Raw genomic sequence first — 57,671 nt, 5'->3', positions numbered from 1 at the left:
CATCGCTTGAACAATGAGTTTAAAGACGCGCCTCCAAATACGCAAAAAACGATTCAAGGTGGTATTGCAGAGCGTAAAGCAATCATGATTGAAAATGAGCAACAAATAAAGGCTGAAAAGCTAGCTAATTTAATGCGAGTCAGTTCTGCAGGTAAGATGAAAAACGAGCCGCTTGATATCGATGATGATGAAGATTATGAGGATGTATACTGATGGAAGTAACAACAGTCTTGGCTAGCTATCAAGCTCAGTCGCTTGAAAAATATCAAGGTAACCCATTAATAGAAACGCTACCTTCATCGCTAAATGAAAGTGAGCTTACTGAGCTAATGTATGCACTTAAGTGTTTTCCTGAGGGCTTTAATGAATTATCAAAGATGGATGCGAATGACTGTATCGATGATTTGAAGTTAGTTTATATCCCTACGCTAGAGGCATATCAAATTTATGAAAACGTATATTCGCAAATACGGAAATGTTACTCCAAACGTAGCCCTTTGAGTGCTGATAACCGTAGCTCAATTAACGCTGTTAGCACTCGCTTAAAATGTTCAGATAAATTTAATGTTCAAAAGCCCATCGAGTACGTAGCGACCGCCCCAAGTATTTTAGTAAGTGGTAAAGCTGGGATTGGTAAAACAGTATTAATTCGTCGTATCTTAAGTACCTTTCCTCAGGTTATTAAACATACTGAATATCGAGGTCAATTCTTTGATGAAAAACAAGTTATTTGGATGTCGTTTGACATGCAGTCATCGCGCAGCCGTAAAGCGCTTGTTCATAATTTTTTTAATGAATTAGATCGCGTATTGGACCGCCAAATTAAGAGTGATTTTATACAGCCACGAGACTCAATAGATCAGCTTTTTCATGCAATGCAAACAGCAGCTCTTAAATACTATATTGGTTTGATACATATAGATGAGGCGCAGTTTGTATTGAACTCGTCAGCAAAATTTAAAGATGCCCCAACGCTTCCAGAGATTGAAGCGTTGTTTAATCAGATTGGTGTGCCAGTTATTATTTCTACTACAGATGATGCTTTAACGACGTTAAATAGTACTGAAAGTGAAGCGTTAACGAAGGCAACCAAGTTACAAACAGTACGCCGGTTAAACTCTGTTGCACATATTAAAATTAAGCAATGGCATGTAAATACAGCAAAATTTGAAGAATTATTTTCTGCTTACTTTCAGGCCTCATTATTTAAAAATAGTGAAGTAAATAGTGATGAATTTAAAACTCAGTTACTTGTACTATGTGCTGGGGTAACTGATGCCATATCTGTGCTCTCTATTGCATTTATACGCAACTACAACTCACTCTTAAAAAAAGGAAAGAAGCCAGACTGTTTAAAATTATTAAAACAAGTGTATCGTGAGCGAATGGAAACGTGGCATATCCCCCTTACTAAGCTACGTAAAGATTACAATGTGGTGAACTCTAAGAAGAAGGTAAATCATGCCCATTTTCCAAAAGTATCTGAATCAGAGCTATACACGGAGGCTGAGGCATACACTCCAAAACCAGCCAGAAAACGTACAAGTGAACACCATTTAAAGCCAGCTTCAAGTGTGGAGCGCATAAGCGAAGGCGATGAAATAATCAATGCTGATTCAATTGTCGCCAGTTATGGGAAGGAGTGAGGAGATGATGTATCAAGTACCGACGCCACTGCCCGGAGAACATGCGATAAGTATTGTCTATCGCTGGTTTAGAGCGAGCCACTACTCTACTCTTGAGTCATTAATCAAGGTAAAAAAATATAACTCAAAGCCTGATTCGCCTCGTCGATTATGGATGCCGCTCTATCAAGATCTTGCTTTAGCATTCTCATCAAAGTATTCATTAGAGAGCTTTATTTGTAAATTTACAAATATAAATGATTATAGCTTATTTTTAAATGAGTCAATTTTTGATGGTTCAGGCATTAAAGCCATACTGGAGAAATTGTCAGCATTTAAATTTAATAATGCTCTCAACGTTTCGCAAGATAAGCACTGGCGTTATTGCCCCATTTGCGCGCATGAAGATGAACAAAAATATGGAACGACTTATCTGCATGTTTCACATCAATGCTTTTACAAGCGTGTATGCAGTAAGCATAACGTCTTGCTAAGCCAGATAAAAACATATGGCTTTACTTTACCACCGAACGATAGTGTTCCAATTTTTGCTGAGCAAGTTGACATAGACAAAGATGCTGCTTTATCAGGCTGGGTTATCGATTTGAAAGAGTTACCAAAAGAGGAACGTAAAGTCAGAGCTTTTAGCCTGCTTCATCAAAAGATATGCATTTATTTATATGATAGAAAAAATTCATATCAGGTGCAGCGAGTTCAGTACATGCAAAATATACTGGCAAAGCACTTTAACAGCTCTGTTTATCCTCATTACTTTGAGTGGGGTAAGTTGGTTTCAGGACATTACCCATTAAATTCTGTGGTAGGTCTAATGCGTTTATTAGAGCCTGAGATACACTTTCATCCAATGATCTATTTAATGCTTATAGACGTGTTTCTCAAACGTGATGAGCTCGATATGTCTATGCAATACAAGTTAAATATGTCAAACGTAAAGCGTGAGTTACAACCGGTTGTAAATGCGTTTGATATTGATGATTTGAAGGAACAAGCTGCATAACCTAAGTATTCAAATAAGGATGACTTATGCGAATGATACAGATATCGCCTCGAATTTATGCTGGTGAAACAATATATAGTATAGCGTCACGCATAGTGTTAAATGATGTGGCGTCATCGGTGTCTCAATCAATGCTGAATGTTTTTGATAGTAAGAATATTCAGCTCAACTCAATTCTTCCTTCTTATCTAAATCAACTGTCATCGTTAACATTACGCACAGTTGATTATCTCATAGATAATCACACGCTATTTGAGTACTACTCTGCTTTCTCTCCAGATAGGATAAAAAAGCAAGCGCGTGATTTTTTTAAAAAAGGTGACAGTAGTGCCACATTTAAAGCGCTTGGATTATTAGCCAATCGTATTGCGGACGTAGAAATTCATAAATACTGCCCTGTTTGCGCGTTGGAGCAAGAGTTTTTATTTGGAGAGGCTTTTTGGCTTTTAGATCATCAGTTACCGCTTTCTTTAGCCTGTATAAAGCATGAGTGCATGCTAGAAGCAAAGGCAAAGGCGCGTAAGCAGTTAATATTTCCCGATGTAGATAGAGCAGCTGTCCGCTGCACAACTCCACTTTTATTTAAAATAGCAGAGCTTAATAGCTACCTCGTTAATGGCTATTCATTCGACCCTGTAAGGCTCAATCAAGTATATGCTGTGAGGCTTATTAATAGAGGCTTTGCTACGACTAAAGCGGTGAAACATATTAAATGGCGCAATGAAATGAGAGTGTATTTTTCTTCGCTTATGAACAACGAACAGGTAAGAAAGCTGCTAGAGTCATCATCTGAACATGGCTTCCCTGCCAATATTTTCTATCACGATGACTCAAGTCATCACCCCATCAAGCATGTATTAATTATTAGTTTTTTGTTCGATCATTTTGGTGATTTTATTGTCGCTTATTCCCAAGGTGAAAGCTTGCTAGCAAGTAAGGTTAAGCCCGCGACTCCTCAAGCCAATATTGACACAGAACGCCATAGTAAAACATTAAAGCTATTGAAATCTGGCATGTCGTTAAGGGATGTTATTCGTCATGCGAATGTAAGTGCTGCAACTGTTAGAATTGTTGCCAGTAAGCACGGTATAGCACTGCATGAGAATAGCCGAAAGGTGAGTAATTCAATGCGAAGAGCCATCTTAGTACAGTTGATGATTGGAAAATCGACTCAGATGCTCGCTGAGGCTTTTAAATTGTCAATCGGTGATATAGAGCAAACTCTGATTGGTCAAACTTTAATTAAAACACTGCGTCAACGCATTAGATTTTATAACCATAGAAGAGCCGCACGACAGGCTGTTATCTCAGCGCTATACACACTTGTTAGGCCATCAATTTCTAAGCTAAGAAAAACAGTAGATAAAGAGTATATGTGGCTTTATAGGCATGATCGAAGGTGGTTAAACGATTTTAAAAATACATACTTCGACAAGCAAGTAAGAGAGTGAATATGGATACGCATACAAATAATATACTGCAACAAAACCCGAGAGAAGCAGCTCGGGTCGCCCTGAAGGTATTTTTAAATATTATGGATGCATGGGGAGTTAATTTATATCAACGACAAGCGCTTTTAGGTAGCCCTAAACAGTATGAATATGAATTATGGCAGCAAGGTAATGTTGAAAGTATCAACCGTGATGTTGTTGTACGCATCTCTTTCATTATAGGAATATACAAAGGATTAGGCTTAATTTTCAACGATAGAAGCAGGGCTGATGAGTGGGTAAATAAACCAAACAAAGAGTTCAATGATCAGTCTGCTTTGGAGTTTATGCTTGGTGGAGATATAGAGCGATTGAAGCAAGTTAGAGAGTTTGTCGATGGGCCATTTAATTTTATTCATTGAATTGAAACAATCAGTAAATAGTTAGACAAACAATTTTAATCTTAAAAATTAGAATTATTCCTTACAGAAGTTATTGACTTCGCTGAGGAATTTATTTACCTTAAAAAGAGACTAAATTGCAGTCGGCTACAGAGCATGTTTGCTCTAACTTTATACTCCGCTCCCTATCTATTGCACGGGAGGTTTCAGCTGCAAACCGGTTATACCGGATACTTTATGTGAAACCTAACTTCATTATTTTTGGAGAATACTATGTGCAGGATTGATGCGCCTTTTGGCAATATCACCTTCGATGAAAAAAACGACCCTAAAGAACGCTTTATACAAGCTCTGGATGAGTTTGATATACACGGCAATTTCAGAACTTTAATGATTAAACACTTTTCAGATACATGGATGAATGTATTTAGAGGTGTATTAGCTCTTGAAGATGCTCTCGCTGAAACTCAATCCCATACATCAGAGTCTGCAAAGTGCATTTCTATTTTATTGACTCAACAGAAAACTATTGTAAATAGTATTTCAAGTTATTACGGATATTATCAACTCCCTTTGGATGATGAGCCAATAATTGCTTTTTTAAAGGACGTAGCTGACATTTATTATCCTAACGCACTGTTTGGATTATTTAATGACGGTTTGGATAAATGTGGAAGCTACATAATGTTTTCATCATGGCTGTATGGAAAGGATTACTGCCTCACTAAAGCATTTTTTGATGATACTTCATTATGTTTGTTAAATAATAGAGATAGAGCTTTTCTTCTTTGGAGTTTCTTTGATGAAATATCAAATAATTTAAGGTTACTAGATAGCAGTTACTTATATAATGCTATGACTTATATAACGACTTCAAACATCGCACAAGGGCCTCAAAGTGAAGCAGTAACTAATACTTCAGCTAATATAATTCGTGGTTTAGATTTTATAAGGTCATGGATAACTTACGACTCTCAAGCTGGTAGATTTAATTATAAGTGGTTCGATTTTTTATACTTTTACAATAAGTCCTTCTCTAATCTTGATGATTCAATATCACTTGAACTTATAGATGGTGATGAAATTCAAGCTTTAAATTATGAATGGCTTGAGAATACGAAGCTAGAGTTTCAAGAGTTATTATATATAAATACTAATTTAGATGTTGTTCCATCCGAAGAGCATGAACAGTGGGCTCGAGACCTAGACAGATACTTTAGAACGTTTACTTATCGAAACTTTGAGAGGCACTATAACCACAACTGCTCAAATATTAACGATTTATATCAGCGTCAAGATAATGCTCATCATGAGCTTTGTTTAAAATTGAAACCGCTACAGATATCGGTTTGGATTGAATTTTCTATAAAAGAGGATTTACGAAAGTTATTAGAATCAAAGCCTAGTAATCTTCGAGGCGAATTAAAGGATAGCGTTGATTTATGGGGTTATGGCAAGCATTTCACCTCATGGAAAAAAGTATTTTTAGTCGCTCTAGAAGAGTTAGACTATCAAAGTAAACTACGAATTTTATCTTGTTCAATTCCTTTCAATAGACGTAGAGCTGAAGATTTATACCCAGAATGTGCCACTTGGTGGAATGAGCTTTTTACCGACTTGATTGACTCGAAGGATTTTCCTAAAGTTTTAATACCTGATTGGGCTGTTACTGGCATTGACAGGCTAGAACGGGAAAAGATGGTGCCCTATATAGATAAAAGCATTGGGATAATACGTGGAGAAATCGTAAAAGAAGAGAATAAAGAACATCTAGAAACATACCATCAAAAGCTTGATAGGCTACTTAGTTTTTTAGATCGTACTGCACCAGATAAAGCTTTACGACATCGTCTTCTGTTAATGCGCTCGTCTACCGAACCTTTCTCTGATGAGGCTCTTGCAAAGTTTGACTATTCATTTGAGCGTAAAGGTTTTAGCAAATGGTACGACTCTTTGAAACAGTTAGCAGCAGAGCACTGTACAAAAAAATTAAATGAGAACAGAAGCCTTACAAGAGCTAAACATGAGCAAGTTCAAAAAGACTCTTATTTGCAATTCTCGCAACAATTAGCCGAATTTTTCCTAAGCCGACTGCGTCTTCGTAGGGGTGAAAAAGTGAAAGGTGGTAAATATGAAACGAGCCAAGTAACAGAGCAATCTTCAGTTTGGAGGCAAGGTTACTTAAAAGCCCTTTCTGAATTAGGTTTAGACTTAAATGGACAAGTCCATAAAACAGTCAACTTCACTAAAAAATCAGATCCCAATGAGGATGTGCGAGCTATTGCCAGTGAGTGTTATAAGGCTGTTCGACGACACGCTAAGAAAGACTCTTCTGTTCAAGATATAAAAAGAAGCATTATTGCTGCTGAATGGTGGCTTCTTATGTGTCAGCGAACTGAGTTAGGTCATGAAATTGACTCTGAAAAGGCCGTAAGAACTAGACGTAACTTAATGCGCAACCCATAACTTATTAATTATCTTCAATCTAAATAACTAAACTTGGTGTACTAGAGCCTGATGCTCTTACTTTGACGCTAGCCGTCCGCCATGTAAAAACTTTACGGTCAATATGGCCAGTCAAGGAGTATACGTATGCATAATTTTTCTGAAAATTTATTTAAAAAACACATTGGGCAAATAGAAGCTGATATTGATTCTAACTACCAAATGTTGAAATTTGGATCTGATGACCATCATGCCCAAACACGAATAGCTCAGTCCGGCAGTACAACTTGTAAAAATTGTGTCTCTGGTGATGGTATAAAAAAGCGAATTTTCGGTAGTTCTATCGAAGCGGAAAGCTCTGCTGATGACTTCTATGAGCGCTCCAATCGAGAACTCGAAGCTTATAGGTGTCCCGTAGGTAGTGGTTGGCATTTGAGAAAACCAAAATATAGATAATGAGTAGTTATGATTGACCGTTATTCCCAAACTATAATAATCACGCTTAGATTGGGAATGATTAAATCCTACAAAAATTCCCAATCTATAACTAAAAACTCTATAACGAAAAATGCGGCTTGAAAAGCTGCATTTTCCCAATCTATAACAACTCTGATCAAGATGTTCATGATAAATAAGTTTGCGAATGCGTATAAATAAGTTTGCGAATGAACAAAGAAGGTGAGCTTTTATAGCTCACCTTTTTTTATTGTTGAATGTAGCTCTCGTATAAAGAATGAAACTATTTGAATTAAGTTTGTCATTGGTACCTGTATTTCTTTATCTAAATAAAAACATTTAAATTTATAATTATTATTTAAACCGATAATTATTTATCTAAATTCACAGTTACAGTCGCAATTACTTATAGCTAAAGCTTGAGATAATACAGTGCTCCTGCAAAGCTCTTTTTTAAAGTTAATTCGATACTATTTATGTGTGCTTACTTTATGGATTAATTAGCCCTAACAATCATTTGAAGCAAAAGTTAGCTAGTTTAATTGATACTTATAATGTAGACGTAACAGAAATGGGCTTTCCAGATAATTGGCAAGAGTTACCTATCTGGAATAGCATTAAATAAATTAAGAGCTAATTAAGCCCTCAGTTAACTGTAAAACCAAAGGCACTAAATTTTTATTACACATCAAATATCTAGCTTTTTAGTTTATTGCTCATCGAGTCAATTACTCTGTCTAGACCACGACGAATAGAGTTTAAGAATGTGTTTACCATGTGATTAACCGTGGGAGAGTGCGTGAGAAAATAAAAGGCAATGTTATTGCCCTTTTTTATGCGCTTAAATTGGTAGTTATAAACTATAAGGAAACCAAAGGGGGCACCCCCCTGTTGATTTTCTGACGAATCCAAGCATAAGATTATTTTCCTAGGATAAAAGATACTAGATGTGGCATAGGCTTTTTTTATGAGTTATTTACGTGTACTAGGTTATTAGGTACAGTAATGTTGTATAAAAAATTAGCTGTCTGACCTAATGTAAATACCTCTATTTAGGTCTCAGGAAAATAAAATTATAAGTAAATGGAGTTTAAGTTCATATGGAAGTTCATTTTTATCCAGGTCAGGACCTTTTGGTTATAAAGCAAAATGGTTTGAAATTCGCTCAATTTGAAGCGATGGGAGGCCCTCCACAAATTGGTAATGATCCCAATATGGCCGAAGAGCCGACTACGGCAGGTCATTATATAATAGACAAAACAGAAGCTTATAGAACACCTACTTGGCCTACATCAAAACTAACTTGGGGTACTAAGTTGAAAGATATGCCTGCAAAAGGAGATATTTGGTATGCCTTACCAAGTGGTAAGTGGGGAAGTCTAAATCAGTTATATAAACTACCTGTACGTAGTGCGATTATGGAAATGCATAAAGAATTGTATGGAGAAGAGGTGGTACCTGACAAGTGGGTGTTCAATGATTTCGGGCCTACTGCTATTCGTTGGTTTAAAGATATTAATGGGAATAAAATACTTGATGGAAAAGAGCGTCTATCAGGGCAAATGTTTCACACTACGCCAGAGAACGAAGCCGAAAAAACAACCGGTTCGACTGTTCGATTGGTACCTTCACATGGGTGTATTCATTTAAAACCTAACGATAGAGATCGCTTATTCACCATAGGTGCTTTTAAACGAGGCACTTCATTTACGGTATATAAATATCATGAACGTTATAAATCAAATTAATAAAAGTATCTGCATTTTATCAGTGACGATGAGTGCTTTTTTTTTATTTAGTAATAACCTGCTTGCTGCAAGTATGTACTTGCTACCTAACGGTAATGAAGTATCTATTGAACTTGATAGCGTATCTACTGTTTTTGACTCAAATAATGGCTGGTTACTCGGAGGTTATAAAATAATAAATGGTAGTAATGCATCATATGTGAGTTTTATTCCCTATAACAAGGAACCAATAAAATACTGGTCTTTAACAAGAGGTTATGCGTCACAATTTTTCAAAGCTAATAATAACTTTTATGTTATTAGTTCAGCAGGAGATGCTCTTCAAATTGAAGAGAATGGTCTAACCTCAACAGACTTTAAAGTTAAGCCTAAGTCTACAGTGGTAGCTGTAAAACCTTATTTAATTGCTTGCCATCCACGCGGGTGGGCAAAGCTTAGCTCTATGAATACAGGCAGTTGCTATAGGCTGGATGGTACATGGGATATTGAATTATCTTGGACTGAAATAAACATTCCACCAAAGCTGTGTAAGGGGAACTTAAAAGTATTAATAACAACCAATAAAAACCAAAATTGGGATGTTATAACCCTTGATACAGAAACAGGAAAAACACTAACAAGTAAAAAAATAGCAAAACCAAAACATGAAATGTCGTTGTGTGAGCTATAGAAGTTAATAGATTAAAATACTGTATCTATTTTAATAGACTAAATGATCTTGGATTTTGATGTATTGAACACTTTGCTTAATGCGGGTTATAAAAGGGCAATGTTATTGCCCTTTTTTACGCCCTTAAATTGGTAGTTATAAACTATAGTGCGACTAAGCTTTGCTCTAGCATTGCCTTTATTTGCTTTACTATTTTAGCTTCTGTTTCAGGTTCGAATTGTTGTATTCGTGGAGTATGAATATGCCCTGTAGGTATACTTGAATTAAGCGCATCGCGCAGGCGAATACTTCGGTACGATATTTCGTTAGATAGGTAACCACCGCCGCCGCCATTAACCGCAATACTATTTTTAAGCTCGCCGTACGAACCGGCTTTATAGGTTTTATCATGCGATGAACATTGGAATAGGGTGTGAAAATACCTTCTTGAGTGATGACGATTTTAGATGTTTTTTTTACTGCATTGATCAAGCAAGCCTTTGCTTTAATATTGAAGTGCATTCGTATTGTTTAATGACGTGAACAGCTCTCATCTCCTTTGTACAAATTAATATAATTTTTATAGATTGTATTTCTAATTATCCTAGGGTGTTTTATTGATTCATTTTTTAATATATGTAAGCATTGAGATATGTAAAAAAACTACATGATGTAGTATGCTTTTTAGAGTAATTAATAACGCAAGGAGCGAATATGACTGATCAATTCTTAGTACCAAACGACTACGCGATTCATATTGTAGAAAAGCGAATGAGTATAGATGCTTTAATAATCGCACTTTATAACACCCCTTCTGAAAAGACATTTAAACACTTTAAATTTGTAAACTCACATATTGTTGATGGCTATGCAAAGCCAGGGCAGATCGTGTTGATATCGCCAATCAATACAATGGAGTGCACTGAGCTAGAACAGCAATTTCAGGCTTCAGCTCTTGAAGTAGATAAAAAGCTAAGAGAGCTCGATGAGCATGAAAAAGAAATACTTTCTAAGCGTTATGAGCTGCTTAGTAATGTCGCTAAGTATAATGGGTTGTATTTAGGTGTTGCTAACAACTCTTGGAATTCACACGTTGGGCAAGTTAAAGCGATTTTAAAGGAGTTAGAAAAGACATATGTTAATCAATACAATGCGCATGGCAATTTAAATAACCAACAGTTTTTCCATAGGCGCAAACTTCTTTTTACTCGTTTAGATACAGCCCTAAGCCGCTTTGCTCAGCCAGCCTTAGGCGGAAGTTTAGTGGCGGGTGATATAAGGCGAAATTTAGGATTAAGCTCTAAAAGCATGATACATCATTGGCAACAACAAGGTGGGATGGCTAAAAGTATTCCTGAATTTGCCCAAAACTATAAAACAGTAGCCAATATGGCCAAAAACCTGAAAAGAGTTGGGTATGTTGGGATTGCGCTGACAGGTGTCGAGGCAAGTGCAAATATTGTAAAAGCATGCACAGAAGGAAATGAGCAAGCTTGTACTAAGGCTAAGTATGTTGAGACAGGCAAAGCTGGAGGTGCAGTTTTAGGAGGTGCAGCGTTAGGCTATCTTGGGTCCTATACATTATGTAGTGTAGTTTTTGGTTTACCATCCGGAGGAACGAGCCTTTTGTGGTGTGGTATCGTAGCGGGTGGAACAGGTGGTGTACTTGGAGGTTTTGGTGGAGGCCATGCTGGAGGGGTTGCTGGCGAGTTAATATATGAGGTTGTTGAACAGTAATGGAGCCTATTAAATTGTGGTTCTTAACTCTATTTCTTACATCTGCGGGTCTTTTCTTTTTTTTAATATTACCAATATTAATAGCTATAAAAGATAAAAAAACACGTCTGATAGAGGATGCTCTAGATGATGGAAACCGTTTTTATTCATTAAATATCATAACTGCTGGTAGCGGAGCATTACACTATGGTTCTATATTTCTATTCGACTGGTATGCAAGACGTTATAAAGTAATAGAAAAAAGAAAAGAGGTCCCGAAAAATTTACAGGTGTGGTTTAAGCTTTATTATATTTTATTTATAATATTTAGCTCTATGTTTTTATTAGCATGCATTATTGCATATTTGGGTTTAGATTGACTGTTTTTCTTCTTTGTTGATTAAATAATGGATTTGATATTTTTCGGTGTTGGCCTAGGTGTCATTTTTATCATTATTTTACCTTTAACCTTTTATTTAAAAGAGAAAAAGCTCAGAACAGTTGAAGATATTTTAGAGTCAGGAAACCGCTATTATTCCCTAAATATTTTTATGGTGCTCCATGGTTTACTTCATTATGGCAGTGTATTTTTATTTGATTGGTATGCAAAATGTTATAATTTATTAAGTGATAGAAATAAGGTGCCAGCTCAAGCCTCGATACTATTTAAAGTGTATTTTGTAATTTTTATGCTTTGCGTACTTTTAATGTTTTTATCTACATTATTTTTTGAATAATGACTTTAGGTTATAGAAAAACCAGAGGGATCACCCATTAGAAAGTTCCAGTCAAGCAGGCAGCTGTGTTTTCTTGATATTTTTATTCAAAAACCAAGTGTTCTTATTATTTAACTCAATTTAAATATGACTATGCACCTAGTAATAACGTCGATTGATGTGAATATACACCATGGCTTGAATAAAGAACGCCATATGAGTTTAAGCGTTTTAATTGAGCATCATTGATGTTTAATTAAGGCTATTGGTTTGCGGCTCAGTCATCGTTTAGTGCCAATATCAGCCAAGCTACAAATATCTTGAAGTTAAACTTTTAAGCCCTATAATTACCCGTAACAACACCCCTCCCGCTACCCGTAAGCTCAGCGCCCTGCGAGGGGTTAATTATTTCTATAGTATGGTAAAAGGATTTAGCTTCATGCAGATCCCCAAAGCCCTATAATATTTGTGCAGCAAGTCGACTTTCTATTGGAACCAAAGGCGCCAAATTTTGACTACATATTAAAGGTCTAGATTTATAGTTTGTTGCTCATTAGGTCAATTACTATCTCTAGGCGTTGCGAAAAGAGTATGAAAATGCGTTTTACCAAGTTATGAACCGTGAAATAAGGCGCGAGAACATATTTTTTATTTCATGTTCAGCTTTGCTGAACATCGCAATTAGACAGATATATGAGGGCTGGTAAAAGTCATAGTATTTTTTTCATTTAACTTCCCCTAAAATGCAGAAGTTTAAATAATTATATTAATAAAAATAGGTTTTAATAATGAAAAAAATACTGACTGTTTTAAGTTTATTCATATTTGCAGGGTGCTCTAGTTATCACAATATAAATGAAGACGGTGAAAGCTCATTAGGTGGGGGCTTCAAAGACCGTATTATTGCTGATGGTGTCTATAAAATTACTGCTCAAACAAATTTTTCACCATGGACTAACTTTGATGCAGCCAATGAAACGTTTAACCGTAGAGCTAAAGAGTTATGTGCTGGCAATTATGACGTAATCAAATCAGCAGAAGATGAGTTTGAGCATGTTGAAACTGCTGGAGCCGCAAAGTATATAATTTCGAGGGTAAAAGGTTATGTTCGTTGTGAGGCTTCAAAATTGTCAGACGAAGAAGCTCTAAAAGAAGTTGAATCAAGCTTCTATTAATAAAAACCTTATCCAAGGCTTTATTGAAACCAAAGGCACTAAATTTTGACTAGACATCAAATACCTAGCTTTTTAGTTTATTGCTCATCGAGTTAATTACTCTGTCGAGACCACGGTGAATAAAGTTTAAGAATGCATTTACCATGTGATTAACCGTGGGAGAGTGCATGAGAATAAAGGGCAATATTATTGCCCTTTATTACGCGCTTAAATTGGTTGTTATAAACTATAGCGCTACTAAGCTTTGCTCTAGCATTGCCTTTATTTGTTTTACTATTTTAGCTTCTGTTTCAGGTTCGAATTGTTTTATCCGTGGGGTATGAATATGTCCTGTAGGTATACTTGAATTAAGCGCATCTCGCAGGCGAATACTTCGGTACGATATTTCGTTAGACAGGTAACCACCGCCGCCGCCATTTACCGCAATACTATTTTTAAGTTCGCCATACGAACCCGCTTTATAGGTTTTTTCAAGCGTGGTGACTTCGTGATTGTCGATAACCTTATAAGGGCCTTTGGCTTGTTGCATGTAATTTACAGGCAAGCTAAATTTTACAAACTCGTTGCCCGGAAGTGGTCGGCCATTAAGCTTTGGTATTACTGGGCTTGTTTGCGTTCCACCATACACAATATTGGCATTATCGGGGGCGGTTACACTGCGGCGTTTACCTGGGAAACGCTCTAAATCAAATTCTGTTCTGCCCATACTTACGGTTACTACCATGTCTACATTATTAAGTGCGTAGTAGGGGGCAAGTAGCGACTCTATTATACCTTGATCAAAGTCTTCGTAGCGTACAGGCACCATAACGGTGTTTATTTCTGCGCTCACGCCGTTGTAATTAATAACTTGGCCGTCGAGTAATAACGCTGCAACACCGGAAGGGTTACTTTGGTTTATGTTTTTATCGAGTAAAAATGGGTCAAAGCCCGTTAGTAATATTTTTTTAGTGCTGCCTGATGAAAAAGCAAGGTCGGTACGGCCTCTGCTGCCTTCCTCAAGTAGGGTTAGTAAAGTATTTAGTTGAGCCTGCGTAATTGAGAATTTAGGTGATGTTGTGCGTATTACTTTACTTGAAAGCAGGCGTGCCCAGTAGAGCTCTCGGTCGTCGTAGTTACTGGTTTTTATTATGCGTTGCTTGGCGTTTTCCCACAGTTCAAAGCTAAAGTTTTGTACTAATGCTTTTGCACTTTTAAAGTCGTTTAATTCTTTAAATTGTTGCTCAAAACTTGATACTTGTGAGGTAAATGCATTTAAAACATTTGGCATTGCCGATTGGGCTTTGTTGATACGCTGTTCTTCAACAGTTAAAGGATTACTTAAAGCAGCGAATGAAGAGGCAATTAAGCTGGTCGCTAATAATACTTTGATCATAATACTCCTAAGATAAGGCTATTTTTTATGTGTAATTTACTATCCTATTATTACTAACTTAGGGCAACCGATTAACGTTGAATCGACTGAAATTTGCTTTTGCCGTGCATTAGTATTGTTTAACGGCCAATTAGTATCATCGGCTAATAAAAATCCCTGAGTCAAAAATTGATCTTTATAGGTTCTACTTTAAGTTCTAATAAAAGTAAAAAGCCGTTACAGCAATGCAACGGCTTTTCATTATGGTTTTATGCGCTTCGACGATACGAGCGAAAGGCTTTATAGTCCTTTAAAACCCTCTATTAATCATCTGGCCCTTTTAAGGTAAACACTAAATGTTTACGCATATCTTTTAAAATCACGCCTTTTTTAAGCATTGCGCCGCTTAAGCGTTTTTGCCATTTTAATAAATCTGGCTCTGCGGCTGCTAAGGCTTGCTCGTTTTCAAACTGAAAACACAGCAGTAGTGAACTTGGAAATAAGTGATATCCCACATCAAACCAGCATTGCAACATACCAGGGAGCTCAGCGCGGCCTTGCTCTTCTAATTTTTCAGCAGTATTGAGTACAAGCGCTTGCTGTTTTATTTGCACTGCAGAGAGTTTTTTCATTATTAAAATCCAAGTTAGCGGCTAAAAAAATGCAGCCGGAATGCGTGCATTATACGCAAGCTTGTAGGCAGGCAACAACTTTGAAAGGGAGTTAATATCTAATAGAGTGTATCTGCTTAAGATAAAGGGTCATGTTGCAAGGCACCTCCAGTTTTTCAACCTATGTAGGTCGGATAAGTTGCGCAGCCGCGTCATCGGACTTTTTAAGTTTCATCACAGAACCCCGATTTGGGTATTAATATATTTTTTAGCTCAATAGTTAAGTAACCTTAACCTAGGCTTTTGCCAAGTTGCTTGCGACAATTGGGGAGTGGTTGTCGTAAGGCGCCTTTAGCGCCTCACCACATTACGCTTAATACTTATAAGAGGTATTAATTGGGTAGGTTTATTTGGAGCGGCGCTTGTCTAGTACGTAGCGTACGGCCATTCTTGCAACACCCGCACCAATACCTGAGACTACTGCCCATGTAACGGCCTCTTTAAGATCTGTTTCTTCGCTTGGTCTATCTTTTGGGGCTGGTTCGTTGGTAACCTTTTCCCACGATTTTTGTAAAGTTTTCCTTGTTAACATACCTGCTGATGCAGCGGCGAGACCTATACCTATTGTCGTAATTAGTTGTTTATTACTCATAATGTTCTCCTTTTTATAAATAACGGCAGCGTTATTTATGTATAACTCTTTAAGTAAGAATATTAATAACAGCAATTTACGTACCGATAGGCTGAGGCGTTTTTAAATCAGGGCGTTCTTGTTTTATGCAAATTAGTCGTTTAAAACCATACTCACATCACACTTTCACCACATTTACACACAAGCTAAATAACCACTGTAGAGCGTGCGCAACTCTGCTCAAAATCTTCTTTTTAGATATTAACTCTGCAATTTAACTTACCTTCTAGGCGGCTTATCGCACTCATTGCTGTACAGATAGTAAACACTTCCACCCTATGCTTTAATATTAAAAAACAAGGGAGGGCGTTATGAGTAAAAATCGATTTTTATTTAATAAATACGTTTTGGTAATGGCAGTGTCGGGCACTTTGGCAGTGCCGCTACCAGTGCTGAGCAACGATAAGGGGCCGCTAGTTGAGCAGCTTTGTGCTAGTTGCCATAGCTTAACTAATCTTGAGCGCAGCGCGGGTTATAGCCAGCAGGACTGGCAAACATTAATAAGCTATATGGTTGATACGGACGCAGATACCGCGCTTAATAAAGATATAAGTGCTTATTTAGCTGAGCATTATCCTGTTAACACTAAGCGCGAGTCTAAGGTTGTTACCGGCGATTTAAAGCTTAGCTTTAAGTACTGGCAAGTGCCAACGCTTGGGCAGCGCGCTCGCGATCCGGTGCAAGGTAAAAATGGCATTATTTGGTGGGTTGGCCAGTGGGGTAATATTTTAGGCAGGTTAGACCCTCAAACCGGCGATATGAAAGAGTATACACTGCCAAGTGGCACCTATGCGCACAGTGTGTCGCTTGATAAAAATCAAACCCCTTGGTTTTTAGGCAATAAAAATGGCACGGTTGGATATTTAGACTTAAAAACCGAAAAATTTAAAGTGTATAAAATGCCAAATAAAAATGCCCGCGACCCGCATACTGGTGTATTTGATGAAGCCGGAATATTTTGGTTTACCCTCCAGCATAGCAATATGATTGGCAAGCTAGACCCTACAACTGGCGATATTCAATTAGCTACTTTACCCACTAAAGGCTCACGGCCATATGGTATTAAGCTTGATTCAAAAGGCACGCCGTGGGTGTCGTGTAATGGTAGTAACTGTTTGGTTAAAGTTGATAAAAGTACCATGGAGCTTAGTGAGATTAAACTCCCAGGCGCTAAAACGCATACTAGGCGATTAGCCATTACGCCTGACGATATAGTTTTTTATGTTAACTCTGGTATGGGTAAACTTGGCCGCTATAACCCCAAAAACGGTAAAATAACGCAGTGGGATAATCCCAGTGGTGAAAACAGTCATCCGTATGCAATTGAATATGCCGATAACGCCATTTGGTTTAACGAGTCAGCCAAGCGTCCTGAAACCTTGGTAAGGTTCGACCTTAATACCGAAACTATGCAGAGCTGGCAAATTCCGAGTAAAGAAGGGGTTTACTCCGGTTTAATTAGGCATATGCGCATGGGGAATAATGGGCTGATTATTCACCAAACAGCGACCAATCAATTAGCCGAAATTACATGGTCTGAGTAATAAATTTTCCTTTTGTAAATATATTTATATTAAAACTGCTATCGCTTGTTATTAAGTTTGTTTATGTGGGTAGGAGTTTTTTACAATATTTGGCAATTTTTACTTTAATAATGAGAGTGTTAATACCTATTTTTGTTTTATCTTATTGATTTTAGATAATAATTTACTTGGTTTAAGTTTTGCTTGGTAGTAAGTGTATTTTCTTAAATAAATAAAGGAGTTATTATGAGTACCGTTATTACTGGGTTATTCGAAAGTGCATCACAAGCAACACTCGCAATTTATAGATTAGAAGCTTTAGGTATTAATGAAGCTGACATAAGCATTGTAGCCAACGACTCATACGCAAAGGAAGATTTTGCTGTAGACGAAGGTACAAAAGCGGCTGAAGGCGGCCTTGTAGGCGCGGCTTCAGGTGGTATTCTTGCTGCAATTATTGGCGGTTTTACTGCAGTAGGTACTGTAGCAACAGGTGGTACGGGCTTATTAGTTGCCGGACCATTAGTCGCAGCATTTGCTGCTGGTGGCGCAGGCGCCGCAGTAGGTGGTACTTTAGGTGCTGCAATTGGTGCGTTTATTCCTGAGCACGAAATTAAGTATTATGAAGATGCCATTGAAAAGGGCTCTATATTAATTGGTGTTAAGTACGATAGTGACAACAAAAACGCTATTGAAGAAATACTTAACAATGCAGGCGCAAGTAACGTTTCTACGGCTTAACGCTAACTAATTAGTTTCAAAATTAATTAAAAAGGTGAAACTTAGTTTCACCTTTTTTTTCGTTTTTAACGGCGGAGCAATCATAAATATTAACGTAATTTTTTGTCATTAAATAAACTCCATATATAAGTAAATTGGTTTTAAACATGCTTTGATTTTAGAAAAGACTTATTTAGATAGGCGCTTTTTATTACATGTCGTAAGGCCCCCCCTAACAACACCAACTCTCGAGACTACCGCCTATATAATAACGGCCTTTTTAATAGCTGCCTTTTAACTTGGCTTGTCTTTTTGGACTGGATCGTTGGTAATCTTCTTTTATGAGCTTTGTAAAGTTGCCATTCTGTTTGTAAATATGCCTTGGTTTTTGCTTAACTTTTGGGTGAAAGTCAGTTTTTTAATTAATTAGCTATTTATTTAAAATTATTAAAAATTATAAATTTACTTTTTAATCAATAAATTAAAAATAAATCATACATAAATTCATGTTTACGCGCAGGGCTGGTATATACATTGAAACTACTTGTTTAATAGTCGCTTAATTTAGCGTTATTGTTTTATTAATTTGATACTAAACGAGGAGATGATAATGAATTGTTTGCAGTTTGATTCAAACGCTAAAAGATCTTTAACCCGCGTTTTAAAACCAACTTTTGCGATACTACTTACCGGTGTGTTACTACAAAATAGCGCACTGGCTAATGTAAAAGTTCAAATGCACCAAGTAACTAAGTCAGGCCAAGGGCAATCACTAGGTACTATTACACTAACAGAAAATGATAACGGCGTTGTTTTTACACCAAGTTTAAAAGGTTTAACACCGGGGCTGCATGGTTTTCATGTTCACCAATTTGCTAGTTGTGAACCCAAGAAAAAAGGCGAGAAAGTTGTGCCGGGGGGCGCCGCTGGTGGGCATTTCGATCCAAAAGCTAGCGAGCATCATGATGCTCCTTGGAGGGATGGTCATTTAGGCGATTTACCGGCGTTGTATGTAAATGAAAGTGGCCAAGCTCAATCGCCTGTTTTAGCACCAAGGCTCACGCTTGAAAAACTTAAACAACACGCAGTAATGATTCACGAAGGAAGTGATAACTATGCAGATAAGCCAAAGCCATTAGGTGGCGGTGGCAAACGTGTTGCTTGTGGCGTAATTGGGTAAATATAAGGAGAAAGTTATGCCATATAAAAATCGTGATGAATTACCTGAGTCGGTAAAAAGTAACTTACCTAAACATGCTCAAGAGATATATCAAGAGGCGTTTAATAGTGCGTGGGATACCTATAAGGATCCTAGCGATAGAAAAAATGATGATGACCGCGAAACCACTGCGCACAAAGTAGCTTGGTCGGCGGTTAAAAATAGTTATAGCAAAAATGATAATGGAAATTGGGTAAAGTCGAGTAACTAAACTAACAACAAAGCTTAAGCATTTAAAAGCCGCCATAGCTGATATAGCGGCTTTTTATATAGACGTTTTATAGTTGCGATGTTTATACAATACTTTGCAGTCTGTTTGAGTAAAAACTGGTAAGCAAAACCATAAGTACTGGTTTAAACACGAATGTGAGTTTGGTTTAAATTTGCGTTATTATTTATTTGTATTAGCCAATCAGAGAACACTTTGAATTATTTAGCTCATCTTTATTTAGCGAAGCCCACAGCCGATTCTCACTTTGGGAACCTGTTGGGTGACTTTGGTGGAAAAAGACATGTAAAGCACTTACCAAACACAGTTAAAAATGGCCTCGATAACCATTATTTAGTTGATAAATTTACCGACTCTCACCGCGCAGTTAAACACGCTAAACAATACTTTTCACCCGAGCGTAAACGCTTTGCTGGTGTGGCTATTGATGTGGTGTTTGATCACTTTTTAATTGTGCATTGGCAACGATTTAGCAAGCAACCTTTAAGTGATTTTAAGTACACCAGCTATCAGCTTTTAAATAACCGTATACCTGTTATGCCAGCGCGAATGCAGCATGTTGTAACAAGTATGACCAAAAACGATTGGTTTAAAGAGTACGAAACCATTGAGGGAATAGGAGTAGCACTTGATAATATTGCTAACCGCATTCGTTTTACTAATAACTTTGCGGGGGCAGCTGAGGATATAGCGCGTAACTACGATGAATTAGAAGCCGTGTTTTTAGCGTTCTTTCCGGAGCTAATTAAGCATGTAAGTGAGTTTGACCTTGAAAGCACCCCAAAAAATGGCATAAAGCGCATTATTTAAAGTTTTCATCAATTGTTAACCTTTTGTGATAATTTAAGGTGAAAAAAACGCTACTCTAATACAAATTAATTTTTGAGTGTTTTTAATGATTCGCAATTACTTGGCTATTGTGAGCTTTGCCGTTTTAGCGGCATTTCAATCTGGTGCTGTATTGGCTTTCGACTTTGACTTGAAGTCGGTACGAACAACTATTTCAAACCCTAACACTAGCCACGCATTAATATACGATGACTTGGCTGGGAATAATCAAAAAACACTGTTTTCGTTAAAGCCCATAAACAACCAACGTGTGGGTGTGTTTTTTGATATTAACGACATTGAAATTGGCTACTCTGCCGATATTTTTGAAGATGATGTTGAAACAAAAACACAAGATATACTGCTTTCATATAGAAAGTTTAAAAATTCTAAAATCACTTTTAACTATCAAACGCTTGAAGGACTGCAAAGCACGGCTAGCAATTTAAGCGGCAATCAAACGGATCAAATTTTCTCGCAAAATACACGTTCAACCAAGTTTGAGCTATCTGGCCAACACAATTTTTATACCTTCAACAATAAAGAGTCTTTGTTTGAGCATTTTTTTCTTAATAGGCCAAAGCTAAGTAACAAATTTGATTTGTCGTTAAGTGTTGTTGGCGCGTGGTCTTTCAAGCATGTATCCCTTGAGAATAAAGATAATATTGTATTTCAGGCTGATTTTTTAAATTCGTCTGCACCACAGGTCACTAAGTTAATTTCTAATTCGTATGGAGCGAGTATTGGCTCTCTTTTATCATTTTCGTTACCGCATAATGTTCACGTATTTGCTGAATACAAAGTAGGTAAGGGAAATATTCGAAATACAGACCCTGGGCTGGGGTTAAAAGATTCTGGCGGTGAAAAAGTTGAAGCATACGGCGGTGGAATTTCTTGGACTTCCGACAATAAAAAACTTATGGTCGTACTTCGCGCGTGGGAGCAAACAGGCCGGCATATAGATACGTCTTTTGGTGATTTGTCAGTAATTAAGTTTTTTTAGTATTGATCACCAAAATAGTAAATTTACCAGGAATACTATGAGTAAGAATAACGCAGTACCTCAGGCTTATGTGAAGCAAGAGGAAGGTTACCGAATTAAAGCCTTAAGATTGTACCCTTGGGTATGTGGGCGTTGTGCCCGTGAGTTTGAGTACTCTAATTTACGTGAGTTAACGGTGCATCATATAGATCATAACCACAGTAATAATCCAGAGGATGGCAGTAACTGGGAGTTATTGTGTATTTATTGCCACGACAATGAGCACAATAAATACCACGAACATATTATGTATGGCGGGTCGACTACAGAGCGAAAAGTTGAGGCTGCAACGCATTCTCCATTTGCCGATTTAAAAGCGATGCTTAATAAATCAAAGTAGCTTTAGAGAGAGCTATTTAGCAAGAGCGAAGCATTTTGTGCCTCGCTCAAACTTGTCGCTAAATTTTAATCGCCTCAGTGGGCGTTGTTGATAATCCACTAAAATACTTCATTACTAATTGGCCTTGGCTGTCTTTTTCTATTACTAAGTAATTGTTTGAATTAGGATAGTAAAAGCTATTTTTAGACATGGTAATTAGTTTTGTTTTATCGCCACCGGTGCGCTTAGAATACAAAACGTCATTTTCAAAAATTAGGCTGCGTAAGGTGTTTTTATCAATACGGTAATCACCCAATACGGGCGCTAACTGCTGCGCTGTTACATCTGCTTTTTTAAACTCGGGGAGCGCAATACCCAGTGCTTTGGCTGTGAGTTTTTCGTTGATAAAAATAGGGTTTATGTGGTTTGAATTAGCCAGTACTGCAACATATAGCTTTTGCTCTGGAATATAGCGTGCATGTGCTAAAAAGCCATTTATTCCGCCAGTGTGTTTAATTACGGTGTATTCATTCAAAGGCTTAATAATTAATCCGTAACCATAGGATGAAAAGCTGCCGTCATTGAGTTTAAAAGGGCTAACCATCTTCTCATAACTTGCTTTACTAATAAGCTTGCCAGACGATAATGCGCTAAACCAAATGTTTAAGTCGGTTGGGGTAGATATAAGCGCACCTGCGGCATAAGGCCAGTCCATATTAATATAACTTGTGTTTATAAAGCCTTGCTCTGTTTGCTCATACCCAGCTGCGCGGTGAGCAACAATTTCTTGCCCTTCATAGCTGCTTTGAGTCATCCCTAGTTTTTTAAATATATTTTGTTCAATAAAGTCTTTGTAAGATTGCCCACTCGCCACTTCAATTATTTTACCTAGCAGTGAATAGCCCGTGTTCGAATAAGCCATCGCTTCGCCGGGTTCAAACACCATTGGGTGTTTGGCAAATCTCTTGAGTGTATCGTCAACGCTGATGGGTACTTGTATTTCTTTATCGAATAAGTCGTCGTCATCTGTGTAGTTGGCTATGCCTGAGGTGTGGGTTAATAAGTTTTCGATTGTGACGAGGTTGCCCTCGGTGGGGAAGCTTGCAACATACTTATGAATATCATCGGTAACCGCTAGCTTACCTTGCTCTTGCAACATCATAATTGCAGCTGCAGTAAATTGTTTTGAAATAGAACCTAAACGTAAAACGCTTTGCTCATTAAGTGCAATGTTATGCTCAAGGTTGGCAAGCCCGCGCGTTCCTTTGAAAAGTACTTTGCCATTTTTGCTTATAATTACCGATACCCCGGGCTCGTTTTCAACTAGGCTCTCGTTAAGAATTTCCTGATATTGCGAGGCTGTCGGATTTGCTATTACAAGGCTGGGTGTTAATAGCAAGAGGGCTAACAAACAGCTAGCGTAAAATGGCTTAATCATATTCATCCTTTTAGTTTTTATACCAAACCTGTAAATAGGTTTAGCAATCCTTGTACTTATTAGTGAATTAATATTGCACAGCTAAAAAGTAAACACAATTATCAGATTTTATAGGGACTCAGTAATAGGTATAATCGCCGCGTTTATTGGTTTTATTATTTTCTTACAAGGAAGTTATTTATATGCCTGATATAACGGCTCTATTTTATATTGCGATTATGGCTTTTTATTTATTACACAAAAACGAAGAGGGCAAAATATTAGTGCCCATAATAGGTTTTGCTGCAATTCCTCTTTTTAGCAACGATTACTGGCTATGGTTTAAGGTAAGCGTAGGGTTAGGAATTTATGTATTGATGGTGGAAAAAGCTAAAGCAGGGTATACCGGTGGCGGGGCTGTTTCAGCATTTGCTATGTTTTTTATGGTGGCTTTTTTAGTTAGTATTATTATAAAAACTATTTTTTCTGTTGCTATTAAATTTAGTTTTTAAACCTCATGTTTATTTAGTCAAAACTAAATTATCTCTACTTTCTCGCGCATACTTGTGGTTTATTATTTTTAATAAACCACAAGTAGCCCTTTAATTTAAATTAATGAGTTAAAAACATTCCAACATTAGTGCCAAAAACTAGTGGCACTGTATCTTTACCTATTTTGCCAAATTTTATTGAGTTACCCATTACTTCTCCCGCTAATGGGTAGCCTTGCCATATAATGTCACCTGTCTTTGTACTAACTTCAGAGATAAGACTTGATTGTGAATAATAATTATTGTCACTTGAGTTTGTGGTAATTAATACATTATCAGAATAAGGTAATTGTATTAGGCCTGTTACTTCACCATTAATTCGAGCTTTTAGTAATAGTTCTAAGTCTAATGAAAAAGTAACTAAATTACCCTGATATGAGTATTCAGGAGAAAAACATAAAACACTATCCGTTTGAGGTTGTGCATAAAGACTCTTACATTCCTCTGAGTTTACTGAACTGGAGCGCATGCTCAGTTTATTATTCTCAAAGGTAAGAGTTGTTAGGCTATCTCGAGTACTTAGTATTACTAATTTTTCCCCTAAAGTACTTGTTGTGGCAGTAATTGAGGTGATGGCACTGCTAGCTGTCCATGTAGCTAGAATATTATTGTTACTAATGTCGTGTACGGTAAGTGTTTCATATGTGGCTATTAATGCATCGTCATAGCCATCGTTATTAATATCAGTAACCTCTAAAGCATTATAATTAGAAGAGTCATCTTCTGTCGTTACTTGCCATTTAGAAATATCAGACTCTAATTCAATTACGTTTAGGGAAGGAGAGTAATTGCGAGTTCCAAATATAAATAATTCATCATAATTGTCTGAATCTATATCACCTATTGCTGCTAGGGCTGCTTCGAGAATATTTGATGAGCTATTATAATTAGGTGTAACTTCACCATCTTCATTCATAGTTAAGTATCGAGGGCGAATATAGCCACTATTTGTACTAGGAATTATATAAACTGCCGCCTCTTTTTCAGGGCTTATATTTGCCCACCCAGCTGCAATATAGGAATCGTATTGTGAAGGTGATTCTCTATTTCCGTTATGCCATAAAATTTCGGGATTTGGAGTAATACCAGCGACTACTAGTATATCTTTACCTGAACTGCTTAAGCCTGTCCCCCAAACAATTTCTTCTTTACCATCATTATTAATATCGCCAACAACCATCGCAGCGCTGCCATGATCTATAAGTGGCAGTGTCCACAGCTCTGCATGGGTATTATCAGTAATATCGTAGGCGTGAACTTGACCCCATTGGCAGTCGCCAATTATTATCTCATCGGCTGGGTCGTTATCTATATTTGCTGTGGCTACAGAACAATTATCCTGATTATTAATAGTTAGGATTTGAGAGCGATCATTAGCATTCCATACTGTTATCGAATTCCATCCTTCAGTGCTAATGATCTCATCTATACCATCGCTATTTACGTCACCTGTTGCCATAATTGGGCCAAAGCCGTCAGCGTTAAACCATTGACTGCTAGCACTTTGGATATCAAAAACTTCACCGTTTGAGAGTATTAATTCTAATGATGTGTCGCTATCGATATTGGCAACAGCTATTTCAATAGGAGAATCTCCCTCTAGAGAAAAGCTAAAAAGCTCTGTTTGAAAATTATTGTCGTAAACAACAGCTTCTTTAGCGCTATAGCTTTCACCAATAATTACGATTAATTCAGGTTCGCTATCACTATCAATATTTTTTACCATAAAATTGTGGATAGTTTTACTTGTCGAAAATACACTGCGAGGGGGCTGTGTAAAACCACTTACTTGATAGATATTATTATTTGTTCCTACAAAGGTATTGTTTGCGCCATTATCTTCTTTAAATACAGATAGGCGCATTTCATTCTGATTACCGCCAAAAGAGTATGGGTAGCTGTAAATTGATTCGAATCCATCGCTTTTTTGAGATATAACAGACAGTCCACCTAATTTATCAAGCACCAACATTTCGTTATTTTCATCGCCAATGAAGTTACCAATTTGCATACCGTTAGATATATGGGTGAGCTCAATATCCTTTCGCATTGTAGGTGCTTTAAAGTTTGGTATTGTTACATTTATTTCACTAACTAATGGCTCAAGGGTTCTATCAGATGTAAAAGCAAATTTAACCGTATTTTGTTGCGTTATCATAGGCAATAGTGGGGTCCATTTTACTTCCCCTTTGCTTGATACCGTCATTCCAGTGGGTCCGTATAATAACTCGACTGGGGTGTCTGACTCAGCATCTTTATTTACATTGAATGTAACTTCTTCGCCTGCTTTTGCTTCAGTAGGTGCGCTTGATAAAGACAACGTTATTGCTCTATCAAGTGTAAAAATAGCACTGCCGCCAGTGCCTGATTCATACCATTGCATTTGTTGTTCATTAGGAAAACTAGCAAATAGCTCAAGGTTAGCCCCAACAATATAATCAAAAGAACTTTCACAGTCATACCCTTGATTTTGTTGCTCAAAGCTTAGGGTTAATGAGTGACGTTCGCCGCTATCAACAGATGCATCAAATGAGTAGCTACCGGTTACATTCGACTGATTAGAATTGATTTCGAAACTACCATCTGTATTAAACTGAAATGTTTCTAAGCATTTATTTGGGTACTCGTAAAACCAAGTGGCACTAATTGATTTTGATGTTTCATTAACAGCAGTTACAGCGGAGTTTGGGGCGTCTTCACCCCCGCCACCGCAACCGGAAATGAAGCTCGTTGATAAAAATATTACAGAGAGTAGCTTTCGCATTACATCTTCCTTAATCTGAGCTTTGATAAGCCATATAAATAAACTGAAATATAAGATTAGCCATGACGCTGAGCATAACTAATGTATAAAAGTGAACGAATTGTGAATAAAAATAATCAGTAAATCTAGTTAAATCATAATTATTTGTAAACATAAGTAAATTGAACGACTGCTAAAGTGGTTGGTTTGAGATAATTAATAGTCGTACGGCTGTTGCGCATAGCCGGTACTAATTGAGCGTCCAAAAAAAAAGGCCGGTTAATACTTGGTAGTACGGCCTTTTAAAACTCTAGAATAGATTAGTAATTATAAAGTTTATTTTTTCTTTTCGCTTGGTGCTGGTTGGCCATAATTAGGTGAACGAGGTCCATATAATAAGCCGTTGTAAACATCTGAAGAAAGTAAGCGTGTTGAAGTCATTGCTGCGATTTCAAAGCCTTTATCGGTTACCGTTTCAGCAATTTGATTGATTGCTGCAATAACAAGCATACCTACAAGGCCACCACCGCCATTACTTTGTTGTTCAGCTGAAGAGGCTCTTGCTTTACCTTGCCATAATTGCTCGCCAGTGCGTAAATCAACTAGTGAGGCTGACACAGTTACAGCTGTTTCGCTAGAAATTACAACATAGCTAGTACCGTATTCTTCAATAGTGATGTAAAGCGCAGAGTCTGCACCAAAAATTTCATGTAATTTATTCACCGGTACTTGGTGTACGTCGCTTGCAACAGTGAGGCCATTACCTTTAAAGGTTTGATCAACTAAAGCAACAGGAAAAACATAAAAACCCGACTCAGCTATAGGCGCGACCATTTGAGTCATCACACTGTATGGTGCAATTACTTCAGGTGTATTATTTAGCGGAGGTAAAATAATAACTGAGTGAGGGTCTGCTTGTTTAAATGCTGTGTAGTCATGTGCTGGTGGAGGTGAAACACAACCAGCGAGTAATGCGACTAATGCGATCGCTGTGTATGATTTTAAATTAAGCATATTAAGCGCCTTTCGCAGATTTTAGAAGGAAGTCGATGTAATGAACTGATTCTGGGAAAAGTGATTTCTCAGTTTCGAAGTGAGTAGTGCCTAATGAAGGATTACCCGTTTCAAAGTACAGCATACCTAGGTGAGCATGTAGGCCAGGTGCAACATTCTTACTTTTGTTTGCGGCATCGGCAATAATTTGCTCAAGCATACTAATTTGCTCTTCGGCTGTTACGTCATCTGCTTTTAAATAGGCGTATACGGCAGTGCTATAGTCACCGTAATAGTAAATAGGTTCTTTCGTTGAGTTACAACCCGTTAGGGCTATACAAACAAATGCTAAGGTAATTAGCTTTTTCATTATTTATTGCCCCATTGGCCAGCTTCAAGACCAGTAACTAACTTGTTAACGACTTCGCGAATAGCTAGGTCAAGTACTTTGCCATTTAATGTGGCATCGTATGAAGCTGTGCTACCAAAACCAATAACTTCACGTTCTGATAGGCTGTATTCACCAGCACCTTGCACTGAATAAATAACTTCTGATGTAGTAACATCAACAACATTAAGCGTTACTTTAGCATAAGCAATTTGCGATTTACCTTTACCCAATAAACCAAAAAGCTGGCGATCGCCAATGGCTTTACGGCCAAACTCTGTTACATCACCAGTTACAACAAATTTAGCACCGCTAAGAACTTGTTTTGTACCTGTTAACTTTGCCTCTTCCGCAAGGGCTGCCATATTGTCGCGATCAAGCACACTAAAGCGATTTGTTTGTTGTAAGTGGCTCATTAGTGTTGTTTTTGCTTGGCTACCTAAACGGTCTTGGCCTGATGCAAATATACCATTTTGAAAGCTCGAACGGTTTACAAACTGACCTACGACTAGTTTGCTTTTTGCACCTGAGTAGGTTGTGTTATAGCTAGCAACAGTTGGTGTTTCTATTACTTTTGATGATGTTGTAGCACACCCAGCTAAAGAGGAAGCTGTAATTGCAGCGATTACAATTGTTTTAATGTGGCTTTGGTTAATTCGCATAAATTTTTGTCCATATAGATAATTGCAGAAGTTTTTATTGATAGGCGCTTGATTTTTATACTTATAAGTCAATTACTTATTTCAAGAGTCCATTCAACTTACTTTATAAACAAAAGTTGATGTAAATACAATGTTATTTATGTTTTATACAGATACACACAATGAAAAAGAATAAATTCTTTGTAATAACAATGCTAATTCATTAGTTTTTAAATTATTGAAAGCCTTTTTCTATAGTTGATATACAGGGAGATTTATTGCGTGCTGAGTTGTTAATTAGTAATTTTATTCAATTAACTTTAATTTTTAAAACCAATTGGCTGCAACTTGAAGTGGGGTAGGGTCGCCTTTTTAGATACCCAAAACACTAAGGTTTGCTTTGTTGGCGATATTTTTTTAGCGCGAGGCAGGGTTAAGCCAGTTAATGATAATTGCTGCTTGGTCTGCATGTCACTTTGCTCGTAGCCAATAACAACAAAGTCGTGTTTTAACTTGTGTCCTGCGTTTTCGCCGCTGTGTATTTGTGTTTCTATGCCAAAGCCTAATAGAGCTACATGGGCTATTAAGTTTTGGTTAGTATTATCTTCGGTATTAACAGTATCGTATTCGAGATTAATTTTACTGTTGTTTATAGTCGCTTTTAAATTACCTAAATAACGGGCTTTAGCTACGGGAATAGCTTGTTTATAAAACCAACCTTGCCACCCGTTGCCGTTAACCATAAATCCTGGAGTAGCTACAATCCTACTTTTACCGAGTGCCTTATACGTGCGTTGTCTTTTACTAAAAACAGCAGAGGCAAACGGGTCTTTCCATCCTAAATAATCCCAATAAGTAACATGAAAATTAATAGGGATTAAATCAGTCCATAGTTTTTCATCATCTGTAAACGTTGAAATCCAGCGCTCTGCTGGTGGGCAGCTACTGCAACCTTGCGATGTGTAAAGCTCTAAAAAGGTAGTCGGATTAGCTGTACTGGAAATAGTTACTTGCTCAGCAGCTTGGCTTTGAAAGCAAAAAATTATTAACCCAACAAGTGAGATTAAAAATGGACGGGATATTGCTTTAAAAGGCATGTTACTTCTCGCAAAGGCTGATATTGCATTCAGCCTAAATGATATTTACGAATGAAGTATCACGAAATACTCACAATTAAATCACGTTTTAACTGTGTATTTTACTTAGTTAAAACTTAATTTGAACACCCGCTCAAGTTGTGCTTTAATCGTTGCTCAATTATTGAGGAACTTTACATGATTAAATTTTATTTTCACCATACTCCTAACCCAATGAAGGTTGCGCTCTTTTTAGAAGAAACAGGCTTACCGTTTGAACTTGTTCCTCTTGATACTTTAAAAGGTGAGCAACATACACCTGAATTTAAAGCAATTAATCCAAACGCTAAAGCGCCAGCAATTGTTGATGGTGAAACGCGTGTGTTCGATTCGAATGCTATTTTAATGTACCTTTCTGAAAAATATGGGAAGCTTGAAGGCAAGGGCGATGACCGCGCTGAAATGCTGTCGTGGTTAATGTTTATCGCATCTGGTTTAGGTCCGTATTCAGGGCAAAGTGTTCACTTTAGACACATGGCGCCAGAAGGGCTTGATTACGCGGTTAATCGTTATTTACGTGAAGCGCAGCGCCATTACGAAGTACTTGATACTCACCTTGAAGGTCGTGACTTTATAGTGGGTGATACATATACCATTGCTGATGTATCTGCATGGGGTTGGATTGATAAAGCACCGGTTGTACTAGGTGAAGAGGGCTTAGCGCCGTACCCAAATCTTAAGCGTTGGTTTGAAAGCATTGATAGCCGCCCAGCGGTTGCACGTGCACGCGCAATTGGTACTGATATAGCCTTTAAAAAAGAGTTTGATGAAGACGCTAAAAAAGCGTTTTTTCCTTCAAACTATCCAAAAGTATAAAAAGTAATTAATACTAAACAGCAGATCAGTTAGCTGATCTGCTTATTGTATTTTATTGCTGTGTGAGCGGTTCTTTATTTTCGTCTGACTCAAACAAGCTAACCTCTTGCGTGTGCTGGCTTACGCTATTTCTTTTTAGGGCGATGTATAAATCTGAGTGAATATATATACCTTCTTTTCCTGACTTCATTCCTGCAATATCAAACCACGAAAGTAACTGACGTTTTCTACCTGCAAGCTCAAGCCTTATATCACGCTTTTTAAATATAACGTCGAGATCTGCAAGCATGGCCATTACGCTTAAATCTAAATGAGTAAAGCAGGGCACAGCGTCAATTATTACACATTGTGTATCGTCTTTTTGCCTTGCATATTGCTCAAGTAATCTGCGTTTAAAGTAGCTGGCATTAAAGTAAGTTAAAGGTGAATTAAAGCGATAGATAAACACGCCTTGCACTGCTTTTGCTTTATCTGTGGCGTCTAAACTTCTTACTACACCGTTAACATCTACGCCGAGTATATTGTCGGTTGGACGCATAACAGTGCGAATAAATTGAAATAACCCTAGTAATACAGCAAGTGTGATCCCTGGTATAACGCCAATAAATAACACAGCAAGTAAGGTGGCTGAGGCGAGATAAAATGCCTGTTTGTCTTTTCGTTTTAATTGCCAAACAGCTTTTAAATCGAGTAAATGGACAGAGGCAATAATAAGTACAATACCTAGCGCTGCGCTTGGAATAAATTCAAGTGGGGCTGTTAAAAATACAGCTATGAGCGCAATAATAGCTGCTGCAATTATTGATACTAACTGCGTTTTACCACCTGTTGCATCGTTAACAGCGGTGCGTGAGTCGGCGCCACTGACTGCAAAACCTTGCGAAAGAGCTGACGCTATATTGGCAATACCCAACGCTCTAAATTCTTTATCGGCGTCTATGTCGTAGCCATTTTTAGCAGCAAAGCTGCGGGCAGTTAGCATCATACTAACAAAGCTCACGATGGCTAAGTTAAGTGCGGGTACCACCAGCTCACGAATAATCCCTAAATCAAAAACAGGGGTATTAAAAACGGGAAGCCCGCCAGTTACGGTGCCAATGGTTTTTATATCAAATTGTTTTAAATCAAAAATCCATACCAAAAGTGCACCAAAAGCAATAGCAAACATAGATGCAGGCCACGTGGGCTTTATCCGTTTCATGGCAAAATAGACCGCCAGTGTAAACAAAGCCATTAATAAGGTGGGAACGTGTGTTTGCGCTAGGTATGTGGGCACACCACCGAGGCGTTCAAGTAAGTAGCGCTCATCAAAAGTAAAACCAAATACTTTAGAAAATTGACCCACAATAATAGTGATAGCTACGCCGTTTAGTAAGCCCATTAAAATAGGTTTAGATAAAAAGTCAGCTAATACACCTAACTTAAATTTACTGGCTATAAAGCACCAAAAGCCGGTCATGGCGGTCATGGTGACAACAAGTTGCCAATGCTTAAAGCTGTCGCCTGCAGCAAGAGGTGTTACTACAGCGGCAATAACGGCGCAGGTAGCAGCATCAGGGCCGACTATTAATTGTTTTGAAGTGCCGAAAAGTGCATATAGCATCATTGGCAGTATGCAAGAGTATAACCCTACGGCGGCGTTAACACCGGTTAGTTGTGCGTAAGCAATGGCAACAGGTAAAGCCACTGCAGCTACTGATAGCGCCGCCCTTACATCATCAGCAAACCATTGGCGTTCATAGTGCAGCAATGTATTTAAACCGGGCATAAAATTATATAAACGCGACAGCACCTTAGTTTTCCTGCTAATAGTTACAACGTTTTGATAGTAAATTTAATATTCAAATAAGTATAGCTAGGACGACGGTTATTTTAATAAATTGCAGGTGATTATTTATCAAGATATTAAATTTATAATTTGGCAAAAAAGTGAAAATTGAATTTTCCTGAGGTGTCTTTTAATCAGCTTATGTGCGTAGTATTAATGTACTGATATTGAGCACCTCAGGAAATCACTAAATCTAAAATCTAGTTTTAAATTTTTTAAGATTATTTAGCACCACATGCCGGATATAACTCAAGCACCTCTGTTACTACTTGTCCAAATAATGCTTGTTCTTGCTGTGTTAAATCTATAGCAGGAATAAATGGCATTGTGTCTGTTAATTCCGAGGTAATGATTTGATAAAAGGTCATCGCTGTAAGGACATTCCCAGCATAGGATGCATGATTACCGTCGGCACTATGAAGGTTTATACTAGGCATTATTTCTAATACTCGATTCCACACGAAGCCAACTGGCGCTATGCAGCTAGGTTGTTTTTGACTGATTGCTAAATGGAGGTCGTAAACCTGCTTTGCTTCTGCGGGATCCCCTTTTTGAGGATGCTCTGGAAATAAAATAGGTGTAATTTTATGCTCTTTTGCGTTCGAGATTAATCGCTCAGTTGCGCTTGTAGGGTAGTCAGTCGAACCTGATTGTGAGTACTTTTGGCCTTGAAAAATTGCATGACTCCAGTTATCACTTTTTAATTTATCGACATTCGCATTTACTGCGACTATTTCATCTAAAAATCGACCACTGACAGTCGTTATTTTGACTGAAGTGCTAGGTAACTGGCTTGTAATAATTATTTCTAATAAGCCCCCTAACTGTGAACTATGGCTATTACCATAGATAATTATTTTGTAGTCACTTAAGGGACTGTTATTAATAACCGCTTTTGATTGTGGTATTTCAATGCTTTCAGCCTCTTTTGTTTTACTTCCCCCAGAGCCGCATGCTGTTAATAATAGTAATGATAATGTGATTGATATTGTTGTTATGTATTTTAGAAACATTGTTAATCCTTTTTTCGTACCAATTATAAGTACAGCTTTAGAATACTAGACATTTTATAACCAAGCTGCAAGGTTGCTGGTTTTTAGTGCAATGTATGGTGCTTAGTTTGTGCGCTAAAAGTGAAGTGCAGAAGGTTGATATTGTTTACGCGGTATCTAAATTTTAGTTTGGGGTATTATTCAATGATAATTTTATTGCTTTAAATAAATATTTAGTTATAAAAATTGTGCGATGTTTTAACACAAGTGCCACTTTTTTATAGACGTAAAAAAGCCTGCATAAAAGCAGGCTTTAGTTTTTAGGGAAAATTAAAATTTAGCGCGAATACCAAAGCTGTAACGGCGATCCGCTTCAGTGTACTTCCAAGCACCACCTAGTTCAGATAGGTAAATAGAAGGCTCACCCGTTAAGTTGGTCGCATTACCTACTAAGGTCACGTTTTCGTTAATATCCCAGCTTGCAGAGAAGTCTAACTGGCCTCTGTCGTCACGGTAGTTATTACCGTAAACAGTACCTTCTGCTGAAATACTGCCGTCTGAGTTAATATTTTCTACACGTTTCTCGTTTTCAGTATCTAAGAAACTGTCACGGTAGTTATAAGCTAGACGAGTAGAGAAACCTTCGTATTCCCAAAATACTTGTAAGTTATACGTATTTTTAGAAATATCTAATAACGGGTTACCGTTTGGTTGCTCGCTGTCTGCGTATGTGTAGTTTGCGTTAATGCCTAAGCCAGAAAATGCACCAGGTAGGTCTGTAAAGAACTGTTGATAACCAACTTCAAAGCCTTGTACTGAGCCGTTTTCACCGTTTACATTTTTAACAGTATCGATACCCGTTAGTCCTGCGTCACGTAAGCCTGCTACATGGTTAAAGCCATCAGCATCTACTGGGAAGTCAGTTGCATCCGAGTAAACTAGGTTGTCTTGTGAAACACCTGCAACGTCAAGCTGACATACTTGGTTCCATTGAGTTACGTTTTGACCTGTTGAAGTGCTTGATGCAGCTACACAGCTACTTTCGTTACTTAAGAAAGATTCAACATCTTTATAAAATACTGCGAAAGAAATTACGTTACCTTGGTCAAAGTAATGCTCTACAGATAAGTCGTATTGCGTTGCACGATATGGTTCTAAATCAATAGAGCCTTGCGTTGCACCTGTAATGTCGTTATTAACGTCAAATGCAGGGCTTAGTTCGCTAAAGTCAGCGCGGCGCATAACTTTTGCAGCAGCAAAGCGGAATAATGTTTCGTCTGAGTAGTTATACGTTACGTTTAAGCTTGGTAAAAAGTCGCTGTAGTCATTGTCGCCAGTTACTTTTTCGCCATTAAGAAATACGCTTGATTCTAAATCTGTAGTTACATAACGACCACCCACAATTGCAGTGATGTTATCAAAGTCTAAGTAGGCTGATATATACACGGCAGCAGTATCTTCAACTACGTTACGGTATGCGCTTTCTTGGAACTCTTGGTTATCTGAAAGACTCCCTGTTGACGCTAGGTTAGTACCTGCAAGTAACTGCTGAAGTTGAGCGTAAGTATTGGCCGGGTTAGATAAACCGTTGTAGCTTAAAAAGGTTAGTAGGTCGTTTTGTCCCGAATGACCTAATTGGTCAAATGAGTTGTCGTGGCTAACTGTTGTGAAGCTATTTGAAAAAGCAGCATTGTAGTCATCAACCCATAAAGTAGCTAACGAACCGTCTGAGTCGTTAAATGCATTTTTATAAATGTCTTTAATTTCTACTTTGTATTGCTCATATTCGTAATCGCGGTTAGTAACACGTACACCCGCTTTTACTTTAGATACCCAGCTTAAGCTGCTGAGTGGCTCAAACATTTCAACATCAAAACGAATAGCTGTTTCGTCATTGTCTGTTCTTCTATCTTCACTTTTAAACGTACGAAGTGCTAAGTTTTGTGGGTCAGTAAATGCATTAGGATCTGAATGAATGATGCTTGGTAATTTATTACCGTCTTGAGAAAATGCACCATCATATAAATGATTTGTTAGCTGAGTTCCACCACTTGCTTCAAATGTTGATTTTTCGATTGGGCGAAGTGTAAATTCAGAATCAGGTCTTACGCTTTCTGATGATGCTACCGCAATTTCACCAGAGATTTTGATACTGTCAGTAAGGTTCCACTCTGCACCAAGTGCATTTGAAAACGAGTCAGTTTCACGAAAGTCACTGTATGTTTTAGGAATACCAAACTCGTTTGTTAACGTGTAATTATTTACGCCGTTAGCATCTTGAGTTGTATTTGCATCTGTTGATAGTGAACCTGCGACACCTAAAATAGAGTTACCAGCTTGTTCACCTGAGCGCTTTGTGCCGCTTAAATCAAGATACACCATGCCATTACCAGATTGTGGTGCCCATTGAAGAGATAAATTTACAGCAGTTCGTTTACGCTGCTCTACGTATTGTTCAACACTGTGCTCGTCTCTTACGATAGCGTTGCCACTAGGTGTATTACCTTCTTGGCCATTAATTTCGATATCTTGAGGTTTAACACGGCTAGATGTTTCATCTTGGCGAATTTCGCGATCTTGGAATGAAAACATAGCAATGGCACCAAAGGTACCCATTTCATCAAAGTCCCAGTTGTTACCAATTGAACCACTAAAAATAGGAGCTACATTTTCTGTTTTATCAGCGTATTCGCCATCTAATGAAACTGCGCCAGTTAGTTTATCTAACTCTAATGGGCGAACTGTCTTTAAACTAACTGTTCCGCCTAATGCACCCTCAATCATATCGGCAGTAGGAGACTTAACTACTTCTACTGTTTTTAAGAAGCTTGATGGGTAATCTTGCAAGCTAATGCCGTCACGAGAGTCACCAATAGTAGAGCGACCATTTAATTCAACACGGTTTTGAGGTAAGCCACGAATCGAAACACTGTCACCCACACCAAAATCGGTATTAATAGATACACCAGTAATACGTTGCAACGCTTCTGCAATATTATTATCTGGTAACTTACCAATGTCTTCAGCAACAATCGCATCTACAATACGTCCGTCAGTACGCTTAAGCATAGCGGCGGCTTTCATACTGCCTAGCATGCCTTTTACTTCAATAACTTCAATGTCTGCAGCTGCCGTTTCTGAAGCTGCGGGAGCCTCTTGCGCTGCAATATTTGAAGAAGCCATTAATAAAAGGGCTGCGGCACTGATTGTTGTAGAGCTACTTCTTTTATGCTTATTAATTAATGTTGAAGTAATTTGATTGAGTTTCATGTATCTCTCCCGTTTGGGTACGACTTGCGTCATTGTGTGTGTGTGTTGTTACTTGGCTTGGTTAACCAATTTAACTGTTTCTTTCCTGTAGTGTGTCATACAGGTGGTATGGTTGAAATTAATCCAATTCAACTTTATTTACAACCTTTGTTTACCAAAATTTCACAATGTGTATTACAAAAACCTCTTTTATTTTTCTTATATTTAATAAATTTAATGGCTTATAGGGTGTTTTTATTTTTTGTATTTTGAATGAATTTTATTGAAGTATCTTTACCAAAGGCATTTTTATATGTTATTTGTACTATTTAATACATTTGTTAGTACTATTTTGAAATTTTATGTCGTACTTTTATACGTGTTTAGTTTACTTTTTAAGTGATATTGAATTGGAAGAGCGACCATTAAAAGTTCTAAATGATTTATAAATTTGCGAAATAGTGGAGAGGTTAAAATAATTAAAAATCATTTTGGTAATACCAATTTTCTATTGTTTTTATATTGATTTTGTACTAGCTGGGGTGGGGGCGGTAAGCTAGGTAGCGATAAATAGATTTTTACGCAAAAAAAAGCCCAGCATAATAATGCTGGGCTTTCTTACTTTAGATGTATTAGCTTTGTAATTCGCCTGTAGATGATTCTAAATGTGCTCGTATGAACCACTGAAATTGCTCTAAATCGGCTAGTTGGCTGGTGATCATATCTTCAGAGACCGGATCTAGCTCAGAAAGAGTCTCAATTGCTTTGCGGTGATCGGCATTAACGCCATTATATACTTTATCAAGCGCAGCCAAATGTTCGGTTACTAGGCCTTTGCCTACTGAGTATTCGTCCCAAGTACGGCGATCTACAATTGATTTTGGTGTGCCAACAGGTACTGCACCAAGAGTCGCAATTCGCTCTGCAATTGTATCTGTCATTTCGCGCACAATGTCTACTTGTGGGTCTATCATTTCATGTACGCCAATAAAATTAGGTCCCACTACGTTCCAGTGAATATGCTTTAAAGTTAGTTGTAAGTCTATCAATGCAACCATGCGGTTATCGAGGGTAGCTATTGTTTTTTGGGCTGATTCGTCACTCATACCTGGCGCGGTAAATTTAGTTGTTTTGTTTGATTCGTTATTGTTACTCATAATTTCTCCTACATTAAGTAATGTGTTGCTCATATAATATGTTGCGTTATGAGCATGACTTAAACTTAATGAAGCAACTGTTATGCCGTAAGTTGCTTTATTTGAAAAGTGATTCAAAAACAATTGGTTATATTTTAAATTAAGGTTTCTAAGGCTGCAGAGGAGATTGGGTTTTTGAAAAGCCTGCATATATTTGTAAAATATGCAGACTTCGATTTAGTTACTCTTAGGTGTATTTAAACGTTGGCTATGTATTCGTGCGCTTTTAAAACATCGAGCGGCACTATTTCTAATGATTTTTTATTTGTAGCCTCAAGCACCACTGGTGGCGCAACGTTTGCTGAAATAGCATGAAGCCATCTTACTGCACACAAGCACCATTTATCACCGGCTTTTAAACCTTCGAAATCGTAAAGAGGGTTCGGGCTTATTAAATCGTTACCTTGTGATTTTGAAAATTGTAAAAATTCATCAGTCATAATTGCACACACACTGTGATTGCCAAGATCTGATTCTGGTACATAACAAAACCCTTCACGTGTGTAGCCACCATTACCGCAACATAGTTTTAAGCGTGTGCCGAGTACATTAAATTGATTCGCCATGAAATACCTTAATTTGTGGTGTTTAATAAATTTACTCTAACAGGAGTAACTCGCTTGAGATAGCTATAAAACTTAAAAGAGGGAAGGGCTACACAAACTTAAGCCCGCAGCAAATTGCGGGCTTAGTATTGTTTATTATTTAATACGCAGCGCCATACAATCGCTATGACCGTTTATGATCATGCTTTTATCAACACGCACGCCACCACCAGAGTATTTACCGGCGGCTGTAAAACTACATATTTGTACAAAGTAGTCGTCTACTTTAGGCAGTGCAAATAGTTGTTGGTATATTTGGTCTTGCTCTGCAAAGTGCCCCATTGTTTTTTCTATAACTTGCTGCTGCTCATCAATAAGTTGAATATTAGCGCCACAGCGTCCTACTATTGGTTTAACTACATAACCGGATTGTAATAACTCGTCGTTAAGCTCAAACGCGGTATTAAGTAAATATTTATGATTAGGGAATAAGCTCCACAGTATTGGCAAAATAGCCTTGTTACTTGGAATTAATGTCCACAGCGGTTCAAACACCATGACATTTTTACGCAGTAATACATCGACTAAGCGTGGCGTTTCACCAGCTTTGAATTGTGGTTCAAAGTTATCACCTAATGATTGGTCGGCTTCGCATTCTTCACGAATTTGATCAAGTGCGGTTTCCCACGACCAGGTTTTCCATACGTAACTCAGTTGTGCGCCATCAGTATCTACTATGTTGCCTGACTCATTCCAGCGAAGTGTGCTTAAGCCAATTACTAGCTTACATTCAAAGCCTGCGGCTTCAATAGCTTCTTTCATAAATAATGCGTGGTAATGTTCTTCTGGTTCATCATCTTGCAGAATATGAACAAGACCTTTTACCTCACTTTTACGCCATGCTTTTACGAGATCTTTAAATAAATTTTGGCCTGCATCTACACCTGTTTTAACGCCAAAGTGTTTTGCCCACTTTCCCTGAACTTTGCCGCTTTCCATGTAACACGATGCCGAATCGCAATTGTATTCGTAAACTTTTAAACCTGCTGCTGTTAAGGCAAAGTCAAACCGGCTGGTAATTAATTGGTTTAAGCGGTTATCCCACGATTGGCGAATTTTATTAAGCACAACATCGGGTAAATTAAACTTTTCTAATAACTCAGGGTGCTGCAATACATAGTCGGTTGCATGCATAAATAAGCCATGCAGCTCATTTGTTGCATGCTCAATGCTTTGTTGCGCCGTTTGAGATATTGCAAAGTAATTATGCTGATCCTCATCTACGGATGTAAGTTTATGGCCTTGCATCATTTCTACGTAGGCAGCTTCATCGTCATTCGCAATATTTAACCATGACTTGTTTGCTTGGCCTGTATCTGCTGCTTTATGGGCTTCTATAGTAAATAAGTCAGTGTTTAGCTCAAACGTTGGCTCAGCATATTCTGTTTCATCAGTTTGTGTCATCCAACCTAAAATAGTGGCGTCGTTGTAAGAGCACTCAATCCAATAGTCGCCATCTTTAGTTACTTTTGCTTTTAGTTCACGGCACCAGTTTTGATTTGTTGGCCATATTTGATGCCCTACATTTTGCTCAGCAAGACGTATTTTATCTTCATGCACTTCAACAATGACAGCAACATGACCTGTTTCTTCAAACTCGCCGCCTTCTTCCCATATAAGTAAACTACCTACTTGAGGGTGATGTTTAGCACCATTTTTAAACGCGTTTAGTGGCAATCTGTTTTGGCTATTTACATCGCGCACTGAACGCAGCTCAAAAATATCGTAAGCCATGGCTATGTCATCAAAAATATAACCATGATTGAGGTACATCCATCTACGGGCAAATTCAACGCATTGCCATTTATAGCCCATGTAAATGCCATCAAGGTAACTACGAAAGGCGCTACGATTAGGATAAATACTTTCGTCAGCCGAATCATAATCAGATGAATACACAGCAACATTACCAGGTGCATAACCTAATAAGGTACCAAAATCACTAGCAGAAGCAGAAGATTTCATAAGCAAAGATGTTCAAAATAAAGGTGTGATAATTTGCTGACTATATGAGCGAAACTGCGTTATAGCAAGACATTACTGGGTTTAATTTTTAATTAAATATTGGCGCTAAATAGGGCTTAAAATTATATTTATCAATCCATAGTTTTAGAAGCAGTACCTAAAAAATCTCTCCTTCAAAGCGCTTATAAATGTAAAACTGAACCTATATTCGTACTTTGGTTAATTTTTTTTTAAACTATTGCGCTTGATATGGATTAAAGCTAGAGAACAGGAAAAACAATGGAAGGCATAATAAACCAAATTGATATTAATCAATATTTACCCGCTGCAATTACGTGGGCAACCAACATATTACTGGCGATTGCAATTTTACTTGCGGGCTTATGGTTGGCAGGCAAAGTGCGCAATTTAATTATTGGCTTATGCCACAAATACACTCATCTTGATGACACGCTTTTTCGCTTTTTAGGCAGCATGGCTCGATACATCATATTAGCGTTCGTTATTATTGCTGTGTTAAATCGCTTTGGTGTACAAACAGCTTCTATTATTGCTTTACTCGGTGCCGCGGGACTTGCTATAGGCTTGGCGTTACAAGGTGCAATGTCGAACCTTGCAGCGGGCGTTATGTTGCTAATATTTAGACCTTATAAAGTGAATGACTTTATTGAGGCAGCAGGGCGCTTTGGTAAAGTAACTGAGGTCGATATGTTTACTACTATTTTACAAACGTTCGATAATCAACAGGTTATTATTCCAAATAGTCAAATTTGGGGCGCGCAAATTATAAACCATTCACATCATCCAATTCGTGGTGTGGATATGCATTTTGGTGTTGCTTACGGTGAAGATACAACGGCTGTTCGTAAAGTTATAGATGCCGTACTTGAAGCGCATCCACACATATTAAAAGACCCAGCTCCTTTTGTTGAAGTAGAAACACTTAACAACAGCTCAGTAGACTTTTTAGTAAGACCTTTTTGTAAGGGCGAGCATTACTTCGATATTCTTTACACGGTGCCAGAGTTAATTAAAAAAGCACTAGATGAAAACACCATCGAAATACCTTTCCCACATCGTAAAGTTATTTTAGTTAACGAAAGCAAAGATTAACTAAATTTAAACTGACATGAATCTAAGAGCACTTTTAAGTGCTCTTTTTTGTCTGAAAAAGTTACATACCTGTGTAACTTTTTCTTTTATAAACCACCTCAAATACTACATTGTTATCTGTACAGCCCTTTTTTACTAGGTTGGATGGCTGGTCTTTATTTTGCATTTGCATAGTCGCTTTTAGCTTTAAAGCTCATAAAAACTATTGACCCATTAAATCAAACTGTATGAAGGACTAAACATGGCTGAATCATTTAAATACTCAGGTAATAAAGGGCATGGCGGCGAATTGCACCAAAAGGCGTCGGACGAACACCCTACTATGACCACCGCGCAGGGCTGCCCTGTAAGCGATGATCAAAACTCATTACGTGCAGGCAAGCGTGGCCCAGGATTATTAGAAGATCATATAATGCGCGAGAAGATCTTTCACTTTGATCACGAACGCATTCCTGAGCGAGTAGTGCACGCTAGAGGTTATGGTGCACACGGATATTTTGAAACTTACGACACGCTTGAAGATTTAACCTGTGCAGATATTTTTCAGAGAAAAGGTGAAAAAACGCCAGTGTTTACTCGTTTCTCTACGGTTGCAGGTAATAAAGGATCGCCAGATTTAGCACGTGATGTACGCGGTTTTGCGGTTAAGTTCTATACCCAAGAGGGAAACTGGGATTTAGTGGGTAACAATATACCGGTATTTTTTATTCAGGATGCAATGAAGTTTCCAGACTTAATTCATTCAGCTAAAGCCGAGCCTGATCGTGGTTTTCCACAAGCGCAAACCGCACACGATAACTTTTGGGACTTTGTAAGCCTATCGCCTGAGTCAATGCATATGGTTATGTGGGCAATGTCTGATAGAGCTATTCCGCGCTCTTTACGCTTTATGGAAGGTTTTGGCGTTCATACCTTTAAATTTATTAATGCCAAAGGCGATGAAAAATTCGTTAAATTTCATTGGAAACCAAAAGGCGGTATGCAATCGGTAGTATGGAACGAAGCACTTAAGCTTAACGGCGCCGATCCTGATTTTCATCGCAGAGACATGTGGGAATCAATTGGTAACGGCGACTTCCCTGAATGGGAGCTAGGTGTGCAAGTTTTTGATCAGCAATTCGCTGATGAATTTGAATTTGATGTATTCGATGCCACTAAGCTTATACCTGAAGAGCAAGTACCAGTACAAATTGTTGGCCGTATGGTGCTTGACCGTGTTGTCGACAACTTTTTTGCAGAGACAGAGCAAGTAGCATTTTGTACTCAAAACATTGTACCGGGGCTCGATTTTACTCCCGACCCGCTACTGCAAGGTCGTAACTTTTCATATTTAGACACTCAAACTAAGCGTTTAGGTGGTCCTAACTTTACGCATATTCCGGTTAATGCGCCTAAATGCCCAATGCGCCATTTTCAGCAAGATGGCCACATGGCAATGCACAATCCAAAAGGGCGTGTTAATTACGAACCCAACTCATGGAGCGGCGATGAAAACAACCCGCGCGAATGCCCAGTACATGGCTTTAAAAGCTCAAGCGAGCCTGAAGTAAGCGGCGGTGACAAACTGCGTTATCGCTCAGAAACATTCAGCGATCATTACAGTCAAGCTCGTCAATTTTATTTAAGTCAAACAGAGGTAGAGCAGGCGCACATTCAATCTGCGTACGTGTTTGAGCTGTCTAAAGTTGAGCATTTGCCAATACGAGAACGTTTGGTATCGCACTTGTTAAATATTGACGAAACCCTCGCAAATAAAGTTGCCGAAGGACTTGGCTTGCAAGAAATGCCAGATCCGGCAGAAGCTGCTATGCCGACACGTAAAGACTTACCTGTATCTGATGCGTTAAGTATTTTGAAAAATGCGCCCAACACCTTCAAAGGCCGTAAATTAGGTATTTTAGTAAGTGATGGCTTTAATGCAGAAATTTTCAATTCGGTTACCAATGCACTTAAAAGTGAAGGTGCAAACTTTGAAATTATTGCCCCGCAAGTTGGCGGTGCTAAATGCAGTAAAGGTAAGCACTTTAAAGCTGATCAGGTTATTAATGGTGGTCCATCGGTTTTATACGATGCGGTACTTGTACTCACCACCGAAGATGGAGCTGAAAAACTAGCTGCCATAGCAGAAGCTAAAGACTTTGTAAGTGATGCGTACGCACATATGAAATTTATAGGCTTTACAAATGAGGCTAAGCCTTTATTTAAAGCGGCAGGCCTAGATGGAAAAGTAGATGATGGTTGGATAGATTTAGAGGCACATTCAGCCGATAAATTTATAAATACATTGCGTAATTTAAGATATTGGGAGCGTTAGTAAGCTCAATAATTAAAAAACCACAGCATGTAATTGTTGTGGTTTTTTTTAGCTCACCTAGTTAAGGTATTAGTTCAAGCCAACAATAAAAAATTGGATATATTATGAAGCTTAATGGCGCTTGTCACTGTGGCAAAGTGGTATTTACGGTCAACTCAAAACACCCTTATCCTTACAATTTATGTTACTGCTCTATATGCCGTAAAACCGCAGGGAGCGGCGGGTTTGTTATTAATTTAAACGCGCAATACAGCACGCTTGAGGTTACAGGGCGTGAACACATAACTATTTATCATGCAAAAACAGGCGATAAAATCAGCCCTGCAGAGCGTCATTTTTGTAAGCATTGTAGTGCTAACTTGTGGTTATACGATGCACGTTGGCCTGAGCAAGTTCATCCCTTTGCTGGTGCAATAGATAGTGAGTTACCCATACCGCCAGAGCGCACTCATTTAATGCTTGGTAGTAAAGCAAATTGGGTAAATGCGCCCATTAATGAAGGTGACAAGCAGTTTGAAGAATACCCTGATGAAAGTATAGCTGCTTGGCATAAGCGTTTAAACCTCGAAAAGTAACGCAATTTTTTGTATGAGCTAAGCTTAAATTTAGGGGCAATTAAACGCATATTTAGTTAATTAAATATTAAAAATCACAGCGTAAGTAAAGGAGAATATTATGGCAGTCTCAGCAATACCAAAAGGGTTTCATTCCGTTACACCTTATTTAATTATGAATGACGCACAAAAAGCGATAGATTTTTATTGTGATGCATTTAGTGCTGAACATGTAATGCAGATGCCTTTACCTGATGGTGGAATAGCCCATGCAGAAATAATAATTGGTGATTCGCATATTATGCTTTCAGATAATGGTTCTGAAGAGCATTTAAAAAACCCAAAAGAACTCGGTGGTACAGCGCTAAGCCTTATGCTTTATGTTGAAGATGTTGATACCGTGTTTAAAAAAGCAATTGAGCTTGGTGCAACAGAAATAAGACCCGTACATGATCAGTTTTATGGTGATAGGACCGGCACACTACAAGACCCATTTGGTCATATATGGATCATTGGTACACATAAAGAAGATGTTAGTGACGAAGAGTTAAATAATCGAATTGGGAATATAACAAATCAAGAGCAAGACGCATAACTCGCATGCTAATTAGATTTATGTACCTTTCTAATTACATTGATGGCTTTAATGGAAGGTTTGTGGCTTTTGCTTCAGCTTAACTCGGTTTTACCTTGTTATCGAAACCGTTTTCTTACCTAAAAGTAGCTCACTTAGTAAAGCGAATTGGTATAGATTACTAGTTAAATTTTAGGCATAAAAAAACCTCAGCCAATAATTAGCTGAGGTTCAAAAAGTGGTACCAGCGGCCGGACTCGAACCGGCACTCCTTTCGGAAGGGGATTTTGAATCCCCCATGTCTACCAATTTCATCACGCTGGCATAATTTTTCTTTAATCTTTTAAGCATAAAAAGATAAAGAAAAACCACTTAAAATAAAAAGGATACTTATATACCTCTTATTCTGTATCCGCATTATACAAACAAAAGAGGGGGCGGCAAGCCTTTTCTTTTATTTGCATAAACAACTGGTTGATAATTAATCGTTTATAGCAAGGAGACTCTACCGGTAAATTTTTTAAGTCTTTTTGGGCTGATATATAAAGCGAATATTTTGGGTTATGAGTGCTATTAAACTGTTATGCGATTGAATAAATAAGCAATTGAACTATTGATAATAGTGAATCGTATTATAATAATTATTCCTGCTTTATGCCGATTTTGCGCTTGATTCAGGTATTATTTGTACAACAAGGTTTTTAAGACATTAATTATGACCCAATTAAGTGCCAAACAGAACATTCAATCGATTGTTAAAGCTATTAAGGCAGAAGAAGCATTACTTCGTCAAAAATACCCATTACTTGAACATCAAAATACCTTAGGGTTAATTATTTTATTGCTGTCGCTTAGCGCATTAATTGGTGTTGGTGTTTTATATTATTTAGCCCTAATACCTGCTTGGGTGTGTATAGTGCTTGCGGCTATTGCTGCGTCTATTTCCCATGAGTTAGAGCACGACCTTATACATAAACAATACTTTAGCAATCAGCCTTTCATGCATAACTTTATGATGTTAGCAGTATGGTTAATGCGGCCAAATACTATTAGCCCATGGTACCGACGTAAAATGCATTTACACCATCACAAAACCTCAGGCACACAACAAGACCTAGAAGAACGCTTGGTGGGAAACGGTATTAAAAATCCATTTTTACGTGCGCTAGTTATTGTAGATGGGTTATTAGGGCTAATTATTTCTACTAAACGTTTTAGAAAAGAAATTAATGGCTTTAGTTTTTCGAGTGTTTTTAATGCGGGATTTCCGATAGCGACTGCGTATTTTGCTGTTTTATATAGCGTTATTATATTTCATATCGTTGATTTATTTATACCACTTTCGCTAAATTCACCTAGTTGGTTGTTAAGTACAATGGATGTGTTTGAATTTTTAATGGTTGTGCTCATTGTGCCTAATATTATTCGCTCAAGCTCGCTTAATTTTGTTACCTCAAGCATGCATTACTATGGCGGCGTTAATAACATGCTTGAACAAACTCATGTCCTAACGAGTCGTTTATTTATGCCGTTTCACTTGTTTTGTTTTAACTTTGGTAAAACGCATACCATTCATCATTTTGTGCCAAATCAGCCGTTTTATTTACGCCAAATGCTAAGTAAAAAAATACTTAAAGTAATGGCGCAGCACAACGTGCGCTTTAACGATTTTGACAGCATTAAAAATGCGAATGCATATAAATAATTACCCCCAACATAAGGGGAGGTTCTACATTGCTATTCTTATTTTATAGTTTGAATAGCAATTATGTACCAAGCCTATTACTCGTTAACTTCCTCTATCCACCACCGCGCTTATTAAAACTCACTTTACGTGCGTTGGTTGACTATTAAATGCCATTTTTAAATCAACAAAAGCAAAAGTGGTAGGCTTAATTAGCGCTAAAACTTCAAACTAAAAATAGATAAAACCAGTGAAAAGTGAAGTGGCCCTTCATAGTTGGGCATCTAGCTTAAATGGGATTGATTATTGTAGAGCCTTCAGTAATAGTGGTTATAGAGCAAACTAATTATGTTCTCAATAATACATAAGGGCTCGTGCTCATCAATATTATAAAACCAATAAATATAATAAGGACAAACAGGATGAAAAAATCACTAATTTCAATAGCGTTGGGCTTTGCTGCCCTTAGTGCGTTTAATGCCAATGCAAACATTGATCAGCAAGTTAAAAAGATAGAGCAACAGGTTATTGATTGGCGACGTGATTTTCATCAAAACCCTGAGCTTGGAAATCGCGAAACCCGCACAGCAGGTATTGTCGCTAAGCACTTAAAGTCGCTGGGTATGGAAGTACAAACAGGGATTGCTTATACAGGTGTTGTGGGGCTATTAAAAGGTGCAAAGCCAGGCCCGACAGTAATGCTACGCGCAGATATGGACGCGCTGCCAGTTACTGAAAAAGCAGATGTTGATTTTAAATCAACTAAAACCACTAATTACCGTGGTGTAGATGTAGGTATAATGCATGCTTGTGGGCACGACACGCACGTGGCCATGCTAATGGGCGCTGCACAAGTGCTTGCAAACATGAAAGATGAGCTACACGGTAATATTATGTTTGTATTTCAGCCTGCAGAAGAAGGCGCACCAGAGGGGGAAGAGGGGGGCGCTGAGTTAATGCTTAAAGAAGGCATATTTAAACAATACAAACCAGAAGCTGCTTTTGGGTTACACATAACATCTAGTTTGCACAGCGGTAAAATTGGCTATAGAAGTGGCCCAGCAATGGCCAGTGCAGACCGGTTTGAAATAACAGTACATGGCAAGCAGGCACACGGCTCTGCACCGTGGACTGGGGTTGACCCCATTGCCGCAGCTGCGCAAATAGTAACAGGCGTAAATCATATTGTTAGTCGCCAAATCGACATTACCAAAGAGCCTGCTATTGTCTCGTTTGGTAAGATAGCGGGTGGGGTACGTAATAATATTATTCCTGAAGAAGTCGAAATGGTAGGTACAATTCGTAACTTTGATATGGATAACCGAGCACAAATATTTGAAAAAATAAAAACCACAGCCACGCACATTGCTAAATCGTCAGGTGCAACTGCAGAGGTACACATTCACGAAGGTTATCCGGTAACGATTAATAACCCAAAGTTAACTGCGCAAATGTTACCTAGCCTTAAAAAAGCAGCAGGTAATGAAAACGTAGTTGAAATGGGAAAAATAACCGGCGCAGAAGACTTTTCGTTTTACGCATTAGAAGTGCCGAGTGTATTTGTATTTTTAGGCGGCACACCAAGTGAGCAAGATTTAAATACAGTGGCTAGTAATCACTCACCTTATTTTTATGCCGACGAATCATCGTTTAGAGTAGGCACTAAGGCGCTTAGCCTGTTAGCTGTTGATTATTTAAACGCACATAAAAGATAGCTTAAAAACACCACGTTACGCTATTAGCTTAACGTGGTATTGCTGTTTTATTTAAAACATCGGATCATGTTTTTAGCACTTGTTTAACGTTGAAAATCACTCTCAAAAATTAAAAATCTAACCGAACATACAAATGAATCGGCGAGCAGTTTTTTTATATTTTAAAAATAATGAATCGATATTGCCGGTCTTATATCTCGATTCAATCTTCATAAGCATTAAGGATTTAAATAATGGAAATTACTGGAAGCTGTTACTGTGGTGAAATTAAATACCAAGCAAAGTCTCAAAATAACAACGCACTTGTTTGCCATTGTAGCGATTGCCAACGTATGTCGAGCGGCCCATTTAGAGCAGTCATAATTGCAGAGCCAAATTCGGTCGTGTTTACCCAAGGTGAGCCAAAAGAGTTTGTTAAAACAGCGCAAAGTGGTAACAAGCGTGCGCAAGGTTTTTGTGGCACATGTGGTACAACACTTTATGCAACTAACGAAGCTAAAGCTGACCGTGTATATGGCTTGCGTATTGGTGCGGTTGATCAGCGTGATCAGTTTACGCCAACAGCACAAATTTGGGCTAAATCAACATTGAGCTGGTTGAGCGGCTTACACGAAGTACCTGCGTTTGATACAACCCCACAAAACTAGTTATTTGGGGTTATCAGTATTACTTTTTTAGTAAGCGGTTTGAAATTTATTTAACCAAATGACTGTCTACTTATAAGTCAGTCATTTGGAGAATAATATGTGTAGTTCACCTAAAAGCAGCCGAGCAGTGAAAAAAACAGCCATTAGTTTTAATGATGAGCTTACTCAAGAGCAGCGCTTGCGTTTTACTGCAAAAGCTAATTTAGCACAAGAGCGCCGTGAACAGCGCGAAGTAACGAATAAACGCTATGAGCAAAAGCACGCGAGTAGTAAACCTTCGTCTGGTTTATTTTCGTGGTTACAGCAGCTAGTTAGCTGATTTAGCTAAAGTGGTGTTTTTACCACTGCCCAAACCACATAAAGCACACAGTACTCCGGCAATAGCGCACAACCACAATGGCGCACTCCAACTGCCTGTTGTAGTGTGTAATGCACCAGCTAGCATAGGACCAATAGCCGCGAGCAAATAACCTACGCTTTGCGACATACCTGAAAGCGACGCTGCTTGTTGCGAATCGTCAGTTCGTAAACTAATAAATGACAGCCCCAATATAAAACATGCCCCAGAGCAAAAGCCCAGCATTAGGGTCCAAACAAAAGCAAAGCTAGGCATGTAAAGCAGCCCCAATGCACTGAGTGCACTCAACATGGCTAAAATAAAGCTAAGCGCGCTTTGATCTTTTAATTTGGCAAGTAACGGAATTAATATTAAACCCGGTAATGCAGTCGCTATTTGAAAAGCACCATGATAAGCACCTGCTTGGGTAGCTGAGTGACCGGTTTCGGTTAATATGCTTGGTAACCACGTAATAATTATATAATTTAAAAACGAGTTTAAGCCCAGCAGTAGGGTAATTTGCCATGCTAGTAAATAACGCCATACACTTTTTGACGTGTCAGTGTGTTGAGCAATACTCGCGGGTTTTGTGTGCTTACTTAATTGCGACATCCATACAATAATGCTCGCCAAAGTAATAAGAGCTGATGAGCCCAGCGCAAGTTGCCATCCTAATCCGTTTAACTGACTAAGCGGAAATACTAAAGTAGAAAACCCACCCGACACCACGCCCATAGTAAGCACGTAGGCTGAGGTCATTAACGCAACCTTTGCAGGGAAGTCGCGCTTAATTAAACTTGGTAATAATACGTTTGCGATGGCAATGCCCACACCAATAATAGCGGTGCCTACAAAAAGCATGGCTGAGGTATTTATTACCCGCGCTGCAACCCCTGCAAGTATAAATAACAAAGCCACAAACAAGGTGCGCTCTAACCCTTGCTTTTTAGCAAGAGTTGCCGCCATTGGCGATGCAACCGCGAAGGCAATGAGTGGCAGTGTTGTTAAAAAACCAGCTTGCGATGCGCTAAGCCCAAAGTGATTAATAATTTGTTCAAGCACAGGTGCAATACCTGTAAATGTGGCGCGTAAATTTGCGGCAATAAGTAATATGCCAAGCACAAGTAATATGCCAGCAAAGCGTGATTTAGGTGTGTTATTTAACAAAAGGGAAGACCATTAAAGCTAATACTTAATGGGCGCTAGTATAAAGGCTTAGCAAAAACTATAATTTAGAGATAATGACATTAAATAACTAAAAACAGACAAAACTATGTTTGATGCAATTGGTTGGGACGACATTAAAAATTTTGAAACTATGGCGCAGCCCATAATAGCCAAAATAGAGCATGCCCATGCAAGTCACGAAATACCACTACATACCCATCCAAAAGGGCAATTAATTTTAGCGCTGCATGGGTATGTAACGTGTGAAGTATCGGCCAAAATGTGGATGGTGCCCACGCACAGTGCAATTTGGATCCCAGCACAAAAGGTGCATAGCAATAGGGCGTCTGATAACGCGCAGCTTTGTCATTTATTTATTGATAGTAGTAAAAACGGTATGCCGTTAAATACCTGCACGTTAGCCATTACGCCGCTGGTTAAAGAGCTAATGTGTGAGTTGGCTGGCCATAATCAGCACTATACTTTAAATAGTAAAACAGCGCGTTTAGCGCAGGTGTTATTTGATCAACTTATTGATATGCCCGTACAACCACTTGATTTTGTATTATCTAAAAATGAGGTAATTCAAACCATGAGCGATCAGCTTATAAACAAGCCAAACAACCGAAAAACACTACCACAATGGGCTAAGCAGTTTGCATTAACTGAGCGCACATTAGCGCGGTTAATTAAAAAAGAAACAGGCATGACATTTGGAAAGTGGCGTACGCAATTGCATATAATTACAGCCTTAAAAGCGCTTTCAGATAAGCAAAGTGTGCAGCAGGTGTCGGAGTTACTAGGGTATGAGTCGGTGAGTGCATTTATTACTATGTTTAAAAAGGTAATGAAAAAGTCGCCCATGAAATACATGAGCGACTTAAATCAGTTAAATTAGCTTAGCCCTTAAATAAGCATTACCACGTATAAGTTGCCGAAAGCATCGCGTTTCGAGGTCTACCCGGGAAGTATCTGTCGCCGGTAAAACTGGTGTAGTCGGCGCGCTCTGCATAAGCTTCATTGGTTAAATTAATAATGCGAGCAAGTACTTCAAGATTATTGGTAACTTGCCACTGCGCGCGCAGGCTTAAAACATCATGCCCTTGGTATTTATTTAAGTTTTCTGGGTCGGTGTAGTAGTTACCAACGCGATGCCACTGCAAAGCAAATTGTACATTGTTTAGTGCTTGCCATGTTAAATCGAGATTAGCGATATTACGCGGCGCGGTATCTATGTCGTTGCCGTTTATATTTAGACCGTTAAGCACTTGGTTGTCAGTGTAAGTATGCTTTGCGTGCGTGCCAGCAAAGTTAAGCGCAAGCGACTTAGTGAGCTGGTAGTCAAGCTCAAGCTCAATACCACGATGGCGAGAGCTGCCATTATTTACCGTAAAAAAGTCACTATCGCGGTAAATCGTATTGTGTTTACTCATAGCGTAAACCGACACGCCATAACGTAGTTTTTCGTAAATTCCTTTAATACCCAGCTCTGCGTTATTTGCTATTTCGGCGCTTAAATTTGCAGTAGTTTGCTCGCGTTGTAATTGGTATAACTCAGCGGCTTGTGGGGCGCGGTAACCGCGAGAAAAGTTCGCATAAAGTGTGTTATTTGTATTGTACTGATAACTCAACCCAAGCTTTGGCGATAAATTACTAAAGCTATTTTTAGCACTCGCTGGGCGGCTGTATCGGCAGCCCCCAAACGCGCATTCTGTGCCATCGTCTTTTGTTCTACCTGCTAGCATATTATTGGTGTAGTCATATTGCATATGCTCGTAACGTACACCAGCGGTAAGTAACCACTTATTTAATTGCCAATCAACAGATGCAAAAGGCGCATAAAGCGTCGCGTTTACATCGTAATCGTAATGCTTACCTTGTGGCACTGTAGCAACTAAAAATGCAGAGCCTTGCGTGGGCTCATTTTGGCTTTGAGTAAAGTCGGCTTGCGTGTATTCGCCATCAAGCCCTAGGTTTATTTTTATATTGCTTTGTAAATTATGTTGATAAAGCGATTGTACGCCAAAACCAGTTTGACTGTTTGTTTCAAGCGGTGTGCCGGGTAAAAAGTGCTTAAAAAAGTCCATGCTTTGGTCGCGAAAATATAACGTAGTAGAGAGCACATCATCGTTATTTAATTGCCATGTTGCGTTGCTCCACGCTCTAAATGCGCGTGCTTTTCTAAATGCATCTGGGTCAAAGTTTTTTTGCGCGAGGTCTTCGTTTTTATAGCTTTCAAAACCTGTAATAAATCCAGCCGTTTGCTGATCAAGGTTTGTGTAAGTAAGTCCTGAGGTCAGTAATAAATTATTATTTGAATAGCGATGGCGAATATTAACTTTTTGTTGCTCTACACTTTCGTCGTCGCGGTAACCGCTGTCGTCGGTAATACTTGCGTTAATGCCTATACCGCTGTTGCCGTAATCTTGTCCTGCACGTAATTTGTAGCGAGTATAGCCGTATGAGCCATAATCTAAACCAACTAAGCCACCGCCTTGCGTGGTATCGGGCGTTATTACATTAATAACACCATGCAAAGCATTTGAGCCATAAAGTGCAGAGCCAGGGCCTTTGAGTACTTCTATGCGCTGCGCCATTTCGCTGTGTGCTTCAAATAGCTCGTTTATATTACAAAACCCAGCGGCTCTGAGTGGTATGCCATCTTCTAGAGTCAATATGCCACCACAAGCGCCTGCGCCCGAAAGCACTTGTGAGCGAAGCGCGGGTAAATACTCTTGGCCATTTCCGCGTTGAATATTAGCACCCGCTACACGTTGCAGGGCTTCTTCAATATGCGTAGGCGCTATGCTATTTAGCTGCGCTTCACTTAGTGTACTTATTGATAAAGGCAGTGGGGTAGATAGTGCTTCAATACGTGATGCCGTAGTTGTTATGGTTTCTATTGCATCATTATTTTGATTATCGGCAAACGCAGTATGGCTGAAGGGTAATAACAGCGGCAAAAAATAAGGTTTCATACATTCCTTGAAAGTAATCTATATTGCATTGCCTCTATAATATGCGGTTTTAATGTGCTTTTAAACTCGTTGCGTTAAAGCGTACGTAACCTATAAACCCGATACGTAATTGATAAAACAAAACAAGCCACAGCAGGAAACACCAAAGCCAGCACTAAGTAATGCTCAAATAAAACAAAACCGGCTACACCGCCTAATAAAAAGCCTGCAATAATAAGTAAAAACATAACGCCTTTACGCGTATCAAATTGCTCACCTTTAAGTGCTTTACCTATCATTAAACCAAGGTCAGTAAAAATACCCGTTAAATGTGTGGTACGAACGACCGCGCCACTGTAATTAGTGACTAACGCATTTTGTAACCCACAAGCAGCAGAGGCAAGCGTAATTGCATAAACATAAGATTGATTAAGTAGGTAGGCACTTGCTAATAGTAAAGCGCCTTCAATAAATAAGAGCGTGTCGTAATGGCGGCCAAGTTTTAATGAACGCCCTGCAAGTAAAAAACCAGAAAGCGCCGAGCCCAACATAAAGCTAATGAGTATGCTAAACAACAGCAAAGCGGCTGAGGTATTGCTCATTAGCTTAATACCCAACAAAGTAACAGAGCCTGATAAGTGCGAAATGGCTTGATGCTCAAAACCTAATAAGCCTACAGCGTTAACTATGCCCGCTATAAATGCGAGCGTAAACGCGCCATATTCAACCCACTTTGGTAGTTTTGTAAACATTGGTTATCTCTTAACGTGTACAGTGTTAATTATTGAGTTTGTGCTTTAAAGCGCTTTATTTGCTCATCAACTAATTTTGTATCTATTACGCCACGCTTAAAAGCAATGTAAGTAGGAAACGTAAACTCATTGAACTGCCTAGCGTATACGTTTTGATATTCCTTTGAGTACCACAAACCTGCTTGATAGTTAGTTATTGCGTATTCAACGCGATTTTTTTCTAGCAGCTCAAAAGTGTCTTTAGTTGAAAGTGAGCGAAGCAGATTATTCTCATCAAGTTTATACTTTTTAGCAATAACCTCAGGCACAGCAACACCGCGTAGCATCGCTATTGGGGTATTTGATAAATCGTCAGTGAGTAGTTTATCTTTGTTTAAAGCAAATAAACCATACTTAGTAGTATGCAAGGGCACGCTTGTAAAATCTAAATACTTTGCTCGTTCCTCTGTATTGGCCAAAGAGAAATAGCAGTCGTAGTAGCCCAGCGCCATTTCTTTTTTAACGCGCGCCCATGGCAGATGAATTACGTCAATTTTAAGATTCAAATTACGCTCAATAAAGGTTAAGTATTCAATATCTAAACCTGTGAACGTATCGCTTTTCTCATCAAATATAGTAAAAGGCGGGTAGTGAGTTGTTACGCAGCGCAAAGTCTTACTTGGCGCTGCAAGTAATAATGAAGGTAAAGTTAAAGCTAAAAACAGAAATATTGCGCGCATAAATAAAAATTCGATATCTTTTAAAATACATAAATTGAACGCCAATTATACAGTTACTGAGCTTAATTGCATTGATCTAAGTATTTTTACCTAGCGTATAAGTTAAATTTTGTGAGATATACCATGTTTAACGCAGAGCAGCAGTCACGCATTATCGAAATGGCGTGGGAAGATAGAACCCCCTACGAGGCAATAGAGCAGCTATACGGATTAAAGTATCCGCAGCTGGTGGTTTTTATGCGCGACAATATTTCAAAAGGCAGTTTTAAAGTTTGGCGTAAGCGCCATGCAGGGCGTAAAACAAAACATTTAAAATTACGCGATCCCGCTATTATGCGAAGCCATTGTAAAACTCAATATAAACAACGTTAAATAAGTGTAAGCTGTTTCATATGATGTTCAGCCGTGTTTGTTAACCTTTAGCTATTAATTACGCTAGAGATTATTTATGAGAGCACTAACATACACAGCACTAATAGCATTGGCTTTATGTTCAATCAGTGCAAACGCAAAACCGCATAAAGATAAGCATGGTCATAAACACGGCGATAATAAGCATCATTCACATAAACACAACGACAATGACTACCTTTCTAAAAAAGAGGCAAAGCAGTTAATTCGCGCAGGTTGGACGCCACCAGGGCTAAGTAAAAGCTATCACCGAGGCGACTTTTTAGATCGTGATTTATATAAACGAGGTAGAGTGATTGAACGCTCTAGAGATAGTGGTACAGTGAGTATTGAAATAGACCGTACAGTTATTCACATGGTGCACGACACCCGAGAAATACTTTCAATCTTAAGTCGCTAAACTAACTTTATAAGGATATTAAAATGCTTATTGCGCTGGCTATAATTATTGGCTTTTTTTTACTGGTTACCTTGTTGCCAATGTCGTACAGCCAGCATTACTTAGTGCGTAGCTGCGACTTTGTGCGCTTACAGGTATTTTATATTGCCAGTTTTGTAGCCGTTACATCGTTGTTTTTATTATGGCAAAGTAGCGCAATAGGTTATGTATTTATAGCCTTAACCTCATTACTTATAATGATTTTACAAGGTAAATGGATTTACCCGTATACGTGGCTAGCTAAAAAAGAAGTGCAAAGCGCACCAAAGCATATAGACCACAGCGTACGAATTATGTCGGCAAATGTACTGATGTCGAACCATAAAAGTGAGCAGCTAATTAGCCTTGTAGATGAGCACCAACCCGACCTACTTATTACACTTGAGAGTGATAGCTGGTGGGAAAATAAATTATCAGTCATTAAAAAAAATTACCCGTATTACATAGAATGCCCTAAAGACAATCGTTACGGCATGCACTTATACAGCAAGTTTAAAATACTCGATGCACAAATATGTGAGCTAATAGAAGAAGATATTCCTTCAATTCATATTCTGTTTGAAAACGATGAAGGCCTGCAAATGCAAGGGCACTTTATTCACCCAGCACCGCCAAGCCCGACCGAAGAAGACTCATCGCGCCCGCGCGACTCAGAGCTAATAATGGTGGCTAAAGCACTTAAAAACCCTACACGGCCTACTATAGTTGCCGGAGATTTAAACGACGTAGCATGGTCGCGTAGCACCCGTTTGTTTATGCAAATAAGTGGCTTTTTAGACCCTCGAAAAGGCCGTGGTTTTTATAACACCTTTCATGCAAGCTACTTTTTTATGCGTTGGCCGCTCGATCACTTATTTCACAGCGAAGGCTTTAAAGTAAAGCGTATTAAGCGCTTAGCTAAGTATGGCTCTGATCACTTTGCACTCCTTACTGAGCTTTCTTACGAAAACGCTAATCAGCAATCATTGGAAGATAAATCCGATGAGCTTAAGCAAGAAGAAATTCAAGAGCTTGCTATGAATAAGGCAGATAAGCGAAAAGTGCCGAGGTTTGAGGAAAAGTTATAGCTATTAGGCAGTGTAGGTCGGATAAGCGAAGCGCCATCCGACACAGTAAAATACCTTGCCAGTTATAATCATTATTTATGTTGTCGAGTGGCAGGAGAGTGCCAATTGCAAACAGTGGTAACGCCCAAATAATGGGCAAAAAATTGTTGGCTAAAATAGCGACGAAGGAGCAAAAGCCAACTGTTTTTTGTCCTGTTGATTTGCTTGTTAGTTGCTAAACTCTGTGACGTGCCAAAGTTCTCCTGATGGCCCCCACAGATAAACAACTTTACCCCAATGCTCTGTTTTAATTGGTTCATACTTTATGTCGAAGCCATCAAGACTTGAGATTACCTCAAAGGCTTCATTTATATCTAAAACTGAAAGTTGAAACATTAAATTTTTAGCTAGTTCTTCGTTATAAAACCTTTGCAGGAAAAATGTACATTCACCGTTTTCGAATAAAGATAAGTCATCGGTGACATAATCCATTTTAAAGCCTAATGCTTGATAAAAGGACTTAGATATTTCGTAATTCTTACTAGGAATGAAAACTCTAATATCATCAACTTTCACCTGATTCTCCTTTGGCAACTAACGCCCCAATAAGAGGCTAAAAATTGTTGGCTAAAATAAGCGACGCAGGAGCAAAAGCCAACTGTTTTTAGTCCTGCTTAATTGACTTGTATGGATAATAAACCCATAAATTAATTAATACTTTAACCAAGTTCGGGTAATGTGAGGCCCAAGCTTTGGCTGCAACCAAAGCCTTTTATACAGTAGTTCGATTGATTGAAGGCTCCTCTA

Annotated in this window: 54 protein-coding genes, 1 tRNA gene and 1 pseudogene (1 of these 56 running past the window's edge); 34 read left to right on the top strand and 22 right to left on the bottom strand. The window is 38.3% G+C overall.

Going from position 1 to position 57,671, the window contains the following annotated elements; translation table 11 throughout:
- The 9 genes from H5160_RS17610 to H5160_RS17570 all read left to right on the top strand — a co-directional run.
- Positions 1–213, top strand: partial view of a hypothetical protein gene (locus H5160_RS17610; RefSeq protein ID WP_182738188.1) — the 3' end only. The gene continues 1,995 nt to the left of window position 1, outside the view; only the last 213 of its 2,208 coding nucleotides appear in the window; the start codon falls outside the window, past its left edge; it ends in the stop codon at positions 211–213.
- Positions 213–1,646 (top strand): ATP-binding protein, encoded by a 1,434-nt coding sequence (locus tag H5160_RS17605; protein WP_182738186.1) that lies wholly within the window; start codon positions 213–215, stop codon positions 1,644–1,646. Before H5160_RS17610 ends, H5160_RS17605 begins: the two co-directional genes overlap by 1 nt.
- A 4-nt stretch (positions 1,647–1,650) precedes the next feature.
- The gene (locus H5160_RS17600; protein WP_182738184.1) at positions 1,651–2,643 is read left to right on the top strand and encodes a TniQ family protein; all 993 of its coding nucleotides are present in this window, start codon (positions 1,651–1,653) and stop codon (positions 2,641–2,643) included.
- Positions 2,644–2,669: 26 nt separating this feature from the next.
- Entirely contained in the window at positions 2,670–4,094 is a 1,425-nt protein-coding gene (locus H5160_RS17595; protein ID WP_182738182.1) for a TnsD family Tn7-like transposition protein, read from the top strand.
- 2 nt (positions 4,095–4,096) lie between these two features.
- A complete protein-coding gene (locus H5160_RS17590; RefSeq protein ID WP_182738180.1) occupies positions 4,097–4,495 on the top strand; it encodes an antitoxin Xre/MbcA/ParS toxin-binding domain-containing protein in 399 nt (132 codons plus the stop codon).
- A 252-nt stretch (positions 4,496–4,747) separates the two neighbouring features.
- A complete protein-coding gene (locus H5160_RS17585; protein WP_182738179.1) occupies positions 4,748–6,940 on the top strand; it encodes a hypothetical protein in 2,193 nt (730 codons plus the stop codon).
- A gap of 126 nt (positions 6,941–7,066) precedes the next feature.
- Positions 7,067–7,375, top strand: a complete 309-nt coding sequence (locus H5160_RS17580) for a hypothetical protein (RefSeq protein ID WP_101163406.1) — start codon at positions 7,067–7,069, stop codon at positions 7,373–7,375.
- Positions 7,376–8,475: 1,100 nt separating this feature from the next.
- On the top strand, positions 8,476–9,123 hold the full coding sequence (locus H5160_RS17575) for a L,D-transpeptidase family protein (protein ID WP_149606974.1): 648 nt from the start codon (positions 8,476–8,478) through the stop codon (positions 9,121–9,123).
- Entirely contained in the window at positions 9,101–9,793 is a 693-nt protein-coding gene (locus H5160_RS17570) for a hypothetical protein (protein WP_149606975.1), read from the top strand. The genes H5160_RS17575 and H5160_RS17570 overlap by 23 nt, the downstream gene beginning before the upstream one ends.
- Positions 9,794–9,935: 142 nt before the next feature.
- On the opposite strand, the pseudogene H5160_RS20515 reads toward H5160_RS17570, so the two are convergent.
- Positions 9,936–10,181, bottom strand: a pseudogene (locus H5160_RS20515) (hypothetical protein); the annotation flags it as partial.
- A gap of 305 nt (positions 10,182–10,486) precedes the next feature.
- On the opposite strand from H5160_RS20515, the gene H5160_RS17565 reads away from it, so the two are divergent.
- From H5160_RS17565 to H5160_RS17550, 4 genes are all read left to right on the top strand, one after another.
- Positions 10,487–11,509: a hypothetical protein gene (locus tag H5160_RS17565; protein WP_182732796.1), complete on the top strand. Its 1,023-nt coding sequence runs from the start codon at positions 10,487–10,489 to the stop codon at positions 11,507–11,509.
- Positions 11,509–11,868, top strand: a complete 360-nt coding sequence (locus H5160_RS17560; RefSeq protein WP_182723929.1) for a hypothetical protein — start codon at positions 11,509–11,511, stop codon at positions 11,866–11,868. The genes H5160_RS17565 and H5160_RS17560 overlap by 1 nt, the downstream gene beginning before the upstream one ends.
- Before the next feature lie 27 nt (positions 11,869–11,895).
- The gene (locus H5160_RS17555; protein WP_182732795.1) at positions 11,896–12,225 is read left to right on the top strand and encodes a hypothetical protein; all 330 of its coding nucleotides are present in this window, start codon (positions 11,896–11,898) and stop codon (positions 12,223–12,225) included.
- A gap of 767 nt (positions 12,226–12,992) precedes the next feature.
- Positions 12,993–13,379, top strand: coding sequence for a hypothetical protein (locus H5160_RS17550; RefSeq protein ID WP_182732794.1), 387 nt, complete (start codon positions 12,993–12,995; stop codon positions 13,377–13,379).
- Positions 13,380–13,605: 226 nt separating this feature from the next.
- Here H5160_RS17550 and H5160_RS17545 read toward each other — a convergent pair whose 3' ends face one another.
- From H5160_RS17545 to H5160_RS17535, 3 genes are all read right to left on the bottom strand, one after another.
- Positions 13,606–14,754: a hypothetical protein gene (locus H5160_RS17545; RefSeq protein WP_182738178.1), complete on the bottom strand. Its 1,149-nt coding sequence runs from the start codon at positions 14,752–14,754 to the stop codon at positions 13,606–13,608.
- 302 nt (positions 14,755–15,056) lie between these two features.
- Positions 15,057–15,365, bottom strand: coding sequence for a hypothetical protein (locus H5160_RS17540; protein WP_182738177.1), 309 nt, complete (start codon positions 15,363–15,365; stop codon positions 15,057–15,059).
- A 385-nt stretch (positions 15,366–15,750) separates the two neighbouring features.
- A complete protein-coding gene (locus tag H5160_RS17535) occupies positions 15,751–15,996 on the bottom strand; it encodes a DUF4235 domain-containing protein (RefSeq protein WP_002958040.1) in 246 nt (81 codons plus the stop codon).
- A gap of 350 nt (positions 15,997–16,346) precedes the next feature.
- Here H5160_RS17535 and H5160_RS17530 point away from each other — a divergent pair, with 350 nt between their 5' ends.
- The 7 genes from H5160_RS17530 to H5160_RS17500 all read left to right on the top strand — a co-directional run bounded on the left by H5160_RS17530 (position 16,347) and on the right by H5160_RS17500 (position 21,936).
- Positions 16,347–17,579, top strand: a complete 1,233-nt coding sequence (locus H5160_RS17530; protein ID WP_182738176.1) for a cytochrome C — start codon at positions 16,347–16,349, stop codon at positions 17,577–17,579.
- 225 nt (positions 17,580–17,804) lie between these two features.
- Positions 17,805–18,299, top strand: coding sequence for a general stress protein (locus tag H5160_RS17525; RefSeq protein WP_002958042.1), 495 nt, complete (start codon positions 17,805–17,807; stop codon positions 18,297–18,299).
- 589 nt (positions 18,300–18,888) lie between these two features.
- Positions 18,889–19,458, top strand: a complete 570-nt coding sequence (gene sodC / locus H5160_RS17520; protein WP_182738175.1) for a superoxide dismutase family protein — start codon at positions 18,889–18,891, stop codon at positions 19,456–19,458.
- Positions 19,459–19,474: 16 nt separating this feature from the next.
- Positions 19,475–19,708, top strand: a complete 234-nt coding sequence (locus tag H5160_RS17515; RefSeq protein WP_039485228.1) for a ChaB family protein — start codon at positions 19,475–19,477, stop codon at positions 19,706–19,708.
- Between the two features lie 213 nt (positions 19,709–19,921).
- Positions 19,922–20,536: an ACP phosphodiesterase gene (locus tag H5160_RS17510; RefSeq protein ID WP_182738174.1), complete on the top strand. Its 615-nt coding sequence runs from the start codon at positions 19,922–19,924 to the stop codon at positions 20,534–20,536.
- A gap of 85 nt (positions 20,537–20,621) precedes the next feature.
- Entirely contained in the window at positions 20,622–21,557 is a 936-nt protein-coding gene (locus tag H5160_RS17505; RefSeq protein ID WP_182738173.1) for a hypothetical protein, read from the top strand.
- 37 nt (positions 21,558–21,594) lie between these two features.
- Positions 21,595–21,936: a YajD family HNH nuclease gene (locus H5160_RS17500; protein ID WP_024604747.1), complete on the top strand. Its 342-nt coding sequence runs from the start codon at positions 21,595–21,597 to the stop codon at positions 21,934–21,936.
- 58 nt (positions 21,937–21,994) lie between these two features.
- Here H5160_RS17500 and H5160_RS17495 read toward each other — a convergent pair whose 3' ends face one another.
- Positions 21,995–23,353: a serine hydrolase gene (locus tag H5160_RS17495; RefSeq protein ID WP_182715735.1), complete on the bottom strand. Its 1,359-nt coding sequence runs from the start codon at positions 23,351–23,353 to the stop codon at positions 21,995–21,997.
- A 146-nt stretch (positions 23,354–23,499) separates the two neighbouring features.
- On the opposite strand from H5160_RS17495, the gene H5160_RS17490 reads away from it, so the two are divergent.
- Positions 23,500–23,844: a hypothetical protein gene (locus H5160_RS17490; RefSeq protein ID WP_259398785.1), complete on the top strand. Its 345-nt coding sequence runs from the start codon at positions 23,500–23,502 to the stop codon at positions 23,842–23,844.
- Positions 23,845–23,944: 100 nt separating this feature from the next.
- Here H5160_RS17490 and H5160_RS17485 read toward each other — a convergent pair whose 3' ends face one another.
- From H5160_RS17485 to H5160_RS17465, 5 genes are all read right to left on the bottom strand, one after another.
- The gene (locus H5160_RS17485) at positions 23,945–26,647 is read right to left on the bottom strand and encodes a VCBS repeat-containing protein (protein ID WP_182738172.1); all 2,703 of its coding nucleotides are present in this window, start codon (positions 26,645–26,647) and stop codon (positions 23,945–23,947) included.
- A 315-nt stretch (positions 26,648–26,962) separates the two neighbouring features.
- A complete protein-coding gene (locus H5160_RS17480) occupies positions 26,963–27,640 on the bottom strand; it encodes a DUF799 domain-containing protein (RefSeq protein ID WP_008165257.1) in 678 nt (225 codons plus the stop codon).
- A gap of 1 nt (position 27,641) precedes the next feature.
- Positions 27,642–27,989, bottom strand: a complete 348-nt coding sequence (locus tag H5160_RS17475; protein ID WP_008165258.1) for a DUF4810 domain-containing protein — start codon at positions 27,987–27,989, stop codon at positions 27,642–27,644.
- Positions 27,989–28,669: a CsgG/HfaB family protein gene (locus tag H5160_RS17470; protein ID WP_076923668.1), complete on the bottom strand. Its 681-nt coding sequence runs from the start codon at positions 28,667–28,669 to the stop codon at positions 27,989–27,991. The genes H5160_RS17475 and H5160_RS17470 overlap by 1 nt, the downstream gene beginning before the upstream one ends.
- Before the next feature lie 299 nt (positions 28,670–28,968).
- A complete protein-coding gene (locus tag H5160_RS17465) occupies positions 28,969–29,745 on the bottom strand; it encodes a DUF1223 domain-containing protein (protein ID WP_259417255.1) in 777 nt (258 codons plus the stop codon).
- Between the two features lie 177 nt (positions 29,746–29,922).
- Here H5160_RS17465 and H5160_RS17460 point away from each other — a divergent pair, with 177 nt between their 5' ends.
- Positions 29,923–30,600, top strand: a complete 678-nt coding sequence (locus H5160_RS17460) for a glutathione S-transferase family protein (protein ID WP_039485204.1) — start codon at positions 29,923–29,925, stop codon at positions 30,598–30,600.
- A 52-nt stretch (positions 30,601–30,652) separates the two neighbouring features.
- Here the strand turns inward: H5160_RS17460 and H5160_RS17455 are convergent, their stop codons facing one another.
- From H5160_RS17455 to gss, 6 genes are all read right to left on the bottom strand, one after another.
- Entirely contained in the window at positions 30,653–32,392 is a 1,740-nt protein-coding gene (locus H5160_RS17455; protein WP_182738171.1) for a SulP family inorganic anion transporter, read from the bottom strand.
- A gap of 257 nt (positions 32,393–32,649) precedes the next feature.
- Complete coding sequence (locus H5160_RS17450) at positions 32,650–33,441, bottom strand: hypothetical protein (RefSeq protein WP_058154191.1); 792 nt, start codon at positions 33,439–33,441, stop codon at positions 32,650–32,652.
- Between the two features lie 309 nt (positions 33,442–33,750).
- Entirely contained in the window at positions 33,751–36,690 is a 2,940-nt protein-coding gene (locus tag H5160_RS17445; RefSeq protein WP_182694014.1) for a TonB-dependent receptor, read from the bottom strand.
- A 611-nt stretch (positions 36,691–37,301) separates the two neighbouring features.
- Positions 37,302–37,826: a DNA starvation/stationary phase protection protein Dps gene (gene dps, locus H5160_RS17440; RefSeq protein WP_024595435.1), complete on the bottom strand. Its 525-nt coding sequence runs from the start codon at positions 37,824–37,826 to the stop codon at positions 37,302–37,304.
- 236 nt (positions 37,827–38,062) lie between these two features.
- The gene (locus H5160_RS17435; protein WP_024605487.1) at positions 38,063–38,431 is read right to left on the bottom strand and encodes a DUF2237 family protein; all 369 of its coding nucleotides are present in this window, start codon (positions 38,429–38,431) and stop codon (positions 38,063–38,065) included.
- Positions 38,432–38,566: 135 nt separating this feature from the next.
- A complete protein-coding gene (gene gss / locus H5160_RS17430; protein ID WP_182738170.1) occupies positions 38,567–40,435 on the bottom strand; it encodes a bifunctional glutathionylspermidine amidase/synthase in 1,869 nt (622 codons plus the stop codon).
- 279 nt (positions 40,436–40,714) lie between these two features.
- Between gss and H5160_RS17425 the strand changes: the two genes are divergently transcribed.
- The 4 genes from H5160_RS17425 to H5160_RS17410 all read left to right on the top strand — a co-directional run bounded on the left by H5160_RS17425 (position 40,715) and on the right by H5160_RS17410 (position 45,011).
- Positions 40,715–41,548 carry a mechanosensitive ion channel family protein gene (locus H5160_RS17425; protein ID WP_182738168.1) on the top strand — a complete coding sequence of 278 codons (834 nt, stop codon included), beginning with the start codon at positions 40,715–40,717 and terminating at the stop codon, positions 41,546–41,548.
- Between the two features lie 241 nt (positions 41,549–41,789).
- On the top strand, positions 41,790–43,862 hold the full coding sequence (locus H5160_RS17420; protein ID WP_182738166.1) for a catalase: 2,073 nt from the start codon (positions 41,790–41,792) through the stop codon (positions 43,860–43,862).
- A 104-nt stretch (positions 43,863–43,966) separates the two neighbouring features.
- Positions 43,967–44,437 carry a GFA family protein gene (locus H5160_RS17415; RefSeq protein WP_182711468.1) on the top strand — a complete coding sequence of 157 codons (471 nt, stop codon included), beginning with the start codon at positions 43,967–43,969 and terminating at the stop codon, positions 44,435–44,437.
- Between the two features lie 100 nt (positions 44,438–44,537).
- Complete coding sequence (locus H5160_RS17410) at positions 44,538–45,011, top strand: VOC family protein (protein ID WP_182673298.1); 474 nt, start codon at positions 44,538–44,540, stop codon at positions 45,009–45,011.
- Between the two features lie 218 nt (positions 45,012–45,229).
- Here H5160_RS17410 and H5160_RS17405 read toward each other — a convergent pair.
- Positions 45,230–45,314 (bottom strand) — tRNA-Leu (locus H5160_RS17405).
- Between the two features lie 391 nt (positions 45,315–45,705).
- Here H5160_RS17405 and H5160_RS17400 point away from each other — a divergent pair.
- The 4 genes from H5160_RS17400 (at position 45,706) to H5160_RS17385 (ending at position 49,355) form a co-directional block, all read left to right on the top strand.
- Entirely contained in the window at positions 45,706–46,695 is a 990-nt protein-coding gene (locus tag H5160_RS17400) for a fatty acid desaturase (protein WP_182738164.1), read from the top strand.
- 401 nt (positions 46,696–47,096) lie between these two features.
- Positions 47,097–48,389 (top strand): amidohydrolase, encoded by a 1,293-nt coding sequence (locus H5160_RS17395; RefSeq protein ID WP_182738163.1) that lies wholly within the window; start codon positions 47,097–47,099, stop codon positions 48,387–48,389.
- A 233-nt stretch (positions 48,390–48,622) separates the two neighbouring features.
- Positions 48,623–49,036 carry a GFA family protein gene (locus H5160_RS17390; protein WP_007377055.1) on the top strand — a complete coding sequence of 138 codons (414 nt, stop codon included), beginning with the start codon at positions 48,623–48,625 and terminating at the stop codon, positions 49,034–49,036.
- 97 nt (positions 49,037–49,133) lie between these two features.
- The gene (locus tag H5160_RS17385) at positions 49,134–49,355 is read left to right on the top strand and encodes a hypothetical protein (RefSeq protein WP_154903460.1); all 222 of its coding nucleotides are present in this window, start codon (positions 49,134–49,136) and stop codon (positions 49,353–49,355) included.
- On the opposite strand, the gene H5160_RS17380 is transcribed toward H5160_RS17385, so the two are convergent.
- A complete protein-coding gene (locus tag H5160_RS17380; RefSeq protein ID WP_154903461.1) occupies positions 49,344–50,540 on the bottom strand; it encodes an MFS transporter in 1,197 nt (398 codons plus the stop codon). The genes H5160_RS17385 and H5160_RS17380 overlap by 12 nt on opposite strands.
- Before the next feature lie 106 nt (positions 50,541–50,646).
- Between H5160_RS17380 and H5160_RS17375 the strand changes: the two genes are divergently transcribed.
- Positions 50,647–51,438 (top strand): helix-turn-helix domain-containing protein, encoded by a 792-nt coding sequence (locus tag H5160_RS17375; protein WP_039485120.1) that lies wholly within the window; start codon positions 50,647–50,649, stop codon positions 51,436–51,438.
- A 19-nt stretch (positions 51,439–51,457) separates the two neighbouring features.
- Here H5160_RS17375 and H5160_RS17370 read toward each other — a convergent pair whose 3' ends face one another.
- The 3 genes from H5160_RS17370 to H5160_RS17360 all read right to left on the bottom strand — a co-directional run bounded on the left by H5160_RS17370 (position 51,458) and on the right by H5160_RS17360 (position 54,968).
- Entirely contained in the window at positions 51,458–53,518 is a 2,061-nt protein-coding gene (locus tag H5160_RS17370; protein ID WP_182738161.1) for a TonB-dependent receptor, read from the bottom strand.
- A gap of 74 nt (positions 53,519–53,592) precedes the next feature.
- Complete coding sequence (locus H5160_RS17365; RefSeq protein WP_024598865.1) at positions 53,593–54,249, bottom strand: YoaK family protein; 657 nt, start codon at positions 54,247–54,249, stop codon at positions 53,593–53,595.
- A gap of 29 nt (positions 54,250–54,278) precedes the next feature.
- The gene (locus H5160_RS17360; RefSeq protein ID WP_182715748.1) at positions 54,279–54,968 is read right to left on the bottom strand and encodes an ABC transporter substrate-binding protein; all 690 of its coding nucleotides are present in this window, start codon (positions 54,966–54,968) and stop codon (positions 54,279–54,281) included.
- A 123-nt stretch (positions 54,969–55,091) separates the two neighbouring features.
- On the opposite strand from H5160_RS17360, the gene H5160_RS17355 reads away from it, so the two are divergent.
- From H5160_RS17355 to H5160_RS17345, 3 genes are all read left to right on the top strand, one after another.
- The gene (locus tag H5160_RS17355) at positions 55,092–55,340 is read left to right on the top strand and encodes a TIGR03643 family protein (RefSeq protein ID WP_182738160.1); all 249 of its coding nucleotides are present in this window, start codon (positions 55,092–55,094) and stop codon (positions 55,338–55,340) included.
- Between the two features lie 76 nt (positions 55,341–55,416).
- A complete protein-coding gene (locus H5160_RS17350) occupies positions 55,417–55,779 on the top strand; it encodes a hypothetical protein (RefSeq protein ID WP_182715749.1) in 363 nt (120 codons plus the stop codon).
- A 23-nt stretch (positions 55,780–55,802) separates the two neighbouring features.
- Entirely contained in the window at positions 55,803–56,885 is a 1,083-nt protein-coding gene (locus tag H5160_RS17345) for an endonuclease/exonuclease/phosphatase family protein (RefSeq protein WP_182720833.1), read from the top strand.
- Positions 56,886–57,092: 207 nt separating this feature from the next.
- Here H5160_RS17345 and H5160_RS17340 read toward each other — a convergent pair whose 3' ends face one another.
- Positions 57,093–57,440, bottom strand: a complete 348-nt coding sequence (locus H5160_RS17340) for a lactoylglutathione lyase (RefSeq protein ID WP_182738158.1) — start codon at positions 57,438–57,440, stop codon at positions 57,093–57,095.
- Positions 57,441–57,671: the final 231 nt, after the last annotated feature.

The sequence above is a fragment of the Pseudoalteromonas sp. SG43-4 genome (assembly GCF_014164325.1).
In the GTDB taxonomy this organism is placed as follows: Bacteria; Pseudomonadota; Gammaproteobacteria; order Enterobacterales; family Alteromonadaceae; genus Pseudoalteromonas; species Pseudoalteromonas distincta.
Note: the sequence above shows the minus strand (reverse complement) of the source record. Positions and strands in the feature narration are given on the sequence as shown.

Coding starts and splice junctions, on each gene's coding strand:
- H5160_RS17435 (WP_024605487.1), bottom strand. CDS start 38,431: ATGGCGAATCAATTTAATGTACTCGGCACACGCTTAAAACTATGTTGC.
- H5160_RS17555 (WP_182732795.1), top strand. CDS start 11,896: ATGGATTTGATATTTTTCGGTGTTGGCCTAGGTGTCATTTTTATCATT.
- H5160_RS17530 (WP_182738176.1), top strand. CDS start 16,347: ATGAGTAAAAATCGATTTTTATTTAATAAATACGTTTTGGTAATGGCA.
- H5160_RS17425 (WP_182738168.1), top strand. CDS start 40,715: ATGGAAGGCATAATAAACCAAATTGATATTAATCAATATTTACCCGCT.
- H5160_RS17550 (WP_182732794.1), top strand. CDS start 12,993: ATGAAAAAAATACTGACTGTTTTAAGTTTATTCATATTTGCAGGGTGC.
- H5160_RS17415 (WP_182711468.1), top strand. CDS start 43,967: ATGAAGCTTAATGGCGCTTGTCACTGTGGCAAAGTGGTATTTACGGTC.
- H5160_RS17465 (WP_259417255.1), bottom strand. CDS start 29,745: ATGCCTTTTAAAGCAATATCCCGTCCATTTTTAATCTCACTTGTTGGG.
- H5160_RS17590 (WP_182738180.1), top strand. CDS start 4,097: ATGGATACGCATACAAATAATATACTGCAACAAAACCCGAGAGAAGCA.
- H5160_RS17600 (WP_182738184.1), top strand. CDS start 1,651: ATGATGTATCAAGTACCGACGCCACTGCCCGGAGAACATGCGATAAGT.
- H5160_RS17515 (WP_039485228.1), top strand. CDS start 19,475: ATGCCATATAAAAATCGTGATGAATTACCTGAGTCGGTAAAAAGTAAC.
- H5160_RS17505 (WP_182738173.1), top strand. CDS start 20,622: ATGATTCGCAATTACTTGGCTATTGTGAGCTTTGCCGTTTTAGCGGCA.
- H5160_RS17355 (WP_182738160.1), top strand. CDS start 55,092: ATGTTTAACGCAGAGCAGCAGTCACGCATTATCGAAATGGCGTGGGAA.
- H5160_RS17570 (WP_149606975.1), top strand. CDS start 9,101: ATGAACGTTATAAATCAAATTAATAAAAGTATCTGCATTTTATCAGTG.
- H5160_RS17595 (WP_182738182.1), top strand. CDS start 2,670: ATGCGAATGATACAGATATCGCCTCGAATTTATGCTGGTGAAACAATA.
- H5160_RS17370 (WP_182738161.1), bottom strand. CDS start 53,518: ATGAAACCTTATTTTTTGCCGCTGTTATTACCCTTCAGCCATACTGCG.
- H5160_RS17560 (WP_182723929.1), top strand. CDS start 11,509: ATGGAGCCTATTAAATTGTGGTTCTTAACTCTATTTCTTACATCTGCG.
- H5160_RS17350 (WP_182715749.1), top strand. CDS start 55,417: ATGAGAGCACTAACATACACAGCACTAATAGCATTGGCTTTATGTTCA.
- H5160_RS17345 (WP_182720833.1), top strand. CDS start 55,803: ATGCTTATTGCGCTGGCTATAATTATTGGCTTTTTTTTACTGGTTACC.
- dps (WP_024595435.1), bottom strand. CDS start 37,826: ATGAGTAACAATAACGAATCAAACAAAACAACTAAATTTACCGCGCCA.
- sodC (WP_182738175.1), top strand. CDS start 18,889: ATGAATTGTTTGCAGTTTGATTCAAACGCTAAAAGATCTTTAACCCGC.
- H5160_RS17390 (WP_007377055.1), top strand. CDS start 48,623: ATGGAAATTACTGGAAGCTGTTACTGTGGTGAAATTAAATACCAAGCA.
- H5160_RS17580 (WP_101163406.1), top strand. CDS start 7,067: ATGCATAATTTTTCTGAAAATTTATTTAAAAAACACATTGGGCAAATA.
- H5160_RS17395 (WP_182738163.1), top strand. CDS start 47,097: ATGAAAAAATCACTAATTTCAATAGCGTTGGGCTTTGCTGCCCTTAGT.
- H5160_RS17410 (WP_182673298.1), top strand. CDS start 44,538: ATGGCAGTCTCAGCAATACCAAAAGGGTTTCATTCCGTTACACCTTAT.
- H5160_RS17500 (WP_024604747.1), top strand. CDS start 21,595: ATGAGTAAGAATAACGCAGTACCTCAGGCTTATGTGAAGCAAGAGGAA.
- H5160_RS17475 (WP_008165258.1), bottom strand. CDS start 27,989: ATGAAAAAGCTAATTACCTTAGCATTTGTTTGTATAGCCCTAACGGGT.
- H5160_RS17605 (WP_182738186.1), top strand. CDS start 213: ATGGAAGTAACAACAGTCTTGGCTAGCTATCAAGCTCAGTCGCTTGAA.
- H5160_RS17365 (WP_024598865.1), bottom strand. CDS start 54,249: ATGTTTACAAAACTACCAAAGTGGGTTGAATATGGCGCGTTTACGCTC.
- H5160_RS17400 (WP_182738164.1), top strand. CDS start 45,706: ATGACCCAATTAAGTGCCAAACAGAACATTCAATCGATTGTTAAAGCT.
- H5160_RS17485 (WP_182738172.1), bottom strand. CDS start 26,647: ATGCGAAAGCTACTCTCTGTAATATTTTTATCAACGAGCTTCATTTCC.
- H5160_RS17360 (WP_182715748.1), bottom strand. CDS start 54,968: ATGCGCGCAATATTTCTGTTTTTAGCTTTAACTTTACCTTCATTATTA.
- H5160_RS17420 (WP_182738166.1), top strand. CDS start 41,790: ATGGCTGAATCATTTAAATACTCAGGTAATAAAGGGCATGGCGGCGAA.
- H5160_RS17575 (WP_149606974.1), top strand. CDS start 8,476: ATGGAAGTTCATTTTTATCCAGGTCAGGACCTTTTGGTTATAAAGCAA.
- H5160_RS17450 (WP_058154191.1), bottom strand. CDS start 33,441: ATGTTTCTAAAATACATAACAACAATATCAATCACATTATCATTACTA.
- H5160_RS17445 (WP_182694014.1), bottom strand. CDS start 36,690: ATGAAACTCAATCAAATTACTTCAACATTAATTAATAAGCATAAAAGA.
- H5160_RS17565 (WP_182732796.1), top strand. CDS start 10,487: ATGACTGATCAATTCTTAGTACCAAACGACTACGCGATTCATATTGTA.
- H5160_RS17480 (WP_008165257.1), bottom strand. CDS start 27,640: ATGCTTAATTTAAAATCATACACAGCGATCGCATTAGTCGCATTACTC.
- H5160_RS17495 (WP_182715735.1), bottom strand. CDS start 23,353: ATGATTAAGCCATTTTACGCTAGCTGTTTGTTAGCCCTCTTGCTATTA.
- H5160_RS17535 (WP_002958040.1), bottom strand. CDS start 15,996: ATGAGTAATAAACAACTAATTACGACAATAGGTATAGGTCTCGCCGCT.
- H5160_RS17460 (WP_039485204.1), top strand. CDS start 29,923: ATGATTAAATTTTATTTTCACCATACTCCTAACCCAATGAAGGTTGCG.
- H5160_RS17375 (WP_039485120.1), top strand. CDS start 50,647: ATGTTTGATGCAATTGGTTGGGACGACATTAAAAATTTTGAAACTATG.
- H5160_RS17385 (WP_154903460.1), top strand. CDS start 49,134: ATGTGTAGTTCACCTAAAAGCAGCCGAGCAGTGAAAAAAACAGCCATT.
- H5160_RS17525 (WP_002958042.1), top strand. CDS start 17,805: ATGAGTACCGTTATTACTGGGTTATTCGAAAGTGCATCACAAGCAACA.
- H5160_RS17540 (WP_182738177.1), bottom strand. CDS start 15,365: ATGAAAAAACTCTCTGCAGTGCAAATAAAACAGCAAGCGCTTGTACTC.
- H5160_RS17470 (WP_076923668.1), bottom strand. CDS start 28,669: ATGCGAATTAACCAAAGCCACATTAAAACAATTGTAATCGCTGCAATT.
- H5160_RS17585 (WP_182738179.1), top strand. CDS start 4,748: ATGTGCAGGATTGATGCGCCTTTTGGCAATATCACCTTCGATGAAAAA.
- H5160_RS17545 (WP_182738178.1), bottom strand. CDS start 14,754: ATGATCAAAGTATTATTAGCGACCAGCTTAATTGCCTCTTCATTCGCT.
- gss (WP_182738170.1), bottom strand. CDS start 40,435: ATGAAATCTTCTGCTTCTGCTAGTGATTTTGGTACCTTATTAGGTTAT.